This window comes from Streptomyces sp. NPDC002520 (assembly GCF_053595235.1).
On sequence record NZ_JBSFXG010000024.1, the window covers coordinates 53,463 to 108,694 of the forward strand.

Annotated in this window: 55 protein-coding genes, 1 tRNA gene and 1 pseudogene (2 of these 57 cut by a window edge); 37 read left to right on the forward strand and 20 right to left on the reverse strand. The window is 71.1% G+C overall.

Translation table 11 applies throughout. The features are described 5' to 3' along the window. The 15 genes and pseudogenes from ACWD5D_RS28765 to ACWD5D_RS28835 all read left to right on the forward strand — a co-directional run. Positions 1-17, forward strand: partial view of an RsiG family protein gene (locus tag ACWD5D_RS28765; protein WP_451375660.1) — the 3' end only. It extends 577 nt beyond the left edge of the window; 17 of the gene's 594 nt are visible here — the last part of the coding sequence; its start codon lies beyond the left edge, outside the window; its stop codon occupies positions 15-17. A gap of 103 nt (positions 18-120) precedes the next feature. Continuing rightward, positions 121-1,359 carry a GNAT family N-acetyltransferase gene (locus ACWD5D_RS28770; RefSeq protein ID WP_451375661.1) on the forward strand — a complete coding sequence of 413 codons (1,239 nt, stop codon included), beginning with the start codon at positions 121-123 and terminating at the stop codon, positions 1,357-1,359. Between the two features lie 434 nt (positions 1,360-1,793). Then, positions 1,794-2,252, forward strand: a pseudogene (locus ACWD5D_RS28775) (GntR family transcriptional regulator). A gap of 99 nt (positions 2,253-2,351) precedes the next feature. After that, positions 2,352-3,230 carry a winged helix-turn-helix domain-containing protein gene (locus ACWD5D_RS28780; protein ID WP_451375662.1) on the forward strand — a complete coding sequence of 293 codons (879 nt, stop codon included), beginning with the start codon at positions 2,352-2,354 and terminating at the stop codon, positions 3,228-3,230. Next, positions 3,230-3,973, forward strand: coding sequence for an HAD family hydrolase (locus ACWD5D_RS28785; RefSeq protein ID WP_451375663.1), 744 nt, complete (start codon positions 3,230-3,232; stop codon positions 3,971-3,973). The genes ACWD5D_RS28780 and ACWD5D_RS28785 overlap by 1 nt, the downstream gene beginning before the upstream one ends. 191 nt (positions 3,974-4,164) lie before the next feature. Continuing rightward, positions 4,165-4,923 (forward strand): HAD family hydrolase, encoded by a 759-nt coding sequence (locus tag ACWD5D_RS28790; protein WP_451375664.1) that lies wholly within the window; start codon positions 4,165-4,167, stop codon positions 4,921-4,923. 83 nt (positions 4,924-5,006) lie between these two features. Continuing rightward, positions 5,007-6,005, forward strand: coding sequence for an ATP/GTP-binding protein (locus ACWD5D_RS28795; RefSeq protein WP_451375665.1), 999 nt, complete (start codon positions 5,007-5,009; stop codon positions 6,003-6,005). 27 nt (positions 6,006-6,032) lie between these two features. Next, a complete protein-coding gene (locus tag ACWD5D_RS28800; protein ID WP_451375666.1) occupies positions 6,033-6,923 on the forward strand; it encodes a hypothetical protein in 891 nt (296 codons plus the stop codon). Between the two features lie 53 nt (positions 6,924-6,976). Continuing rightward, positions 6,977-7,606 carry a TetR/AcrR family transcriptional regulator gene (locus ACWD5D_RS28805; RefSeq protein WP_451375667.1) on the forward strand — a complete coding sequence of 210 codons (630 nt, stop codon included), beginning with the start codon at positions 6,977-6,979 and terminating at the stop codon, positions 7,604-7,606. A 40-nt stretch (positions 7,607-7,646) separates the two neighbouring features. Then, positions 7,647-9,689: a HelD family protein gene (locus ACWD5D_RS28810; protein ID WP_451375668.1), complete on the forward strand. Its 2,043-nt coding sequence runs from the start codon at positions 7,647-7,649 to the stop codon at positions 9,687-9,689. A gap of 63 nt (positions 9,690-9,752) precedes the next feature. Then, the gene (locus tag ACWD5D_RS28815; protein WP_451375669.1) at positions 9,753-10,331 is read left to right on the forward strand and encodes a carboxymuconolactone decarboxylase family protein; all 579 of its coding nucleotides are present in this window, start codon (positions 9,753-9,755) and stop codon (positions 10,329-10,331) included. Further along, positions 10,328-11,194 carry an RNA polymerase sigma-70 factor gene (locus tag ACWD5D_RS28820; protein ID WP_451375670.1) on the forward strand — a complete coding sequence of 289 codons (867 nt, stop codon included), beginning with the start codon at positions 10,328-10,330 and terminating at the stop codon, positions 11,192-11,194. Before ACWD5D_RS28815 ends, ACWD5D_RS28820 begins: the two co-directional genes overlap by 4 nt. Before the next feature lie 169 nt (positions 11,195-11,363). Then, positions 11,364-11,924, forward strand: coding sequence for a helix-turn-helix domain-containing protein (locus ACWD5D_RS28825; RefSeq protein ID WP_451375671.1), 561 nt, complete (start codon positions 11,364-11,366; stop codon positions 11,922-11,924). 87 nt (positions 11,925-12,011) lie between these two features. Next, positions 12,012-12,620, forward strand: a complete 609-nt coding sequence (locus ACWD5D_RS28830) for a hypothetical protein (RefSeq protein ID WP_451375672.1) — start codon at positions 12,012-12,014, stop codon at positions 12,618-12,620. A gap of 106 nt (positions 12,621-12,726) precedes the next feature. Beyond that, a complete protein-coding gene (locus tag ACWD5D_RS28835) occupies positions 12,727-13,074 on the forward strand; it encodes a DUF2516 family protein (protein WP_451375673.1) in 348 nt (115 codons plus the stop codon). Positions 13,075-13,100: 26 nt separating this feature from the next. Here the strand turns inward: ACWD5D_RS28835 and ACWD5D_RS28840 are convergent, their stop codons facing one another. The 3 genes from ACWD5D_RS28840 to ACWD5D_RS28850 form a co-directional block, all read right to left on the reverse strand. Next, positions 13,101-14,414: a PP2C family protein-serine/threonine phosphatase gene (locus tag ACWD5D_RS28840; protein WP_451375674.1), complete on the reverse strand. Its 1,314-nt coding sequence runs from the start codon at positions 14,412-14,414 to the stop codon at positions 13,101-13,103. A 426-nt stretch (positions 14,415-14,840) separates the two neighbouring features. Continuing rightward, entirely contained in the window at positions 14,841-15,920 is a 1,080-nt protein-coding gene (locus ACWD5D_RS28845; protein WP_451375675.1) for a C40 family peptidase, read from the reverse strand. 353 nt (positions 15,921-16,273) lie between these two features. Then, positions 16,274-17,059: a class I SAM-dependent methyltransferase gene (locus ACWD5D_RS28850; RefSeq protein ID WP_451375676.1), complete on the reverse strand. Its 786-nt coding sequence runs from the start codon at positions 17,057-17,059 to the stop codon at positions 16,274-16,276. Between the two features lie 240 nt (positions 17,060-17,299). Between ACWD5D_RS28850 and mshA the strand changes: the two genes are divergently transcribed. The 3 genes from mshA (at position 17,300) to ACWD5D_RS28865 (ending at position 21,002) form a co-directional block, all read left to right on the forward strand. After that, complete coding sequence (gene mshA, locus ACWD5D_RS28855) at positions 17,300-18,691, forward strand: D-inositol-3-phosphate glycosyltransferase (RefSeq protein WP_451375677.1); 1,392 nt, start codon at positions 17,300-17,302, stop codon at positions 18,689-18,691. Then, positions 18,684-19,202, forward strand: coding sequence for a YbjN domain-containing protein (locus tag ACWD5D_RS28860; protein WP_451375678.1), 519 nt, complete (start codon positions 18,684-18,686; stop codon positions 19,200-19,202). Before mshA ends, ACWD5D_RS28860 begins: the two co-directional genes overlap by 8 nt. 114 nt (positions 19,203-19,316) lie before the next feature. Beyond that, positions 19,317-21,002, forward strand: a complete 1,686-nt coding sequence (locus tag ACWD5D_RS28865; protein WP_451375679.1) for a glycosyl hydrolase family 28-related protein — start codon at positions 19,317-19,319, stop codon at positions 21,000-21,002. Here ACWD5D_RS28865 and ACWD5D_RS28870 read toward each other — a convergent pair. Next, positions 20,981-21,832 carry an AraC family transcriptional regulator gene (locus tag ACWD5D_RS28870; protein ID WP_451375680.1) on the reverse strand — a complete coding sequence of 284 codons (852 nt, stop codon included), beginning with the start codon at positions 21,830-21,832 and terminating at the stop codon, positions 20,981-20,983. The two genes, ACWD5D_RS28865 and ACWD5D_RS28870, sit on opposite strands and share 22 nt — an antisense overlap. 91 nt (positions 21,833-21,923) lie before the next feature. On the opposite strand from ACWD5D_RS28870, the gene ACWD5D_RS28875 reads away from it, so the two are divergent. Further along, positions 21,924-22,328 carry a DUF2000 family protein gene (locus ACWD5D_RS28875; protein WP_451375749.1) on the forward strand — a complete coding sequence of 135 codons (405 nt, stop codon included), beginning with the start codon at positions 21,924-21,926 and terminating at the stop codon, positions 22,326-22,328. 359 nt (positions 22,329-22,687) lie between these two features. Beyond that, positions 22,688-22,918: a hypothetical protein gene (locus ACWD5D_RS28880; protein WP_451375681.1), complete on the forward strand. Its 231-nt coding sequence runs from the start codon at positions 22,688-22,690 to the stop codon at positions 22,916-22,918. A 158-nt stretch (positions 22,919-23,076) separates the two neighbouring features. On the opposite strand, the gene ACWD5D_RS28885 is transcribed toward ACWD5D_RS28880, so the two are convergent. Then, entirely contained in the window at positions 23,077-24,345 is a 1,269-nt protein-coding gene (locus ACWD5D_RS28885; RefSeq protein ID WP_451375682.1) for an MDR family MFS transporter, read from the reverse strand. A gap of 188 nt (positions 24,346-24,533) precedes the next feature. Here ACWD5D_RS28885 and ACWD5D_RS28890 point away from each other — a divergent pair, with 188 nt between their 5' ends. Beyond that, positions 24,534-25,295, forward strand: coding sequence for a phosphoglyceromutase (locus ACWD5D_RS28890; protein WP_451375683.1), 762 nt, complete (start codon positions 24,534-24,536; stop codon positions 25,293-25,295). Between the two features lie 402 nt (positions 25,296-25,697). Beyond that, positions 25,698-26,732 (forward strand): CPBP family intramembrane glutamic endopeptidase, encoded by a 1,035-nt coding sequence (locus ACWD5D_RS28895; protein ID WP_451375684.1) that lies wholly within the window; start codon positions 25,698-25,700, stop codon positions 26,730-26,732. A gap of 261 nt (positions 26,733-26,993) precedes the next feature. On the opposite strand, the gene ACWD5D_RS28900 is transcribed toward ACWD5D_RS28895, so the two are convergent. The 7 genes from ACWD5D_RS28900 to phoU form a co-directional block, all read right to left on the reverse strand. Further along, on the reverse strand, positions 26,994-27,209 hold the full coding sequence (locus ACWD5D_RS28900) for a hypothetical protein (protein ID WP_451375685.1): 216 nt from the start codon (positions 27,207-27,209) through the stop codon (positions 26,994-26,996). A gap of 160 nt (positions 27,210-27,369) precedes the next feature. After that, positions 27,370-29,334, reverse strand: a complete 1,965-nt coding sequence (locus ACWD5D_RS28905) for a YncE family protein (protein WP_451375686.1) — start codon at positions 29,332-29,334, stop codon at positions 27,370-27,372. 243 nt (positions 29,335-29,577) lie between these two features. Next, positions 29,578-30,009, reverse strand: a complete 432-nt coding sequence (locus tag ACWD5D_RS28910; protein WP_451375687.1) for a DUF7144 family membrane protein — start codon at positions 30,007-30,009, stop codon at positions 29,578-29,580. A 145-nt stretch (positions 30,010-30,154) separates the two neighbouring features. Beyond that, complete coding sequence (locus tag ACWD5D_RS28915; protein ID WP_451375688.1) at positions 30,155-30,727, reverse strand: DUF6529 family protein; 573 nt, start codon at positions 30,725-30,727, stop codon at positions 30,155-30,157. A gap of 329 nt (positions 30,728-31,056) precedes the next feature. Beyond that, positions 31,057-31,305 carry an SCO4226 family nickel-binding protein gene (locus ACWD5D_RS28920; RefSeq protein ID WP_451375689.1) on the reverse strand — a complete coding sequence of 83 codons (249 nt, stop codon included), beginning with the start codon at positions 31,303-31,305 and terminating at the stop codon, positions 31,057-31,059. 134 nt (positions 31,306-31,439) lie between these two features. Beyond that, on the reverse strand, positions 31,440-31,595 hold the full coding sequence (locus ACWD5D_RS28925) for a hypothetical protein (protein WP_451375690.1): 156 nt from the start codon (positions 31,593-31,595) through the stop codon (positions 31,440-31,442). 188 nt (positions 31,596-31,783) lie between these two features. Continuing rightward, a complete protein-coding gene (gene phoU / locus ACWD5D_RS28930; RefSeq protein WP_451375691.1) occupies positions 31,784-32,473 on the reverse strand; it encodes a phosphate signaling complex protein PhoU in 690 nt (229 codons plus the stop codon). A 259-nt stretch (positions 32,474-32,732) separates the two neighbouring features. Between phoU and ACWD5D_RS28935 the strand changes: the two genes are divergently transcribed. Both ACWD5D_RS28935 and ACWD5D_RS28940 read left to right on the forward strand, forming a co-directional pair. Then, positions 32,733-33,986, forward strand: coding sequence for a sensor histidine kinase (locus ACWD5D_RS28935; RefSeq protein WP_451375692.1), 1,254 nt, complete (start codon positions 32,733-32,735; stop codon positions 33,984-33,986). Continuing rightward, the gene (locus ACWD5D_RS28940; RefSeq protein ID WP_010358452.1) at positions 33,983-34,663 is read left to right on the forward strand and encodes a response regulator transcription factor; all 681 of its coding nucleotides are present in this window, start codon (positions 33,983-33,985) and stop codon (positions 34,661-34,663) included. The genes ACWD5D_RS28935 and ACWD5D_RS28940 overlap by 4 nt, the downstream gene beginning before the upstream one ends. A gap of 100 nt (positions 34,664-34,763) precedes the next feature. Here the strand turns inward: ACWD5D_RS28940 and ACWD5D_RS28945 are convergent, their stop codons facing one another. Next, on the reverse strand, positions 34,764-35,459 hold the full coding sequence (locus ACWD5D_RS28945) for a copper chaperone PCu(A)C (protein ID WP_451375693.1): 696 nt from the start codon (positions 35,457-35,459) through the stop codon (positions 34,764-34,766). Between the two features lie 731 nt (positions 35,460-36,190). Between ACWD5D_RS28945 and ACWD5D_RS28950 the strand changes: the two genes are divergently transcribed. From ACWD5D_RS28950 to ACWD5D_RS28975, 6 genes are all read left to right on the forward strand, one after another. After that, the gene (locus tag ACWD5D_RS28950) at positions 36,191-36,673 is read left to right on the forward strand and encodes a CarD family transcriptional regulator (protein WP_003953493.1); all 483 of its coding nucleotides are present in this window, start codon (positions 36,191-36,193) and stop codon (positions 36,671-36,673) included. 353 nt (positions 36,674-37,026) lie between these two features. Continuing rightward, on the forward strand, positions 37,027-37,791 hold the full coding sequence (gene ispD / locus ACWD5D_RS28955) for a 2-C-methyl-D-erythritol 4-phosphate cytidylyltransferase (protein WP_451375694.1): 765 nt from the start codon (positions 37,027-37,029) through the stop codon (positions 37,789-37,791). After that, the gene (gene ispF, locus ACWD5D_RS28960; RefSeq protein ID WP_451375695.1) at positions 37,781-38,293 is read left to right on the forward strand and encodes a 2-C-methyl-D-erythritol 2,4-cyclodiphosphate synthase; all 513 of its coding nucleotides are present in this window, start codon (positions 37,781-37,783) and stop codon (positions 38,291-38,293) included. Before ispD ends, ispF begins: the two co-directional genes overlap by 11 nt. Positions 38,294-38,423: 130 nt before the next feature. Further along, on the forward strand, positions 38,424-39,827 hold the full coding sequence (gene cysS, locus ACWD5D_RS28965) for a cysteine--tRNA ligase (RefSeq protein WP_451375696.1): 1,404 nt from the start codon (positions 38,424-38,426) through the stop codon (positions 39,825-39,827). A gap of 85 nt (positions 39,828-39,912) precedes the next feature. Then, the gene (gene rlmB, locus ACWD5D_RS28970; RefSeq protein WP_451375697.1) at positions 39,913-40,857 is read left to right on the forward strand and encodes a 23S rRNA (guanosine(2251)-2'-O)-methyltransferase RlmB; all 945 of its coding nucleotides are present in this window, start codon (positions 39,913-39,915) and stop codon (positions 40,855-40,857) included. 128 nt (positions 40,858-40,985) lie between these two features. After that, complete coding sequence (locus ACWD5D_RS28975) at positions 40,986-42,731, forward strand: DoxX family membrane protein (RefSeq protein WP_451375698.1); 1,746 nt, start codon at positions 40,986-40,988, stop codon at positions 42,729-42,731. A gap of 58 nt (positions 42,732-42,789) precedes the next feature. On the opposite strand, the gene ACWD5D_RS28980 is transcribed toward ACWD5D_RS28975, so the two are convergent. From ACWD5D_RS28980 to ACWD5D_RS28995, 4 genes are all read right to left on the reverse strand, one after another. Continuing rightward, positions 42,790-43,521 carry a nucleotidyltransferase family protein gene (locus ACWD5D_RS28980; protein WP_451375699.1) on the reverse strand — a complete coding sequence of 244 codons (732 nt, stop codon included), beginning with the start codon at positions 43,519-43,521 and terminating at the stop codon, positions 42,790-42,792. 84 nt (positions 43,522-43,605) lie between these two features. Next, complete coding sequence (locus ACWD5D_RS28985) at positions 43,606-44,067, reverse strand: hypothetical protein (RefSeq protein WP_451375700.1); 462 nt, start codon at positions 44,065-44,067, stop codon at positions 43,606-43,608. A 209-nt stretch (positions 44,068-44,276) separates the two neighbouring features. After that, positions 44,277-45,413 carry an ABC transporter ATP-binding protein gene (locus ACWD5D_RS28990; RefSeq protein ID WP_451375701.1) on the reverse strand — a complete coding sequence of 379 codons (1,137 nt, stop codon included), beginning with the start codon at positions 45,411-45,413 and terminating at the stop codon, positions 44,277-44,279. Between the two features lie 356 nt (positions 45,414-45,769). Further along, a complete protein-coding gene (locus tag ACWD5D_RS28995) occupies positions 45,770-46,282 on the reverse strand; it encodes a zinc ribbon domain-containing protein (RefSeq protein WP_451375702.1) in 513 nt (170 codons plus the stop codon). A gap of 175 nt (positions 46,283-46,457) precedes the next feature. Here ACWD5D_RS28995 and ACWD5D_RS29000 point away from each other — a divergent pair. After that, positions 46,458-46,533, forward strand: a tRNA-Thr gene (locus ACWD5D_RS29000). Positions 46,534-46,792: 259 nt separating this feature from the next. Here the strand turns inward: ACWD5D_RS29000 and ACWD5D_RS29005 are convergent. From ACWD5D_RS29005 to ACWD5D_RS29015, 3 genes are all read right to left on the reverse strand, one after another. Further along, positions 46,793-47,635, reverse strand: a complete 843-nt coding sequence (locus tag ACWD5D_RS29005) for an alpha/beta fold hydrolase (RefSeq protein WP_451375703.1) — start codon at positions 47,633-47,635, stop codon at positions 46,793-46,795. Between the two features lie 4 nt (positions 47,636-47,639). Continuing rightward, entirely contained in the window at positions 47,640-48,257 is a 618-nt protein-coding gene (locus ACWD5D_RS29010; RefSeq protein ID WP_451375704.1) for a dihydrofolate reductase family protein, read from the reverse strand. A gap of 239 nt (positions 48,258-48,496) precedes the next feature. Further along, a complete protein-coding gene (locus ACWD5D_RS29015) occupies positions 48,497-50,143 on the reverse strand; it encodes an FAD-dependent oxidoreductase (protein WP_451375705.1) in 1,647 nt (548 codons plus the stop codon). A gap of 200 nt (positions 50,144-50,343) precedes the next feature. Here ACWD5D_RS29015 and ACWD5D_RS29020 point away from each other — a divergent pair, with 200 nt between their 5' ends. The 6 genes in view from ACWD5D_RS29020 to ACWD5D_RS29045 are tightly spaced (at most 58 nt apart) and all read left to right on the forward strand, a layout consistent with a single transcriptional unit that may run on beyond the window. Next, positions 50,344-51,462 (forward strand): SchA/CurD-like domain-containing protein, encoded by a 1,119-nt coding sequence (locus ACWD5D_RS29020; RefSeq protein WP_451375706.1) that lies wholly within the window; start codon positions 50,344-50,346, stop codon positions 51,460-51,462. Positions 51,463-51,520: 58 nt separating this feature from the next. Continuing rightward, positions 51,521-51,991: a cupin domain-containing protein gene (locus ACWD5D_RS29025; protein WP_451375707.1), complete on the forward strand. Its 471-nt coding sequence runs from the start codon at positions 51,521-51,523 to the stop codon at positions 51,989-51,991. Continuing rightward, entirely contained in the window at positions 51,988-53,247 is a 1,260-nt protein-coding gene (locus tag ACWD5D_RS29030; RefSeq protein WP_451375708.1) for a beta-ketoacyl-[acyl-carrier-protein] synthase family protein, read from the forward strand. Before ACWD5D_RS29025 ends, ACWD5D_RS29030 begins: the two co-directional genes overlap by 4 nt. 7 nt (positions 53,248-53,254) lie before the next feature. Further along, entirely contained in the window at positions 53,255-54,493 is a 1,239-nt protein-coding gene (locus ACWD5D_RS29035) for a ketosynthase chain-length factor (RefSeq protein ID WP_451375709.1), read from the forward strand. Between the two features lie 23 nt (positions 54,494-54,516). Then, a complete protein-coding gene (locus ACWD5D_RS29040) occupies positions 54,517-54,771 on the forward strand; it encodes an acyl carrier protein (protein WP_451375710.1) in 255 nt (84 codons plus the stop codon). A gap of 1 nt (position 54,772) precedes the next feature. Then, positions 54,773-55,232, forward strand: partial view of an SRPBCC family protein gene (locus ACWD5D_RS29045; RefSeq protein WP_451375711.1) — the 5' portion only. Its footprint extends 20 nt past the window's final position; 460 of the gene's 480 nt are visible here — the first part of the coding sequence; it begins with the start codon at positions 54,773-54,775; its stop codon lies beyond the right edge, outside the window.

The following is a 55,232-nucleotide window of genomic DNA, read 5'->3' on the forward strand; positions in this document are numbered from 1 at the left end:
ACGACCTGCTGACCTGACGCGGGGGCCGGGGCCGGGACGACGAGAGCGGGCCGGGACACGAGGGCCGGGCCTGGGGAAATGCGCGCGACACGGTCCGCGTCGCCCGCCTACCGTGGCCCCATGACCGACGTACGAGCTGTCACCGAGGACGAGTTCGAGGACTGGCAGCGGGCGCTGCACACCGGATTCCTGCGCGAGCCGGTGCTGACTCCCGAGCAGATCGAGGCCCGCCGCAGGCAGTTCGTGCCGGGCCGGCTGCTCGGCGCCTTCGACGGCGGCCGCTGCGTGGCCACCTTCCGTTCCTTCGCCCAGGAGATCACCGCGGTGGGCGGCGCGCCCGTGGCCGCGGACGCCGTCTCCAACGTCACCGTCAGCCCCACCCACCGCCGGCGCGGTCTGCTCACGGGCATGATGGGCCGGGACCTGGCGGCGGCGAAGGAGCGGGGTGACGTCGTCGCCACCCTGATCGCCGCCGAGTACCCGATCTACGGCCGTTACGGCTTCGGCCCGGCGACCTGGACGACCGAGTGGACCGTCGAGGTCCCGCGCGCCGGCCTCGACCCGCGCTGGTCCGGCCCCGAGGACGGAGGCCGCATCGACCTCGTGGACGGCGCCGACGTCCGCAAGCTCGGCCCCGAGCTGTACGAGCGGTTCCGCCGTGCGACGCCGGGCGCGGTCGACCGGGACGAGCTGTGGTGGCAGATGAACACCGGTGCCGTCCGCTTCCACCGGGACTGGACCGAGCCCTTCCACGCCGTCTACCGCAACGCCTTCGGCGAGGTCGAGGGTCTGGTGTCGTACGAGACCACCGACACCTGGCACGGCAAGCAGCCGGACAACACCGCCGACGTCAACGGGCTGATCGCCGCGACCCCCGCGGCCGAGCGCGCGCTGTGGCACTACCTGTGCTCGATCGACTGGATCACGAAGGTCAAGAGCGGCTGGCGCGGCCCGGACGACCTGCTGCCGTTCTTCCTCCCGGACCCGCGCGCGGCCCGGGTCACCACGCACGCGGACTGGCTGTGGGTGCGGATCCTGGACGTCGTACGCGCTTTGGAGTCGCGGACGTACGAGAGGTCGGGGGAAGTGGTGCTGGAGGTCGTGGACCGGGCGGGGCTCGCCGGGGGCCGGTTCCGGCTGGAGGCCTCGCCGGACGGGGTGTCGTGCACGCCCGCCGCCGGTGCGGCGGTCGATCTCACGCTGCCGGTGGACGAGTTGGCCACGGTCTGGCTGGGGGACGGGTCCCTGGCGCGGCTCGCGGTGCTCGGGCGGGTCGAGGAAGCACGAGAGGGCGCCGCCCGTCAGGCCGACGCCCTGTTCCGTACCTCCGGGCGACCGTGGTGCCCGGACATCTTCTGATCCGTCCCTCTGCTCCCTCCCTTCCTTCGACGACGCTGACCGTGCATCCGTAGCGAGCTGTTCAGTTGTCCCTCGTGTTCAGTTGTGGCTGTGCTCTGCCGTGTTCAGTTGTGACGGTGCGTTGCCGGTGTTCAGTTGTGGCTGTGCGGGCTGGTGCGTCGTGACGGTGCGCTTCGGTGGCCGTCCCCTGTCCGGGCTCCCGGCTCCCCTCCGGAAGGGAGCCCGGTCGGCCAACCACTGAGAAGCTCGACCATGTTGTGCCAAGTTGGCTACCAACTCCACGGTACTTATCTCCGCTTGGGGCCGTCGTATAACCACCTTCCCATGAACTGCCGGAAGATGGCGGGAAGTTGTAGTGTTTCTGTGTGGACCAGGAACACGCCCCCGTCAAGGGGCCTGAGAGGTCACAGCGGTCACGCGCGTCACACCGCGAGATGGCCGACGCCCTGCGCACCCGGATCAGCTCCGGTGCGCTGCGCCCCGGCCAGCGCCTGCCGACCCAGGTCAAGCCGGCCGACGAGTTCGGCGTCGAGCGCGGAGCCGTGCGCGAGGCGCTGCGCATCCTCCAGTCCGAGCATCTGCTCGCTAACGTGTCCAAGGGCAGCCCCGCCACCGTGGCCGTGCCGCTGGGCCCGGCCCGGCTGCCGGCCGGCCCCTCCGCCGTACCGCAGCCCACCATGGTGGGCCTCGCGCCACGCGTCGCCGCGGCCTTCGCCGCCCCGCACGTCGAGCACGAGCACCGGCAGCTGTACGACGCCGGGGGCATCCGTTCGATGCTGTTCCCCTTCGACCAGGGAGCGTGACTGCGTGACGCCACCTTCGTGGAGCGGTCCCACCTGTGGTTCAACGCGCTGTGGGAGACGATCAGTTCGGATCTGGTGCTGACGCCGTAGTGCTGTGCGTCGGGACGGTTCCAGGGGGGCGCGGAGTACCGAGTGCGACTCGGCCAAGTTAGCAACCAACTCTGTCTAGATGGCTGGCGGTTGTACCGTTTGGTCGTGACCCAGGAGAACGTGGCTGTGAATGGGAGAAGGCTCAATCCCCAGGAGATCGCCGACACCCTGCGCGAACGGATCCGCAGAGGCGACCTCAAGGTGGGCGAGCGCCTGCCCACCCAGGCCAAGCTGGCCGAGGAGTTCGGCGTGGAGCGCGGTGCCGTCCGCCAGGCTCTGCGCGCACTTCAGAAGGACGGCCTGCTCAGCAACGTCAGCAAGGGCAGCCCGCCGCGGATCGCCGGACGCGCCCCCGCGCTCGACGGGCCCCAGCCGACGATGGTGGTCCTCGCCCCCCGGCTGACCGAGGCGTTCTGCGCGCCCCACGTCCGCATCGACGCCGTGTGCCTGACCGCGCAGAGCCTGATCCCCGCGCTCGGAGAATCGCTGCGCATGATCCACGAGGGCCGCATCCGCCCCGACCGGATCCACGCCCGCGTCCTGCTGCCGTCCCGGGACATCAACCTCGCCTTCCCGGTCTCGGTCGACGCCCGGCGCGAGGACGACGACCCCGTCCACCAGCGCTGGCTGGCGATGCGCAACGCCCAGGGCCAGGTCCTGCAGTACAACCTCCAGGCCCTGCGCTCCACCCACGACATCGACGTACAGGTCACCTTCCGAGCCCTGCCGTTCACCCCGCCGGCCAAGCTGTACCTGCTCAACGGCGTGGAGGCGCTGTACGCGTACTACCTGGTCAGCCGGCGCGAGGAGCAGACGGACGGCGGAACGCTGGAGATGTACGACGCCCTCGGCTCCGAATCCCTCCTGTTCTCCTTCGATATGCGGGCCGGGCGACGGGACGCGGCGTTCGTGGAGCAGTCCCAGAAGTGGTTCGACGCCCTCTGGGAAACCATCACCACGGACCTGACACTCTCCTAGTGACTTCTGAGACGACGAAGACGGGACCGGCGGGGGCCGACAGCGCGCACGCGAGCGAGAGCCTCCGGGAACTGATCAGTCACGCCCGCGTGGTCCTGTGGGACTTCGACGGGCCGATCTGCCGCCTGTTCGCCGGGCATTCGGCGGAACGGGTGGCGAACGAGCTGGTGGACTGGCTCGAGGGCCGAGGGCTGCACGGACTCCTCAGCGAGGAGGAACGGGAGTCCCTCGACCCGCACGTCGTGCTGCGCGCCGTCGACCGCAGACACCCCGGCAGCGACCTCGTGGCCGAGCTGGAGGAACGCCTCACCCACGAGGAGCTGCGCGCCGCGACCTCCGCGATGCCCACCGCCTGGGCCGACCCCCTGATACGCACCTGGACGGCGGTCGGCTCCCGGCTCGCCATCGCCACCAACAACTCCCCCCGCGTGGTCCGCGCCTACCTCGAGGACCGGGGCCTGACCACCTGTTTCGCCCCCCACATCTACGGCCGCACCCAGGATCTGCACCACCTCGAGCCCCACCCGCACTGCCTCAACCGCGCCCTCAACGCGATGGGCGCCGCCCCCACGGCCGCCCTGATGATCGGCGACACCCCCTCGGACCTCGCGGCCGCGCGTCAGGCCGGCGTCCCCTTCCTCGGCTACGCGCATAACGAACGCAAGACCAAACTGCTGATCGAGGCCGGAGCCGAACACGTCGTGGGGACACTGGAGCCACTGCTGCGGGCGCTGCGGGCTTAGTCCCGCGCGAGCCGCCCCGTGGGGTAGCCCGTCTGCCTACGGATGGTGTGCGGGTTCCGTTCCGCCCGACACCTACGCTTTGTCTTGCCGGGACAGTAGTAGGTGTCGGGGCGGACGGACCGGTGGCCGTCGAGGCTGGTGGTGGCCGGACGCGCCGAGTGCGGGACGGGCCGAGGAACGGATGGAGCGACATGGCTGATGACCACGGTGACGTCGAGGACGCCTGGGAGCTTCTGGCCGCCGGTCCGGGCGCGGGCTGTGTCCTGTTCGACTTCGACGGACCTCTGTGCCGTCTGTTCCCCTACGGCACGTCCATGTCCGTGGCGGTCGAGCTGCGCCGGACCGTGGCGGCCGCCGGCGTCCTGGACGTCCTCACCGCGGCGGAACGTGAGGACAAGGATCCGCACGTGGTCCTCCGCGCGGTCCACCGGGCACGGGGGGACGGGGACCTCGGCGACCTTGTGCGGAGGCTGGAGGCGCAGGTGACGGAGGGCGAGCTCGGGGCCGTCCCTCACGCCCTGCCCACTGTCGGCGCCGACCGGCTTGTCGCCTGGCTGGCCGACCGCGGCTCCCGGCTGGCCGTCGTCACGAACAACGCGGCCGGCGCGGCGGATCGGTACCTGCGGGAGCGGGGTCTGCGGACCTGTTTCGAGACCATCCACGGGCGGGGCGCGGATCCGGACCTGATGAAGCCCCACCCGGACGTCGTCGTCCGCGCCCTGCGGAGCCTGGGGCTCCCCCCGGAGGAAGCGGTGATGATCGGGGACACGCCCACGGACTTCGTCGCCGCCGAGCGGGCCGGGGTCCGCTTCGTCGGCTACGGCCGGAACGAGGGGAAACGGCAGCTGCTGCGCGATGCCGGAGCGAAGGTGGTGCTGGCGTCGTACGAGTCGCTGCTGGAGCTGGCCCGGCGCCGCGGCGAACAGGTACCGGACAAGTCCGGTTGTTGATCCCGCTGTCCCCTTCCTGACCCACCCGCTCACCGGGCACCATGTGCGAGGCACTTCAAGGTGCTTGCTCCGAGGGGGATTTGGTGGCGGATACCACGCTGAGAAGCAGGATGGCGGCGCGCTGGACGCGGGCCGAGGGCACGGTGTCGAGGATTCTGCTGCTGGCGGTGTTCGCCGTCGGCCTGGTCGCGCAGTTCGTCAAACCCGTGGGTGACGCTCTGGAGGGCAAGGCGTACATCGGCGGGGCGTTGCTGAGTCTGGTGGGCTACGTCCTCTACAGCGAGGTGCAGCGGCTGAACGCGGCCCACGAGGCACAGCGGGATGCCACGGAGCACCTGCGGGACACCATCCGGGTGCTGACCGACCAGGTCGCGGAACTCGGCGAGGCCCAGCATTCGGCGGCCGCATCGCAGATCACCCCGAACGATCTGGCGGAGGAGTACCGCCAGGCGCTGCGGGACGGCGAGGCCGTCCGGCTGTCCGTCCTGGGCTTCACCGGAGAAACCGTCGCCCCCAAGCTCAAGGAGTTGCTGGGCGATCTGCCCGCCAACGCGCGACGCACGGTGTCCGTCCGGGTACTCGTCCCCGACTTCAGCAAGCCGATCGAGGTTCCCGGGTTGCTCGACGAGGACGGCACGGCCGGTGACGCGGCCGGGTTCCGTGCCTATCTGCGTGTCAGGATCTCCGGGTTCGAGTCGGAGCTGAGAGAGATGATCGGCAGGATGCGCCACGCCGCGCAGGGCACCCTGACGGTGGAGTTCCGGGCGCTGCACATGTCGCCGATGCTGAAGCTCTACCTCGTCAACGACGACTGCGTGTTCGAGGGCATCTACGACAAGCTCGTGCGGCGGCCCGACGAGTACGGCCCGGTCCTCGCCCCCGGCGCGGGCGAGGGTGGGGAGCTGCTCGACCTCATAGGACACGACTCGCTGCTGACGCGCTGGAACCGGGACGACGGCCCGCACGCACGGAAGATCATCCAGCGCCGCCAGGAGCTGTTCGAGACGTTCTGGAAGGCGGCCCACCCGCTCCCCGCACGCCTCCCGGGCCGCCGCCGGCCCGTACAGCAGAGCCAGGACTGAGCGCGGCGAGGAGCGGAAGGGGCCCGAATGTCCGAGCGGTCGAACGGTTCGGCGCCCAGCCGTGTGGGGTCCCGGCTGAGGCGCTTCCAGGAGCGTTTCGAGTCGATGGTGACCCGCGTCGTGCTCCTCGGGATCTTCGTCACCGGTCTCACCGCTCAGTTCGTGAAGCCGGTCGGTGACGCGCTGGACGGCAAGGCCTACCTCGGCGGCGCACTGCTCAGCCTGGTCGGCTATGTGCTGTACGACCAGGTGAAGGAGCTGTCCTCGGCGGTACGGGCGGTGCCGAGCCGGGCGCCGGTGAACTCCAGCCAGCTGGGGAGCTTCGTCAGCGAGGCCTTCGATGCCCGGAAGGTGGAGATCAGCTTTCTCGGGTACACGGGCGAGACGCTCTTCAACGCGCTGTACCACCGTCTGGAGGACCTCGTCGACAACCCCGGTCCCATCCGGCGTGTGTCGATCCGCATGCTGATCCCGGACTTCGGCCTGCCGATGACGGTGCCGTCCAAAGTGGGGGACGAGGATCTGCCGGTCGACGACCCGCACTTCCGCACACGCATGGAGCAGCGCTGCCGCGAGTACGACGGCATCCTGTCGCAGCTCGCCGAGCGGCTCACGGCGACCGGCCCGGTCGTCGTGGAGTGCGAGTACCGCTTCTATCCGGGCATACCGCGCGACAAGATCTGTATCTTCAACCGGAAACAGGTGCTGCACGGCCTGTACGACCTTTCCGCGCGGATGCGGCTGGACCCTATGGGCGACGAGTACTTCGACCCCAAGGGCTACCGGACCGACCTGAACGTGTGGTCGCGGGACGGCTCGTCCGCTGCCGAGGCGGCCGTCTCGACGTGGAACAAGCACTTCGACGATCTGTGGAGCCTCGCGAGAAGGCCCGGGTGGCGGCCGGGAGCGGCTGTCTGAGGGCGTGCCCTCCGCGCCCTCCCCGTGGCCGCCGCGGTGCGTAGGCTCCCCTCATGGGTGAGATGGGCCTGCGCGAGCGCAAGAAGCGGCGGATGTACCAGGAGGTGTCGGACACCGCGGTGCGGCTGTTCCTGGAGAAGGGCTTCGACGCCGTGTCGGTGGCGGAGGTCGCCGCCGCGGCCGGGATCTCCAAGCCGACCCTGTTCCGGTACTTCCCGACCAAGGAGGACCTGGTCCTGCACCGGATCGCGGACCACGAGTCGGAGGCCGCACGGGTGGTCGCCGGTGCGGAGCAGCCGATGGAGGCGCTGCGCCGGAACTTTCTGGAGGGGCTTGAGCGGTGCGATCCGGTGACGGGGCTGAACGCGCATCCGGCGGTGCTCGCGTTCCACCGTCTGCTGTACGGGACTCCGGCGCTGGTGGCACGGGCGTACTCCTTCCAGGAGCGGTCGGAGGCGGCGCTCGCCGAGGCCCTCGGCGGGGGGCTGGACGCGCGGCTGGCCGCCGGGCAGATCATCGCCGTCCAGCGGATCCTCGCGATGGACAACTGGCGGCGGATCGCGGCGGGCGAGGACGTGGAGGACGTACGGCCGGACGCGGTGGCGGCGGCCGAGCGGGCCTTCGGACGGCTGGCGGCGGGCCTGTCCGGGCTCACGGGCCGTGTGATGGATGAGACTCGGTAAAGAATTTAACCGAGTTACGTTTTCTGGGTACCGTGGCGCCATGACGTCACTCCGCCCCGCCCCCGAGGACATCCAGGCCACCCTCCACAGCGAACGCGCCCATCACGACACCTGCCGCGCCGCCCTCGCCGCCATGATCGAGGGCGCCGCCGAACAGGTCGTCGTCGGCGAGGACGTCTCCGCCTCCGGCGCCGACGCCGAGGTCCTCGGCCACCAGCTGCGCAGCCAGGCCAAGGCGCTGCGCGAACTGCCCCAGGGGCCGCTGTTCTTCGGCCGGCTGGACTTCGCCGCACAGGACCCCGGGCACGGCGGGCAGAACTACCACGTCGGCCGGCTCCGGATCACCGAGCACCCGGCCGCCCCACCCCTCGTCGTCGACTGGCGGGCCCCCGTCTCCCGCGCCTTCTACCAGGCGAGCGCGCGCGATCCACAGGGTGTGGACGTCCGCCGCCGCTTCGGCTGGGCGGCCGGCAGCCGGGGCGACTCCGCCGACCTCACCGGGTTCGAGGACGAGCGGCTGGGCCGGGGCGAGTCACGGACCAGCGACATCGTGACGCGCGAGATCGAGCGGCCCCGCATCGGACCGATGCGGGACATCGCCGCCACCATCCAGCCCGAACAGGACGACCTCGTCCGCGCCGGCCTCGCCGCCTCCGTCTGCGTCCAGGGCGCCCCCGGCACCGGCAAGACGGCCGTCGGCCTGCACCGCGCCGCCTACCTGCTCTACACCCACCCCAAGCGCATCCAGCGCGCCGGCCTGCTGATCCTCGGCCCCAACCGCACCTTCCTCTCCTACATCGCCGAGGTGCTGCCCTCCCTCGGCGAGAGCGGCGTCCGCCAGGCCACCCTCCTGGACGAGATCGCCCGGCACCCCGCCACCGGCACCGACCCCGTCCCCACGGCCGCCCTCAAGCACGACGCTCGCATGGCCGAGGTGCTGCGCCGGGCGCTGTACGCGCGCGTGTCCGCCGAGGGGGCGACCGACCTCGCCGTGCGGGACGGCTCCCTGTGGCTGCGGGTCACCGCGAGCCGGCTGGCCGGCATCGTCGAGGAGGTGCGCGCCGAGGAGCCGCCGTACGCGACCGGCCGCGAGCGGGTCCGCGCCCGGCTGGTGCGGCTGCTGCTGGAACAGGTGGAGCGGCGGTCCGGGCCGCCGCCGAACGCATGGCTGCGCCGGGCCGAGCGGATGCGGCCGCTCACCGCCCGGCTCGACGCGGTGTGGCCGAAGGTCCGGCCCGAGGAGATCCTCGCCGGACTGCTCACCGACGCCGACGCGCTGGCACGGGCCGCCGACGGACTGCTGGACCCCGCCGAGCAGGCGGCACTGCGGTGGCCCCGGCCGCCGCGCTCGTACAAGTCCGCCCGCTGGTCCGCCGCCGACCTCGTCCTGCTGGACGAGCTGTCGGGGCTGATCGAGCACCCCGAGGGGTACGGCCACATCGTCGTGGACGAGGCGCAGGACCTCTCCCCGATGGAGTGCCGGGCCATCGCCCGCCGGGCCGCCTTCGGCTCGCTGACCGTGCTCGGCGACCTCGCCCAGGGCACCACCGAGTGGGCGGCCCGCGACTGGGCCGTACAGCTGCGCCACCTCGGCAAGCCGGACGCGGCCGTGGTGCCGCTGACCACCGGGTTCCGGGTGCCGGCGGTGGTCGCCGAGCTGGCCAACCGGCTGCTCGGCCGGCTCGACGTGGCCGTACCCGCCGTCCGCTCCCTGCGCACGGACGGCGAGCTGACCCTGCGGCCGACCGACGACGTGCCCGCCACCACCGTGGCCGCCGTGCGCGAGGCGCTGGCCCACGAGGGATCGGTCGGCGTCGTCACGGCCGACGCGGACGCGACCCGGGTCCAGGACGCCCTCACCGCGGCCGGCATCCCCACGGCGGGCCCGGACGAACCGGGCGCCCGGGTGGCCGTCGTGCCCGCGAGCGTGGTCAAGGGCCTGGAGTACGACCATGTCGTCGCCGTCGAACCGGCCGCCGTCCTGGAGGCGGAGGCACGAGGAGCACACCGTCTGTACGTGGTGCTCACCCGCGCGGTGTCCCGGCTGGACGTCGTCCACGCCCGGCCCCTGCCCTTCCAGTGATGTCACACGCACGCGCCGGGCGGTGTCTTCATGGGCGACAGACACTCGTCCAAGGAGAATCCGATGGCGCTACGCCTCCCGAAGGCCGAGCTCCCCGCCGAGCTCGTGGAGAACATGGTCAAGCAGCTCGGTGCCGTGCCCGAGAACGTCGAGGTGAACTGGCACAACCCCCGGGTCACCCAGGACAACCTGGAGTTCGGCGGCAAGGTGGGCGCGTGGGACGCGGCCGACACGAGCCTCAAGTCGTACGCGCACATGGCCGTCGCCGCGCTGGTGGGCTGCACATGGTGCCTCGACGTCGGCTACTTCCAGGCGCGGAACCAGAGCCTGGACCTGGCCAAGGCGAGCCAGGTGCCGCGCTGGCGGGACTCGGAGGTGTTCACGCCGCTGGAGCGGGACGTCCTGGAGTACGCCGAGGCCATGACGCACACGCCGCCGACCGTCACCGACGAGCTGCACCGGGGGCTGCTCGACCGGCTCGGCCCCGCGGCGATGGTCGAACTCACCGCGTTCATCGCCTACGTGAACCTGGCGACCCGGGCCAACGTGGCGGGCGGGGTCTCCTCGCAGGGCTTCTCCGACGCGTGCGAGATCCCCCTGGCCGAGAGCCCCGCGCGATCCGGCGCGGCGTCGACCGCATGACCGGGGATCCGTTCGTCGTCCATCGCAGTCTGCTCTTCACCGTCGCCTACGAGATGCTCGGGTCGGCCGCCGACGCGGACGACGTGCTCCAGGAGTCCTGGCTGCGCTGGGCCGGTGTCGACCACGCGCAGGTGCGGGACCCGCGGGCCTACCTCGTCCGGATCGTGACGCGGCAGTCCCTCAACCGGCTGCGCACGTTGTCCCGCAGCCGTGAGCAGTACGTCGGCGAGTGGCTGCCCGAACCCCTGCTGACCAGCCCCGATGTCGCCGAGGACATCGAACTCGCGGAAAGCGTCTCGATCGCGATGCTGACCGTCCTGGAGACGCTCGGACCGACGGAGCGCGCGGTGTTCGTGCTCCGCGAGGTCTTCGAGCTGTCGTACGGCGAGATCGCCGAGGCCGTCGGGAAGTCCGCGGCCACGGTACGGCAGATCGCCCGGCGGGCCCGCGACCACGTGGCGGCCCGGCGGCCCCGGGTGCGGGTGAGCCGGTCGGAGCAACAGGCCGTCGTGGAACGGTTCCTGGCCGCGCTGCGCACCGGGCGACTGGGGGAACTGATGGAGGTCATGGCGCCGGACGTGGTCATGATCACCGACGGCGGCGGGGTCGTGGCCGCCGCGCCCGCCCCGATCCACGGGGCCGAGCTGATCGCGCCGGTGCTCGCGCGCGTGAACCGCGTGGTGGACGCGCTCGGGACGACGGCCGTGTGGCTCAACGGCGAACCCGCCGGCCGGCTCGACTTCGACGGCGAGCCGTCCACGGTGAGCCTCGTGGTGGAGGACGGGCGGATCACCCGGATCTACGTCGTGCGGAACCCGAGAAAGCTGACCCGGCTGGAGGAGCCGGCCGAACTGGCCAGATGAGCCTGCTGGAACCCGGTGCGGCCCACCGGAACCCCACCGCGGGGCCGGTACGGAATCTTCCGTACCGGCCCCGCGGTCGTGATCGGCGGCGGGCACGCCGGACGTGGCACGGCACACTTTTGCAAGCGGCTGCTTGCAATTGTTAGCAAGGGTGGGGCATGGTGGAGGCATGGCATCGCTCAACGTCGGCAATCTCGGTGAGTACCTGCGCGAGCAGCGGCGCAACGCACAGCTGTCGCTGCGTCAGCTCGCCGATGCCGCCGGGGTGTCCAATCCGTACCTGAGCCAGATCGAGCGCGGGCTGCGCAAGCCCAGCGCGGAGGTGCTCCAGCAGGTCGCCAAGGCGCTGCGCATCTCCGCCGAGACGCTGTACGTCCGCGCCGGCATCCTCGACGCCGAACGGGACGGCGAGGACCGCGTCCGCGAAGGCGCGACGCGCGCCGTCGTCCTCGCGGACCCCTCGCTCAACGAGCGGCAGAAGCAGGTGCTGCTCCAGATCTACGAGTCCTTCCGCAAGGAGAACGGATTCGGGGTCGGCGAGCCGCAGCAGGGGAGCGACGGTACGGGGGACACGGAGGGGACGCCGGGCAGCGCCGGCGCACCGGGCGACCTCGTCGAACCGGGCACCGACGTCGGTCCGGGCGACACCGAAGACCGCGGCGACAGCGCCGCACGCGGCAGCCGTGGGGCCGGCGGCAGTGACGCCGGTCCGCGGCGGACGACCGGTTGAGGCGGGCCCTCGACAAGTCAGCCACCGGTCGCCATACCGCGGACCACACGAACCTCAGCCGAACGCGAATCCGGGAGGACCACCACCATGGCCATCACCGACGACCTGCGCAAGACCCTCAGCGACCCGACCCCGCTCTACTTCGCCGCCGGCACCGCCGACCTCGCCCTCCAGCAGGCCAAGAAGGTGCCCGCCCTGGTCGAGCAGCTGCGTGCCGAGGCCCCGGCGCGCATCGAGAAGGTGCGCGCGGCCGACCCGAAGGCCGTGCAGGAGAAGGCCGCCGCCCGCGCCAAGGAGGCGCAGGAGGTCCTGCAGACCAGGGTCAACGAGATCATCGGGACCCTCGACGTCGACCTGAAGAAGTTCGGCGAGACCGCCCAGGACCTCGCGCTGCGCGGTGTCGGCGTCGCCGCCGAGTACGCCGTCAAGGCCCGCGAGACCTACGAGAAGGTCGCCGAGCACGGCGAGCAGGCCGTGAAGCAGTGGCGCGGCGAGGCCGCCGAGGACCTCGAGGACCTGGCGATCGCCGTCGAGGGCAAGCCCGAGCCTGCCGTCGTCAGGCCGGTCGTCGTCAAGGAGGAGCCGAAGCCGGCCGCCGCCGAGGCGGACTCCGCGGCGAAGAAGCCCGTGGCGAAGAAGGCTCCGGCCGCCCGCAAGGTCACCCCCGTGAAGCGGACGACCCCGCCGGCCAAGTGAGCGTGACCGACGAGGCATGAACGGGCCGGGCACCCTTGGGGTGTCCGGCCCGTTGTACGGGTACGGTGACGGCGTAGGGATCGGGAGACAGCGGGCGGTGGGCAGCATGCTGATGTTGGGCTTCGAGGGATTCATGGGGATCTTGAAGATCGTCCTCATGGCTCTGGCCGCGTTCGGGCTCGTCGACGCCGCGTTCCGGCGCGAGGACGCCTTTCGCGCGGCCGACAAGCAGAACAAGGTGTTCTGGCTGATCATCCTCGGACTCGCGCTCGTGGTGAGCGCGATGTTCTCGATCCTCGGCATCCTGCCGATCGCGGGCCTGGTCGGGAGCATCGTCTACATCGTTGACGTGCGTCCCGCGGTCAAGCAGGCCTCCGGCGGCAACGGCTGGGGCCGCCGCCGCGGCGGAAGCAGCAGCGACGGTCCGTACGGGCCGTACAACGGCCGTCGCTGAGCCCCGCGGAGCCCCCGGGCGGAGCCTTACGGAGTCCTGTCCAGCAGGACCACCGCGAGGTCGTCGGTCAGCTCGCCGCCGTTGAGGTCGCGGACCTCGTGCACGGCGGCGCGCAGCAGGTGCTCGCCGCGCAGGCCCTCGCCCAGCTGGCGGCGGATCATGGCGACCATGCCGTCCTGGCCCAGGCGCTCCTTGCCCGCGCCGACGCGGCCCTCGATCAGACCGTCGGTGTAGAGCATCAGGCTCCACTCGGCCCCCAGCTCCACCTGCGTCCGGGGCCAGCGGGCGCCGGGGAGCAGGCCGAGGGCGGGGCCGTTCTTGTCGTACGGCAGCAGCTCCGCGTCCCGGCCGGGGCGGGCGACCAGCGGGGCCGGGTGGCCGGCCAGGCACAGGCCGGCGCTGCGGCCGTCGGGGGCGATGTCCACCGTGCACAGCGTCGCGAAGATCTCCTCGTCCGCGCGCTCGTGCTCCAGCACCTCCTGGAGCGTGCTCAGCAGCTCGTCCCCGCACAGTCCGGCCAGCGTCAGCGCCCGCCAGGCGATGCGCAGCTCCACGCCGAGGGCGGCCTCGTCCGGGCCGTGGCCGCAGACGTCGCCGATCATGGCGTGCACGGTGCCGTCGGGGGTGCGCACCGCGTCGTAGAAGTCGCCGCCGAGCAGGGCGCGCGAGCGGCCGGGGCGGTAGCGCGCGGCGAACCGCAGCGAGGAGCCCTCCAGCAGCGGGGTCGGCAGCAGACCGCGCTCCAGGCGGCGGTTCTCCTGCGCGCGCAGCCTGCTCTCGGTCAGTCGCCGCTCGGCGGTGTCGGAACGTTTCCGCTCCACTGCGTAGCGGATCGCACGGCTCAGTAGCCGGCTGTCCAGCTCGTCGCGGAACAGGTAGTCCTGGGCGCCCACGCGCACGGCCTCGGCGCCGCGCTCGGCGTCGCCGGAGGCGGTCAGCGCGAGCACGGCGTGCCGGGGCGCGAGCCTGAGCACGTGCCGGAGCACGGCGAGCTCGTCGGCCTTCCGGTCGTCGGCCTCGGTGGGCCGGCCGGGGGCCGGGAGGGCGAGGTCCAGCAGGATGCAGTGGACGTCGTCGGTGAGCAGCCGCTCGGCCTCGGTGAGGTTGCGGGCGGTGCGGACGCGGATGGGGCGGCCGGCCGCGTCCTGCAGATCGGGCACGATCTGGCCGGCCGGGTCGTCCTCGATCAGCAGCAGGGTGAGAGGGGCGCCGGTCGTGGTGGTGGTCGCGGCGCCGCGGTGTGCCTCTTCCTTGAGGGGGCCGCCACTCATGGAGGCGGCCTGCGCCTGACCACTCTCCACGGCCGGGATCGCTCTCTGCCGCGGTACGGGTACGGGCATTGTTCGGTTTCCTTCCCTCCCCCCGAGGGCACGGTGGCGTCGAGGGACCTCGTACCACCGACGGGTGACCATAGCGGTACCTGCCGCCCCGATGGAATGGTGTGAGCCGCGTCGCTCCCGCGCAGGCCACTGTCATATGCCGCTTTCCGTACCGCAGTTGGACAGGACGGCACGGGACAGGGAATGACGAAGCTCACGTACCGCCCGGGTTACGGCGGGGATTCGGTGGAGCGGGTCACATGGCGTACGTCACGGGGACTGCCCGAGGGGCGCGGGGCCGTATCGGTATGCGGCCGCGCTGCGATGGGGGTCCCCCCGATCGAGCGAGGTCGAGCGCGGGCACGGCCGGCCGCGGCGCGAGACCCGCGCCCGGAAGACGGCCGAAGCCCGACGGCGCTCCACCGCCTTCCCCCCCCGCCGTGAGGCCTACGCGTCGGGTCGTACGACCCCGAGGATCGGCATCGAGCCCGCGCCCGCGACCGTCACCCACCGCCCGGGGCGCGGGGCGTGGATGATCGCGCCGTCGCCGACGTACATCGCGACATGGCTGGCGTCGTCGAAGTAGATGATGAGGTCGCCGGGGCGCATGTCCTCGATGCCGACGTGCTCGAGCTGCCTCCACTGCTCCTGCGAGGTGCGCGGGATGGGGTGGCCGGCGCTCGCCCAGGCCTGGGAGGTGAGGCCGGAGCAGTCGAAGGAGCCGGGGCCCTCGGCGCCCCACACGTACGGCTTGCCGAGCTGGGCCGTGGCGAACGCGACCGCCGCCTTGCCCGGCGCCGAGGCCTTGCTCTTGATCTCCTTGAGCACGCCTGTGTCCAGCCAGGCGGTCTGCGCCTTGTAGGCGGCCTGCTGCTCCAGCGTGGCGAGCCGCTCCCGCTCCTTCTTCTCCAGCTGGGACTCGAGTTCCTCGGCGGCGGCGATCTGCTCCTTGATCTTCTTCTTGGCGGCGGCCTTCCCCTTGCGGTCGGCCTCCAACTTCTCCCACTGCGCCGAGGCGTCGTCCGCGTACTGCTGCAACTGCTTCTGGACGCGGGTCGTTTCGGTGAGCAGCTTCCTGGTCGCCCGCTCGCCGTTGAGCACCGTCCCGGCCCCGTCGGCGACCTGCTGCGGATCGCCGCTGAACAGGAACTGGGCCATGGGCGGCAGGCCGCCGTTGCGGTACTGGGCGCGGGCGGCGGCACCCGCCTGGTCCTTCAGCTCGTCCAGCCTCGTCTGCCCCTCGACGATCTTCTTGGCCAGCGTGACGATCTGCGCGGACTGCTTCTTCGTCCGCTCCTCGGCCGCGTTGTAGGCGTCGGTGGCCACGGCCGCGTCGTGGTACAGCTCGTCGAGCTTCTCGCGGACCTTCTCAAGACCCTTGCCTGGCGGCGGAGTCGGGGTGGTGCCCGGCGTCGCGCCCGGTCTGGGGATGGGCGCGGCGACGGCCGTGCCGGGGGCCGTCAGCACGGTCGCCGCGCAGACCACGGTCACGGCGGCGGCGATCAGGCCGCCCTTGCCTGTACCCATACCTGAGCCCCCAAGCTGATTTACCGTCAGTAACTTACGGATGCCCGGGGGATCGTGTCACGATGTCGCGCAAAGTGACAGAGGTGGGCGGAAGTCGGATTTTCCGTGCCCCCCGTGTCTCCCCCCTTCCGCACATGTCCCCTCGCACCCTTGCGATTACGGCGATCTCCCCGCCGATGTGACGAACGACGCACGGCGATCGTTCCGTCGGTGTCACCCACACGGGTCCAGGCCGTTCCTCCGGGCGGGTTCATGCCGTTCGCCCGTGCGGGCTCCCGTAGGTCACCCGTGTGCCGTCACGCGGTTCGCCCGTGCGGGCTCCCCGCGGCGCACCGCGGCGCCTTCCCGGCGGTTCATCCGCGCGGCGCCAACGCCCCCCACGCCACCGTCACTTCTCCCTGCCGCCAGCGGGCCGGGCCGTCCGTGACCGGCCAGTCGGCGCGCAGGTCCCGGACCGTGCGGATCCAGCGCTGGCGGGCGCCGTAGGAGGCGTAGGGCGCGTTGGCGGCCCAGGCGCGGTCGAAGTCGCGCAGGAAGGCGTGCACGGGCTCGCCGGGCACATTGCGGTGGATCAGCGCCTTCGGCAGCCGCTCGGCCAGGTCCGAGGGCCGTTCCAGGGAGCCCAGCCGGGTCGCGAAGGTGACCGTGCGCGGGCCGTCCGGGCCGAGCGCCACCCACACGTGCCGCCGCCCGATCTCGTCGCACGTCCCCTCGACCAGCAGCCCGCCGCGCGAGCCGCCGGCGGCCGGGGCGAGCCGCGCGCACAGCCGCTCCCACACGGCGGCGACCTGGTCCTCGTCGTACTGGCGCAGCACGTTGGCGGCCCGCACGAGCAGCGGACGCCCGGGGACGGGGACCTCGAAGCCGCCGTGCCGGAAGGCCAGGCCCTCGCACTCGTACGGCCGGGCCGCCGCGACCCGCTCCGGTTCGATCTCGACGCCGACCACGCGCGCGCGTGGGGCGACGGACCGCAGCCGGCCGAGCAGCTCGACGGCGGTCCAGGGTGCGGCGCCGTACCCGAGGTCGACGGCGACCGGGTCGGCCGCGCGGCGCAGCTCGGCGCCGTGCGTGGCGGCGATCCAGCGGTCCATGCGGCGCAGCCGGTTGGGATTGGTGGTCCCGCGCGTCACCGTCCCCACGACGGAGGTCCCCCCGGCCGAGCGAAGCCGGGAGTGAGAAAGGGACGTCGCGCGGGCTGCCATGCCTACGAGGGTAAGCGGGCCCCAAACGGCGGAACGTCGAACGGTTGATCGATCAAAGGTCATGGTTGGGTAAAGTCGCCTGATCGGGAAATGGCGGGACACCCGTCCGCTGTTGGACCCCCTTGGAGGACGACGCCGGTCCTCCGGCAGGCATGCCCGCAGCAAGGAGGAACGCCCGTGAGCCAGTACGTCAGCAGGCTCGGGCGTCGCTCGCCGGCGGCACCCTCGCGGCTGAGGCTGCACCGCAGGCCCCGCCGCGTCGCCATGCTCTCCGTGCACACCTCACCGCTCCACCAGCCCGGCACCGGCGACGCCGGCGGCATGAACGTCTACATCGTGGAGCTGGCCCAGCGGCTGGCCGCGATCAACATCGAGGTCGAGATCTTCACCCGGGCGACCGCCGGCGACCTCCCGCCCACGGTCCAGCTCGCCCCCGGCGTCCTGGTCCGGCACGTCGACGCCGGCCCCTACGAGGGCCTCGCCAAGGAAGACCTCCCGGCCCAGCTGTGCGCCTTCACGCACGGCGTGATGCAGGCCTGGGCCGGTCACCGCCCCGGCCACTACGACCTCGTCCACTCCCACTACTGGCTCTCCGGCCACGTCGGCTGGCTCGCCGCCCAGCGCTGGGGCGTCCCCCTGGTGCACGCCATGCACACCATGGCCAAGGTCAAGAACGCCAACCTGGCCGACGGCGACACCCCCGAGCCCGCCGCCCGCGTCATCGGCGAGACCCAGATCGTCGCCGCCGCGGACCAGCTCATCGCCAACACCGCCGAGGAGGCCGACGAACTCGTCCGGCACTACGCCGCCGACCCCGGCAAGGTCGCCGTGGTCCACCCCGGCGTGAACCTCGACCGCTTCCGGCCCTTCCCCCAGGGCGCGGCCCCCGGGCACTTCGGCGCGCCGGGGCCGGACGACACCGCGGCCGCCCGCGCCGCCGCCCGCGCCCGCCTCGGCCTGCCCCAGGACGCCCTGATCCCGCTCTTCGCGGGCCGCATACAGCCCCTCAAGGCTCCCGACGTGCTGCTCCGCGCCGTCGCCGTGCTGCTGGACGAGCGTCCCGACCTGCGCCCGAACCTCGTCGTACCGGTCGTCGGCGGCCCGAGCGGCAGCGGCCTCGCCAAGCCGGAGGGGCTGCAGAAGCTCGCCACACGGCTCGGCGTCGCCGACGTCGTACGGTTCAGGCCGCCGGTCGGGCAGGCGCAGCTCGCCGACTGGTTCCGGGCCGCTTCCGTGCTGGTCATGCCCTCCTACAGCGAGTCCTTCGGCCTGGTCGCGATAGAGGCGCAGGCGGCCGGGACGCCGGTGCTCGCGGCCTCGGTGGGCGGTCTCCCGGTGGCCGTGCGCGACGGCGTCACCGGCTTCCTCGTCCAGGGCCACGACCCGGCCGACTACGCGCGCGTGCTGCGCCGGTTCGCCGACGACGCGTCCCTCTCGGCGCGCATGGGCGCGGCCGCCGCCCGGCACGCGCAGTCCTTCGGCTGGGACACCGCGGCGGCCGCCACGGCCGACGTGTACCTGGCCGCCACCCAGTCCCACCGCCGTCGCGTACGCTCCCAGCATGGGTGATGCCGAGAGGGCCGAGAGGGCCGAGAGGGCCGGACAGGTCGTCGAGGGCGTGCTGAAGGACGCCGAACTGGAGTGGGAGAGCCCGGAGACCGGCACCTACGTCGTCAAACTCCCCGGCACCCACAAGCTCTCCACCACCGTCTCGCTGCTGGTGGGCCGGCACACGCTCTCCCTCAACGCCTTCGTCGTCCGTCACCCCGACGAGAACGAGGCCGGTGTCCACCGCTGGCTGCTGGAGCGCAACCTCAAGCTGTACGGCGTGAGTTACGCCGTCGACCGGCTCGGCGACGTCTACGTCACCGCCCGGCTGCCCCTGACCGCCATCACCCCCGAGGAGATCGACCGTCTCCTCGGCCAGGTCCTGGAGGCCGCCGACGGCGCCTTCAACACCCTTCTGGAGCTGGGCTTCGCCTCCGCGATCCGCAAGGAGTACGCGTGGCGGGTGTCCCGCGGGGAGTCGACGCGGAACCTGGACGCGTTCAAGCACCTGATCGAGCGCCCCGCCGGCTGAGCTTCAGTCAAGCCCTTCCTCGCTCTTCCCTTCACCCGAGGAGCAGTGGCATGCTCACCGCCAACGCATTCCTGAACGTCGTTCATATCCATGAATAAGAAGGGGTGGTTGGACATGAGCAACGGGCACGTCAGCAGACGCACACTCCTGGCCGGCGCCACCGCCGTGGCCCTCGGCGCCACGACGGGCACCGCACGTGCCGCGACCGCCGAAGCAGCCGCGGCGGCGACCGCGGAGGGAGTCCCGGAAGTCCCCGCCATCTGGCGGGAGTTCGCCCGGTCCCCCTTCACTCATCCGCAGATCCCCTTCATCGGCCGGGCGGGCTGCCGCACCAGGATCCGGGCCACCGGACGGCTCGTCCTCGACGTCACCGACCACGGCGCCGTACCCGACGGCACCACGGACTGCGCCCCCGCGATCAACCGTGCCATCGCCGCCGCCGGAGAGGCCGGCGGTGGCACGGTCACCATCCCGCCCGGCACCTTCCGCATCGACGACCTGATCCGCATCGGCGACTCCGGCGTCGTCCTGCGCGGCGCCGGCAGCGGCCGTACGACCCTGTACGCGACGAAGAACCTCACCGAGCTGATCGGCGCCTACGGTTCCCGCTACGGCGGCGACAAGTCCTCCTGGTCCTGGGCCGGCGGCCTCATCTGGCTGGCGCCGAAGGCCCGCCTGGACTCCCTGGTGGCCGCGATCCGGGCCCGCGCCTGGCCCTTCGAGGGCTGGACCGGCAACAAGCGGGACGAGTGGACGACCCTCACCACGCTCGAACCGGCCCGCCAGGGCTCCTGGACGGTGACCGTCGCCGACGCGGGTGACCTGCGGCCCGGCCGGCTGGTCCTCCTCCGCCTCGCCGACGACCCGGCCCACACCCTCCTCCAGCACATGGCGGGCGGCGGCCCCGGCCCGGCCGCGTACGTCTGGGACGACAAGACCAAGCTGACCTCCTACGTCCCCTACGAGTGGCCCGTACGCATCACCCGCGTCCAGGGCCGCCGCATCACCCTCGAACGCCCCCTCCCGCTCGACATACGCCCCGAGTGGGACCCCCGGCTGACCACCCACGTCCCGGAGTTGACCGGCTCCGGCGTCGAGGGCCTGACCCTGGAGGCGATGCAGACCCCGCAGTCGCCGCACCTCCTGGACAAGGGGTACAACGGCGTCGTCCTGCAGTGCGCCTACGACTGCTGGGTGGACGACGTCACGGTCCGCCACGTCGACAACGGTTTCGGCCTGGTCGCCGCCTCCGCCTGCACCCTGCGCCGCACCCGCGTCGCCGGCCGCGGCTCGCACCACCCGTACTTCTGCCGCGAGGGCGCGCACGACAACCTGATCGACGACTTCACGATCGAACAGCGCACGGTCCCCGCGCCGCCGAACACCCAGCTGCACGGCATCAACGTGGAGGGCCTCTCGTCCCACAACGTCTGGTCGCGCGGCGAGATGCGGATGGGCACCTTCGACAGCCACCGGGGCCTGCCCTTCGCGAACGTCCGCACCGACATCACCGTGAACAACAACGGCCGCCACGGCGGGGACGCCAGCGCCGGCCCGCTCTTCGGCGCCCGCTTCACCCACTGGAACGTCAGGGTCACCAACGGCCGCGCGGGCCTGATGAAGATCGACGGCCTGGCCCCGTACTCCGCCACCGTCGGCCTCGACACGGTCACCGAGTTCGACCAGACCGACGTCCCCGACTTCACCGGAGACCTGCACTCCCGCCTGGAGCTGTACGGCACCACGGACGCCGTGCGCCCGCGCAACCTGTACGACGCTCAAGCCGACTTGAGTCGGTAGCGCCCCGGGGTGATGCCCACCAGCCGCTTGAAGTGCCGGGTGAGATGGGCCTGGTCGCAGAACCCGGTCGCCACCGCCACCTCGCCCGGCGCCACCCCGTCCAGCAGCAGCCGGCGCGCCCGGCCCACCCGGCGGGACGTCAGGTACTGGTGCGGGGCGATGCCGTAGGCGGTGCTGAACGCCCGTACCAGGTGGGCGGGATGGGCGTGCAGCAGCCGCGCGGCCTCGGCCAGGGCGAGCCCCTCCGAGACCCGCTCGTCGAGCAGTTCACGCAAGGCACGCGCGAGGGCGGGATCGGGGCGGGCGGCAGCCTCCGGCTCCCTGCGCCGCAGATGGTCCCGCAACCGCGCGCCGACCAGCGCGAGCCGGCTCTCCGCCTCCAGTTCGTCCCCGGGCCGCCCGAGCGCGGCGTGCACCTGCCCGACCCGCCGCCGCAGCAAGGGGTCCCGGAGGTCGGGCCCGTCGACGGCCGGCCCGATCAGCTCCTCGCCGAGATGGCTGCTGTCGAGGTACAGCACTCGTTTCCGGAAGCCGTGCGGGGTGGCGGGGGAGCCGTTGTGCGGAACGTGCGGGGGCAGCAGGGAGACGGTGTCGTGCGGGGTGCCGTGCTCGTGCCGGTCCAGGTCGTACCGTACGGCCCCGTCGTCCACGATCAGCAGCGTCCAGTTGTCGTGGACGTGCATCGGGTACGCGTACTCGGTGAAATGGGCGTGGAAGACCTCCACGACGCCCGGGACACGTGGGCGCCAGGCGGAGACGTCCGGCTGGGCTGCGGCCACGCAAAGAACGTACAAGACCGCCCGCCGGGCCGCGCGGCAGTCTCGGTGCATGAACACCGAGCCCCTGCTCCCCCACTCTCGACTTCTCCCCCACTCTCGGCTTCGCTCGAGCGGGAGGGCCCCCCAGCGCGGGGGGACCCCCATCGACACCAAGATCGCCGTGCTGCTCCGCGAGGACCTGGAGCCGTGGCAGCGCCTCAACGTGACGGCCTTCCTGGTCAGCGGCCTCGGCAGCGAGGTCCCGGAGATCGTCGGGGAGCCGTACGAGGACGCGGACGGCGTCACCTACCTGCCGATGTTCCGCCAGCCCGTGCTCGTCTTCGAGGGCACGAAGGAGACCCTGAAGGCGGCCCACGCCCGAGCCCTGTCCCGCGCGCTGCCCCGCGCCGTCTTCACCGCCGACCTCTTCGCCACGGGCAACGACCGCGACAACCGCGCGGCGGTCCGCGCCGTGGGCACGGCGGACCTGGACCTGGTCGGACTCGCCGTGTACGGCCCGCGAAACGGGGTGGACAAGGTGCTGAAGGGGGCGCGGATGCACCAGTGACCGAATCTGCACAGGGTGTACCCAAGCGCGCGGGGGGTGGGCACCGTTGGTGCGGAGTTGTCCGGATCGGCGTCGCCATGGCAAGAGCCCCGAGCTTTCCGCGCCGTGTCATGTGTGGAGAAACTTCCCCCGATCCATGTGCGTGACGGCACGGATGCGGAGGCGATGTCCTCGACTCCCGTGTGGGGAACGGGTTCGACTGGATGGCAGGCACACTCCGTGATTTCATCCTCCGCACCGCCGGGTTCGCGCCATGGCGTCCGGGAACGGCAGGCGCGTACCTGCGGCCGCGGCCGAGCCGTCTGTCCCCAGCGGGGCCGCGCACCCTGTGGAACCTCCATACGAAGGGCAGTTTCAAGATGACCTCCGCTCCCCAGGTCCAGACCGTCGAGATCTCCGACGCCGAGCTGGACTCCGTCTCCGGCGGCCTGAGCCCGCAGTTCGGCATCACCGCCGGCAACACGACGATCGGCAGCTCGGAGCTCCTGACCCAGCTCGACACCGTCACGGGCACGGTCCAGGGCGCCCTCGGCCAGATCCAGGGCGCTGCCGCCAACTTCCACAACGTCAGCGTCAACGCCTCCTTCTGATCGCTGATCGCTGATCACGATCGCTGACACCTGATCGCCGATCGCCCGGCCGCTGTCGGCCGACGGCGGCCGGACGATCGGCATCACGGCACCAAGCCCCCCGCCCGCGAAGCGACGCAGGCAGGGGGCTTGATGGTGTATGGCGGCTCCGTGCCCGGTCAGACCGCGCTGACCTCCGCCTCCGCCCCCGCGGGGGCGGGCTCGGACGACGGCCGCTCGGGCGGCAGGCGCCGCATGAGCACGCCGTACCCGAGCCCGGCCGCGGTCCCCACGACCGCGCACATCCCCCACAGCCACTCCGCGCCGAAGCGGTCGATGACGGCGCCGGACATCAGCGGGGCGACCAGGGCGGCGACGGACCAGGAGAGGGTGTACACGCCCTGGTAGCGGCCGCGTCCGTGGACGGGGGAGAGCTGGACGACGAGCCCGGTCTGGGTCGGCGCGTTGACGATCTCGGCGAGCGTCCACACGCACACGGTGAGCGCGAAGACGCCGACCGACCCGGCGAAGGCGGTGAGCCCGAAGCCGTAACCGGCGAGGAGCGAGGAGATGACCAGCAGCGTGCGCGGGTCCCGGTGCTCGATGAAGCGGGTGACCGGGATCTGCAGGGCGACGATCAGGATGCCGTTGACGGCGATGGCGAAGCCGTAGTCGGCGGGGGAGAACCCGGCACGCCCCATGGCGACCGGCAGGCCGACCGAGCCCTGCTGGAAGACGACGGCGACGAGGAAGGACAGGCCGACGACGGCCATGTACCGCCCGTCGCGCAGCACGGTGAGGAGGCTGACCTCGGCCTCGGCCCCGGCCTCCTTGGCCGTCGCCGCGGGCCGGGACTCGGGCACCTTGAGGAACACGACGATCGCGCACGCGAGGGTCATCCCGGCCTCGATGAGGAAGCCGGCGAGGTAGCTGTACTGGGCGATGAACCCGGCGCCCATGGAGGAGACGGCGAAGCCGAGGTTGATGGCCCAGTAGTTGAGCGAGAAGGCCCGCACCCGGTCCTCGGGCCGGACGATGTCGGCCATCATCGCCTGCACGGCCGGCCGGGAGGCGTTGGAGGTCATGCCGACCAGGAAGGCGACGGCCGCGATGGCGACGGGGTCGCTCATGAACCCGAGCAGCGCGACGGACCCGGCGGTCGCGGTCTGCGCGATGAGCAGGGTCGGCCGCCTGCCGAGCCGGTCGGCCATCACGCCCCCGCCCACCGAGGAGACGACCCCGCCGAGCCCGTGCAGCGAGGCGACGAGACCGGCGTACGAGGCCGAGTAGCCGCGGTCCAGGGTCAGGTAGAGCGCCATGAACGTGGCGACGAAGCCGCCGAGCCGGTTGACGAGGGTGCTGGTCCACAGCCACCAGAAGGCTTCGGGCAGCCCGGAGACGGATTCCCGGGCGGCTCTTTTCAGCTTGGCGGCAGACGCGACGGACATGGACAGGACCCCCCGTACGGCACGGCGCCCGTCCTTTGGCGCCGTACCGCTAAGTAAGTGGCTCAAGCGGTAGGCGCAACTTACGACCTTCGGACCCGCGACGGCCACTCAATTAACAGATGCCGTCAAACGTCCGCCCACCGGGCGGCCCGGGCAGGGGCGCGAATGCGTGGATTACGCTCTGGGGCATGGCCGACGCACCGTACAAGCTGATTCTCCTCCGCCACGGCGAGAGCGAGTGGAACGCGAAGAACCTGTTCACCGGCTGGGTGGACGTCAACCTCAACGAGAAGGGCGAGAAGGAGGCGGTCCGCGGTGGCGAGCTCCTCAAGGACGCCGACCTTCTCCCCGACGTGGTCCACACGTCCCTCCAGAAGCGCGCGATCCGCACGGCGCAGCTGGCCCTCGAGGCCGCGGACCGCCACTGGATCCCGGTCCACCGCAGCTGGCGCCTGAACGAGCGCCACTACGGCGCCCTGCAGGGCAAGGACAAGGCGGCGACGCTGGCCGAGTTCGGCGAGGAGCAGTTCATGCTCTGGCGCCGCTCCTACGACACCCCGCCGCCCCCGCTGCCCCGCGACTCCGAGTACTCCCAGTTCGACGACGCGCGCTACGCCTCGCTCCCGCCGGAGCTGCGCCCGCAGACGGAGTGCCTGAAGGACGTCGTCGACCGCATGCTCCCGTACTGGTACGACAGCATCGTCCCGGACCTCCTGGACGGCCACACGGTCCTCGTCGCCGCCCACGGCAACAGCCTGCGCGCCCTGGTCAAGCACCTGGACGGCATCTCCGACGCCGACATCGCCGGCCTCAACATCCCCACCGGCATCCCGCTCGCCTACGAGCTCGACGCCGACTTCCAGCCCCTCACCCCCGGCGGCCGCTACCTCGACCCCGAGGCGGCCGCAGCGGCCATCGAGGCGGTCAAGAACCAGGGCAAGAAGAAGTAATCGCCCACGAATAAGCCCCCTGCCTGCGGTTTCTCCGCTGGGAGGGGGCTTTTCGCTGCCTCTGGGCCGTCAGGTGCGGGACGGGCCAGGATCTTGAGGCCTCTGCCCTGCAGCCATGGCTTTTCCGGGGTGTCCGGTAGCTGGCGTTCGGCCATGCCCAGAGGGCCGGATCGCGAAAGTGGTCAGGCCCTCTGACGTTCCCTTTGAGGCTGGGCTTGGCCCTCGCCCAGGTCTACCACCGGGCTCTTCACCCCTCACCTAACGCACGGCGCACAGTTCCGTCAAGTCACGTGTTTATGCGGCATGACGGATATCTGCCACTCCTTGTCTCCTGGTTTCCAGGGCCGCATCGAAGCAAAGGGCAGCGGCCCGGCAAGACCTTCGAGATCGAGGTGGAATCCCATGACCACGCAGAATCACGAACCGGGCGAAACGATGGAATGTGACGGCGGCCCGGCCCCCGCACAGGACTCGCACGTGATCGCCGCGCCGGCCGGATCGGCCTACCACCGGTTGGCGCGGACCGAGCGGTATCGCTGGTGGCAGCCACTGGTCGCCACACTGGTCGCCGGGGCAGGCTGGTGGCTGTCCTTGTTCCCGCTGGGGTTCATATTGGGCGGGGTGGCCGCGCTGGCCGGAGTCGAGCTGGGCGGTTCCCAGGACGTGCTGTTCGCCGATCCTCTATGGGACGACGCCGCATTGCTGCTCATATTGGCGCTCATGCTCCCGATGGTGCTGCTCGCCGCACGCCAGGTGCAGCGCCGGCCAGCCGGCAGCCTGTCCTCGGTGACCGGCCGGGTGCGCTGGCGTTGGCTGCTGGTCTGCCTGGGGGTGGCCGTGGCCGCGGCAGTGCTCCTGATCATCCTGGCGGCCACCCTCACCCTCATGTTCGGGGCAGGCGTGGACGGTTCGGCGTCCGACGCATGGGTGGGCTGGCCGACGTTCCTGGCCTCCGCCGCAGTGTTCGTCCTGCTGGTGCCGCTCCAGGCCGCCGCAGAGGAGTACGTCTTCCGCGGCTGGATCCCCCAGGTCTTCGGCTGTTACCTGCGCACCCCCTGGGTCGGCAGCATCGTCGGCGCTCTGCTCTTCGCCTTGGCTCACGGACTGGGCACCCCGTGGGGCTTTGCCGACCTGATCCTGTTCAGTCTCGTCCTGAGTTTCCTCGTGATCCGTACCGGTGGCCTGGAGGCGGCCGTCGCCTACCACGTGGGCACCAACCTGGTCCTCATGCTCCTCGCCGCCACCACCGCGGGCGGCGTCGCCGACCACCGCACCGCCGCGGACGGCTCCTGGCAACTGCTGGTGGCCGGAGCGGTCGCGCTGGCGCTGTACGCGTGGGTGGTCCTCCACCTGAGCCGCCGGCTCCACATCGCCCGCACGGTGCCCGCACCCGTTCTGCTTCCGGCTTCCCGGGGGTCCGGCAGCCCCGTCTGCTGACTGGCCCCGGATAGTGCGCCGGGCGGGTTTGGGGTGCAGAAGGGCGGCTCCAGCCCAGGGGAGGCAACCTGAAGCTACGACCGCCCGCATCACTGAGGAGGGAAGATCGTCATGGCCGGACTGGCAGGGGTGCCCGGCGGAGAGTGGATGATCCGGGACGCGAAAGGACGCAAGTACGGCTACGACTTCCCTGCGACTCTCCCGGCTGCGCTCGCGCGCAAGGCGCCCCGCGGCGCGTGGCTGCGGGGCGCCTCGTGGGGTTCAGTCGACCGTCTCCCCGTTGTGCGTACCGCCCTGGCAGGGGTTGCCCGGCAGGTCGATCCGGGGCTCTCCGCCGCCCTCCCTGCACTGAGAAGGGGTGACGTAGGACGGGGCACCCTGTGCGGTGGCGGCGTTGGCGGTGGCGGCGCCTGTGAGGCCGAGTCCGGTGAGGGCTGCCGTGGCGATGACGGCGGCGAGGATTCGTCGAATGCGCATTTGGTTCCCCTTTCACGGATTGCCTCAGTTGGGGCACTAGTCAGCTTGGGCTTCACCCATGTGGGTGGCACGCCACGTTGGGCCGTTCGGGTGACAGTGCTGTCGGGTGCGGGGTCGGTGACGCGCCCTGTCGGACAGGCCCCGAAGCGATCACGCCCGGTCAGTTGGAGAAGTACAGGTACTTCCACGAGCCGTACGTCGTCGTGTTGACGTTGTCGCCCGAGGTGTTGTTGATGTACGACGAGCGCATGCGCGCCTTGATGCCGGACACGCCGGGGGCGCCCAGGCTCACGGCCGACTTGCCGTTCGAGGCGAGCTTGAAGTACTGCGGGCTGCCGTCGGCGGTGTACCACTTGCCGGCGTAGTAGACCTGCAGATCCATGCGCTGCGTGCGGCCCGGGTAGTACGTCATGGTCGTGGTGAGCAGCGGGTCGGTGCTCTTGTGGAACCAGTAGTACGTCGTCGAGCCGATCTTGGCCGTCTTGTAGTTCTTCGACACGACGGTGGAGATCTTCACCTTGGCGTAGCCCGTGGACTTGACCGTCCTCGGCTTGTAGCGGGCGTCGCCCTTGAAGACCGCGGTGACGGTGGTGTCACGGGTCATGTCGACCGTCGCGGAGATGTTGCCGTGGGAGTCGACCCGCCCGGTCTTCAGCAGCTTGTTGGGCTTGTCGCCGCCGAAGGGGTTGGCCCAGATCTCGACCGTGCGGTTCTTGTACGTCGTGCCCAGGTGCGCGGTGAACTTCACGTCGGTGCCGTAGGCGTACACCTTGCCGTTGTTGTTCAGGCTCAGCGAGGTCGCGGCGCGGGAGACGCTCACCTTGTCGCTCGCGGTGACCGCCGAGTGCTGGGCGTCGCCCGCGTACGCCACCTTGTAGGTGACGGTGCCACCGGCGGGCGGGGTGTCGGAGAAGGAGTACGTGCCGTCCGCCTTGACCGTGACGGCGGGCAGCGCCTTGCCGCTCGGGGACTCCAGGTCGGTGCGGGTGACCTGGAGCTTCACGCCGGCCGGCAGCGGGACCGTCGCGGTCAGCTTGCCGGTGACGGTGAGCTGCTTGGCACGGGTCGCGGTCGCCGGGGCGTTGACCGTCAGGGTCGGGCTGTTCAGGTTCGCGCCGGTGAGCGCCTTGAGGGTGTAGCCGCCGCTCGCGGCGTCCGTGCCGACGAGCGCGAAGACCCGGGAGTCGTCCGGTGCCCAGGCGAGGTCGGCCGTACGGGCCGTGCCCTGGTTGTAGGTGTGCAGCGGCAGGGCGGCGTTGGGCCGGTACGTCAGGATCTTGGTCCCGTTGACCTGGGCGACCAGGCCGTTGGACGCGACGTCCGCGAGCTGGCCGCTCGGGTACGAACCCGCCGCCTTGAACGTGCCGTCCGCGTAGGCGTCCCGGTCCTTGCCGTTGACCAGCACCTGCGTGCCGCCGGGCACCAGGTCGATGTCGCCGATGCCGTCGTTCAGCGTGTAGTCGCCGTTGTGCCAGGCGACCAGCCCGGGCTTGCCGCTGGAGACGTCGAGCACGGCCATCGAGTCCGTGGACAGCCCGGTCTCGCCGACGGCCAGGATGCCGGGCTGGGACGGGTCGGTGTCCAGCAGGGCCTGGCCCCAGATCCCGGCCGAGGTGCCCTCGGTCGGGAACTGTGCGAGCGTCACCGGGTCGGTGCCGCTCGCCGGGTCCACCGACGGGTCGACGGAGCCGATGTCGCCGTCCCACTGGTCGCCGTAGGAGAACCACACCTTGCCGGCGCTGAACGCGACATGGCGCGGGCCGTAGTTGGTGGAGACGGTGTAGCGGGCCTTGACGTCGAGGGTGCTCGCGTCGATGGCCCAGATCTCGTGGATCGTCGGCGCGGCCGCGTACACGGTCGTTCCGTCGTCCGAGACCGCGAGGTCGCTGACGCCGGTGACTTCGCCGACCGATCCGAGGACGGTACCGGAGTAGTCGGTGGCCGCGACGATGCCCGTGGTGCTGTCGCCGACGAACACCCGCCGCACGGCACCGTCCACCGCGAGACCGCCGGGCGAGGTGACACGGGCGGTCGGAGCGGCCGAGGCGGTGCCGGCAGCACCGAGACTCAGCGCCGCCGAACTGAAGAGGACCGCGAGAGCTGTCGCGGTCGAGATGCTGCGCATACGCACAGTTACCCCCACAGGAAAACCCGGTGCGCGACCGGGGAGAAGTGCGCCGCGCGGCACCCGGGCATGACCGCTGGACGGCGGTGCTGCGCGGGGCGCGGCTGCTGGTGGCAGCGTATGGCATGCCTGTGACAATTGTGGAGGGGATTTCGAGTATGAGGAGGTCTGCGACCATCGGCGGGACCCGAGTAGACCCCACCCCCCGTCAGCGGCGTCCGGGTTCACCGACCCCCGCTGGGTTCACCGACCCCCGCTGGTCTCGATATGGACCCTCGTCAGCGCGAACAGGATCAGGAGGTCGAGTGTCATCACAGGGATGGCCCACAGCGGGTAGTACGGAACGAACATGAACTGGGTGATCAGGCTGATCGCCGCCGTTGCCACGCCGGCCCCGCGACCCCAGCTCTGGTCCGTCAGCACTCCCATGCCGGCGATGACGAGTGCCACTCCGATCACAAGGTGAATCCAGCCCCAAGCGGTCACGTCGAACCGGTAGGCGTACCGGGACGCGGCGAACAGGGTGTCATGCGCGATGCCGGATGCGCCCATCAGAATGCTGAGGGGCCCGCTGAGCATCATCAAGATCCCGGCGAACGAGGAGGCGCTGTTGGTCGTTGCACTTCTGCCGGGCCCGCCGTGCCCTTGCCGTGTCGTGTTCGGCACCGTTGTCATGGCAGCGGCCTCCCTTCCTGTGCGGCGCGGTCACCGACGCACACGGTCCGTGCGAAGCAGGCCACGCACTTCTGACAGCATCACCGCAATCCTTCGGCGCCGCGACCGCAACCCGCGCGGCCAGGCGGCACAGCCGCGGGCAAGATCAGAAACCCGGGGCGGAGCCGACGAAGAACCACAAGGCGGCCGTGTACCACATCAGGGCGATGGCGATGACCAGGACGCCGCCGGCGGTCGGAAGCGCCCAGCCGGGCAGGCGGCGGCTGCGCACCACCAGCACCTTGGCGACGAACGCGCCGTACAGGACGCAGCCCGTGATGGAGTGCACCGCCGCTCGGCTGCTCGTGAACGCGACTCCGTAGGCGGTGACGCAGTGGTAGGCGATGGGCAGCGAGAGCAGAAAGGCGAGGAGGCCGATCAGCCGGTGTGTGGGGTGCACCCGGTGCGGCGCGGCCCCCGCTCCCGGTAGGCGCCGGTACATCCACAGCCCGAGCAGCAGTTGGACGAGCGCGAGTGCCATCAGAGCGCTGCCCAGGCGTGCTTTGAGATCGTAGACACCGATGCCGTGCCGCCCGAACAGGCCGCTGGTGTAGTCGGGTGTGTGCGTGCGGCCGAACGCATACACCCCCACCGCGACCGCGACCGGCAGCAAAGCGGCCAAGAGGCCCGCGACCGTTCGTGCGGGTCGCCGCGTCCGCGCGTTTGGGTGCCCGGTCATCAGGCCCCGATCAATCGGGTCCGACCTTGCTGCCGGACGCGTTGACGACGTACCGCCGGGGCGCCGGACGCGCTGCCGGGTGCGGCCGGGCCGATGGCGGCGAGCGGCACGGCGGAAACCGGCGGCACTGTTCTCATGAGCGCTCCATGGTGTCGGGCGGCGCATCCGGGATGTAGCGGGAAACGACCTCAGCGGACCTCTTCTCCCAGTTGGCCCCGGGTGCGCGGGGCCTGTCCACCCCGACTGGTCCGCCCGGGGGGTCGCTGCTCCATCGGTGGGGTCTCCCCGTCCACCGCGCGACTCGGCGCGTGCGGGGCGGACCTCGCGGGTCAGACCTGGAGGGGTACCGGGTGGATCTCGTCCGCGCGGTGACCGGCGCGCTCGTGGACGCGCTGGACCGCCTCGGCCGACGGGGCCTCGGAGAGGCAGTAGACGAGGCCGGACTGCGGGTCCGCCCAGGTGTTCTCGAAGTGCACGCCCTCTTCCTTCTCGATGGCGAGGTCGGCCTGGTGAGCCTTCAGCAGCTGGTCGGCCGTGATGCCCTGCATGTCGTGATGGACGTCCATGAACCTGGTCATGGCCACACCTCCTTGCGGTGCCCGTCACTCCATGCTGCGCCCGGCCATCGCGAGACAGCACCTCGTGCGGCGCCTCTCGCACGGCGAAGGGCCCCGGAGTCGCGGCTCCGGGGCCCTTCGCAGGTCTTACGACGTCAGCCGCACTGGCAAGGAGCGCCCGACTGGCACCCGCACCCGCAGCCCGAACCGCAGCCGCACGCGGCCACCAGCGGCAGGCTCCTGGTCTGGGCGGGCTGGTCGGTCTCGCGCTCCTGGGTGGGGTCGGGCATGGTGTTGGGAGATTCGGCCATGGGTCCCTCCTCGGCTGGGGCCTGGTGCCCTCGCCCATTCCATGCCCGTTTCCCAGGGCGCATCAACGGCGCACGGAGGCGCCCACACGCCGGGCCGGAACCCTGCGAGCCCCCCTGGCCGGGACCCACGAGCCCCCGGCCTCGTAGCCCGCCCTAGGAGCTCGCCCCCTGGAGCCCGGTCTCGGGACTCAGGCTTTGTCGACTCCGGTGACCGGCTGGATGTCCGGCTGCAGCTCGTCCGCGTGCTCGCCCGTGACCAGGTAGACGACGCGCTTGGCGACGGCCACGGCGTGGTCGGCGTAGCGCTCGTAGTAGCGGCCGAGCAGGGTCACGTCGACGGCCGTCTCTATGCCGTGCTTCCAGCGGTCGTCGATCAGGTGCTGGAAGAGGTGGCGGTGCAGGAGGTCCATCTCGTCGTCGTCCTGCTCCAGCTGGAGCGCGAGGTCGACGTCCTTGGTGATGATGACCTCGGCGGCCTTGGCCATCAGGCGCTGCGCGAGCTGGCCCATCTCCAGGATGGTGGCGTGCAGGTCCTGCGGGACCGCGCGCGCGGGGAAGCGCAGCCGGGCCAGCTTCGCCACGTGCTGGGCGAGGTCGCCCGAGCGCTCCAGGTCGGCGGACATGCGCAGCGACGTGACGACGATGCGGAGATCGGTCGCCACCGGCTGCTGCCGGGCCAGCAGGGCTATCGCTCGCGCCTCCAGGTCGTGCTGGAGTTCGTCGACCTTCTGGTCGGCCTCGATCACGCTCTCGGCGAGCTTCAGGTCGGCGTCGAGGATGGCGGTCGTGGCGCGTCCGATCGCCGACCCGGCCAGCCGGGCCATCTCCACCAGACCGTCGCCGATCGAGTCCAGTTCCTCGTGGTACGCGTCCCGCATCAGGGCTCCCTACTCGTACGTGTGCTTCGGGGGTTCCGGGGGCAGTGAGTTCACGCGCTCCGTGGCCCGAGGACATCACGTACCCCGTGGTGAAACCAGCGGTGCGAACCCCACGCTCCCACGTTCTGCCCTGTACGCGACTGTTTCCGCCACCTCAAGTGAACCAGTACTGGCTCCAAGGTGAACTCTGGGCGACGAGTGTTCGAGGTCGCACCCGGACGGCTGTGGGTATGTCGTACCCCATGCCTAACCTGGACGCATGGACGTGAACGCGGCGGTCGCCGCAGCGGCTGCGATCGCCGGGGTTCTCACCGGTGTCATCGCCATGCTGGCGTTCCGCTGGAGCGAACGCGACCAGAAGCGACCGAGCAGGACTTCTTTGCATACCGATCCCGTACTCCCACCCGGAGTGGACACCGTGCTGTCGGTGCTCCGCTCCTCGGCCGTCGTCCTCGACGAGGCCGACGCCGTCGTCAAGGCCAGTTCCGCCGCCTACGCCCTCGGGCTGGTCCGCGGCGGCAAGCTCGCCATCGAGCCCATGCTGCAGATGGCCCGGGACACCAGACGCGACGGCGAGATACGCCAGGTCGAGCTGGACCTGCCCCGGCGCGGCACCGGACGGGGCGAGGCCCTGGCCGTGTCCGCCCGGGTGGCACCCCTCGGCTCCCGCCTGGTTCTCCTGCTGGTCGAGGACCTCACCGAGGCCCGCCGGATCGAAGCCGTACGGCGCGACTTCGTGGCCAATGTGAGCCACGAGCTGAAGACGCCCGTCGGCGCCCTCTCCCTGCTGTCCGAGGCCGTCATGGACGCCTCCGACGACCCCGAGGCCGTACAGCGCTTCGCGGGCCGGATGCAGATCGAGGCGACCCGGCTGACCAACCTGGTCCAGGAACTGATCGACCTCTCGCGGGTGCAGAACGACGACCCGCTGGAGGACGCGGAGCCCGTCCGGGTGGACGAGCTGGTCGCCGAGGCCGTCGACCGCTGCCGCCACCAGGCCGGTACGAAACAGATCACCATGGCCGCCGGCGGCACCGCCGACCTGCATGTCTGGGGCAACCGCGGCCAGCTCGCCGCGGCCCTCGGCAACCTCGTCGAGAACGCCGTGAACTACTCCCCGGTCCGCACCCGCGTCGGCATAGCGGCACGCCGGGTGTCCGCGAGCGGCGGAGACATGATCGAGCTCGCCGTGACCGACCAGGGCATCGGCATCTCCGACAAGGACAAGGAGCGCATCTTCGAGCGCTTCTACCGCGTCGACCCGGCCCGCTCCCGGGCCACCGGAGGCACCGGTCTGGGTCTCGCGATCGTCAAGCACGTGGCCGCCTCGCACGGCGGGGAGGTCACGGTGTGGAGTGCCGAGAACCAGGGCTCCACCTTCACCCTCAGACTGCCGGAGGCGGGCGTCGCCCGCGATCGTGCCCAGCAGCACCCCGACCTCGACGAAGAGGCCGGCGGCCCCACCCCAACATCCCCGTACGAACCGCTTCCCGCCCCGGAGGTCCTTCCGTGACCCGAGTGCTTGTCGTCGAGGACGAGGAGTCCTTCTCCGACGCCCTGTCGTACATGCTCCGCAAGGAGGGCTTCGAGGTCGCAGTGGCGGCCACGGGCCCCGACGGACTCGACGAGTTCGAGCGCAACGGCGCCGACCTCGTCCTCCTCGACCTGATGCTGCCGGGGCTGCCCGGCACCGAGGTGTGCCGCCAGCTGCGCGGCCGCTCGAACGTCCCCGTGATCATGGTGACCGCCAAGGACAGCGAGATCGACAAGGTCGTCGGCCTGGAGATAGGAGCCGACGACTACGTCACCAAGCCCTTCTCCTCGCGCGAGCTGGTCGCCCGTATCCGGGCCGTCCTGCGCCGCCGCGGCGAGCCGGAGGAGGTCACGCCGGCCGCCCTGGAGGCGGGCCCGGTCCGGATGGACGTCGACCGCCACGTGGTCACCGTCTCCGGCTCGAAGGTCGACCTGCCCCTCAAGGAGTTCGACCTCCTGGAGATGCTGCTGCGCAACGCGGGCCGCGTGCTGACCCGTATGCAGCTCATCGACCGCGTCTGGGGCGCCGACTACGTGGGCGACACCAAGACGCTCGACGTCCACGTGAAGCGGCTTCGCGCGAAGATCGAGCCGGACCCGGGCGCGCCCCGGTACCTGGTCACGGTCCGTGGCCTGGGCTACAAGTTCGAGCCGTAGGCCGACCGGCACGGCACGGCGCGGGAGCGTCGTGGCCGGCGCACGACGAAGGGCGGCACCCCCGTGCGGGGGTGCCGCCCTCGTGCGTGGGTACGGCCGCTCAGTGACCGGCGGACGACTGGGAGGCCGAGTCGCTCGGGGTGGCGGCGGTGGTGGTGGCGGTCGCCGAGGGGCTGTTCTTGCCGCCCGTGGCCGGCTTGCCGCTGGCGGACGAGGTCGCGCCCGCGGCGCCGGAGGCCGTGGCGGAGGCCGTCGCGGAGGTGGCCGGGGCGGACGGCGCGGCCGGGATCTCGCTCGGGCCCCACGTGCTGAAGTAGCTGGTGGCCGGGACGACGAAGGCCTGGATGTTCACGGCGCCGCTCTCGCTGAAGGCGAAGGTGACCTTCTGGGCGTTGCCGTTCTTGATCGCCTCGCCACTGTTCGCGAGGAGGGCGGAGGCGTTGTCCTTGCCGCCGATGACCAGGGAGCCGTGCGCCGGGATGGTCAGGCTCTGGCCCTTGGCGGGCTTCAGCTGGGCGCTGCCGGCGCCCGGGACGCTGATCGACTGCAGCGTCTGCTCCTTCTGACCGGTGTTGAACACCGTCGCCGCGACCGCGACCGGGCCCGTCGACTTCGCGTCGGGCTGGGTGATGACCACAGCGTTCTGGATCTTGATGTTTCCGACGCTGGTCGCCGCGTTGTCCGGCTTGATCTCCAGGGTCTGGGCATTGTTGCCGGCGCCACAGGCGGCGAGCGAGGCGATCGAGAAGACGATGGCGGAAGCGGCGAGGGCGCCGCGTCGAAGGCTGCTGCTCACGGCGGCGGCAACTCCTTGAACGCAGGGGCGGCTTCCTGATAAAGCCGCCCTAAGTGTCTGTCAGCGGCCTCAGGCTACCGAGCCGTTCCCGAGGCGTCGCACCCGACCCTCCCCCAAGCCCCTCGCGTCACTCCGGGTGGGGGTACCGCGCACGCCACAAGTGGCCCCTCGGCCACTTTGCGAGGACACTCGTCCGCCATTCGCATAACGCGCCCGCAAGACCACCGAGCACATCGCCACAACACCACCGGCCAATTTTTCGTGAAGGAATGCAGATGGGGCCGGATATTGATCACGCGCCGCATCACGGATGACTTCGGTGAACCCTTCTGCAACCGCTTCTGCAACCACTTCATCAACCGCTTCGCCGGTGGCTTGATCTGCCTGCTACATCGTTCGCTTCATCCGCCCCGCCCGACCCCGTGATCAATTCCGGAAACGTCCCGTACCCCACTCCGGCCACCGAACGGAGTAGCGTAAGTCGCACGCTTGGAAGCGGACAAAACGGGATGTTCAGCCGCTTGGAGGTGGCCCGTGAGGCGTGTAACGTACGCGTTTCACCCCACCCGCAGAGCCGCTCCGACCTGCGAATTCCCGCTTCCGCAGGGCCCTCGCAGCACGTTCGTGTCGCTGTTGTCAAGCCCCGAGATATGCCCTGACCTGCGAAAACGCCATTCAGAAGACGCCGTATCCGTGTTACCCTGGATAGCCACGGAAGGGGTACCTGTCACATGACGTTCAAGGTTGGCGACACCGTGGTCTATCCCCATCACGGGGCCGCGCTGATCGAGGCCATCGAAACTCGTCAGATCAAAGGCGTGGACAAGACCTACTTGGTGCTGAAGGTCGCCCAGGGTGACCTGACGGTGCGTGTGCCAGCGGACAATGCGGAGTTCGTCGGCGTGCGTGATGTGGTCGGTCAGGACGGACTGGACCGGGTCTTCGAGGTGCTGCGCGCGCCGTACGCCGAGGAGCCCACTAACTGGTCGCGTCGTTACAAGGCAAATCTGGAGAAGCTCGCCTCCGGCGATGTCATCAAGGTCGCGGAAGTCGTGCGTGACCTGTGGCGTCGCGAGCGTGAGCGCGGTCTCTCCGCCGGTGAGAAGCGCATGCTCGCCAAGGCCCGCCAGATCCTGGTGAGCGAGCTCGCCCTCGCGGAGAACACGAACGAGGACAAGGCCGAGGCGTTGCTCGACGAGGTTCTCGCCTCCTGACGCCTGGCAGGCAGTATCCCCTGCTTGCGCAGCACGCTCAGCACACAGAGCACATGCCGTGGTGCCCGATGACACTGATCCTGTCGCCGGGCGCTGCGGCATGTTCGTACCCGGAAACGGTCGTACCCGACACCCCCGGGCATGCGCGGCGCCACTGGCCGAATCCGGCTCACCGCGACGGGCCGCCCCCACGCCTGCCGTACACCTCGGAGGAAGCCCCCCGATACTTGGTGTGCCGGGCCCGGGCAGATGGCTCGACCAGGGTCACGGAAGGGTCTGGTCAAGGCGTCGCGCCCGGCACTCCTCCAGGCCATACCCACCCAGGCCGAGCACACAAACCTTGACAGGAACCGATGTCTGACGATTCGCGCCCTTCACCCGCACCGGCCCGACCGGACAGCCGTGTGGCCGCGGTGATCCCGGCCGCCGGCCGGGGCGTACGCCTCGGTCCGGGCGCCCCCAAGGCGCTCCGCATGCTGAACGGCACGCCCATGCTGATCCACGCGGTCCACGCCCTGGCCGCGTCCCGCCACGTCTCCCTGGTGATCGTCGTCGCCCCGCCCGACGGCGCCGCCGAGGTCAAGTCCCTGCTCGACGCGCACGCGCTGCCCGAGCGCACCGACTTCCTGGTCGTCCCCGGCGGGGACAGCCGTCAGGAGTCGGTCAGGCTGGGCCTCGACGCCCTGCCGCCCGAGTACGGCGTCGTCCTCGTCCACGACGCGGCCCGTCCGCTGGTCCCGGTCGACACGGTCGACGCGGTCATCGAGGCCGTACGCGCCGGCGCCCCCGCCGTGGTCCCCGCGCTGCCGCTCGCCGACACCGTCAAGGAGGTCGAGCCCGCGGCCGTGCCCGGCGACCCCGAGCCGGTTCTGGCCACGCCCGAGCGGGCCCGGCTGCGCGCGGTGCAGACGCCCCAGGGCTTCGACCGGCAGATCCTGGTCCGCGCCCACGAGACCGTCACCGAGAACGTCACCGACGACGCGAGCATGGTCGAGCAGCTAGGCCTCACGGTCGTGACCGTGCCCGGCCACGAGGAGGCCTTCAAGGTCACCCGCCCCCTCGACCTCGTCCTCGCCGAGGCGGTCCTGGCCCGAAGGAGGCTGAACGATGGCTTCTGAAGCAGCCGGCCTCCAGGGGCTGCCCCCGCTCCCGCAGGTCGGCATCGGCACCGACGTCCACGCCTTCGAGGAAGGCCGCGACCTGTGGTGCGCCGGCCTCAAGTGGGAGGGCGAGGGACCCGGCCTGGCCGGGCACTCCGACGCCGACGTCGTCGCGCACGCCGCCTGCAACGCGCTCTTCTCCGCGGCCGGCCTCGGCGACCTCGGACAGCACTTCGGCACCGGGCGCCCCGAGTGGTCCGGCGCGTCCGGCGTCACGCTGCTGACGGAGGCGGCCCGCATCGTGCGCGCGGCCGGCTTCCGGATCGGCAACGTCGCGGTGCAGGTCGTCGGAGCGCGCCCCAAGATCGGCAAGCGCCGTGACGAGGCCCAGAAGATCCTCTCCGAGGCGGCCGGCGCCCCGGTGTCCGTCTCCGGTGCCACGACCGACGGGCTGGGCTTCCCCGGCCGCGACGAGGGGCTGATGGCCGTCGCGACGGCGCTCGTCGTGCGGGTGGACTGAGGGCGCGCGAGGGGCCCGGCCCGGCGGGCGTTCGCAGGGATCACGCCGGGCCGGGCGGTCGCCCGCCCGCGCCGGACCCTTCCTCGTGGGAAGGCGCATGGCACTGCCGTGCGCCCACTACCCTGGTGTCGTGACTATTCGCCTGTACGACACCAGCGCCCGGCAGATTCGTGACTTCACCCCGGTCAAGCCGGGCTGTGTCTCGATCTACCTGTGTGGCGCCACCGTGCAGGCGGCACCGCACATCGGGCACATCCGCTCCGGCCTGAACTTCGACATCATGCGCCGCTGGTTCGAGTACCGCGGCTACGACGTGACGTTCATCAGGAACGTCACCGACATCGACGACAAGATCATCAAAAAGGCCGCCGAGCAGAACCGCCCCTGGTGGTCCATCGGCTACGAGAACGAGCAGGCCTTCAACGACGGCTACCGCGCCCTCGGTTGCCTCCCGCCCACCTACGAGCCCCGCGCCACCGGCCACATCACCGAGATGGTCGAGATGATGCAGGGCCTCATCGAGCGGGGCCACGCCTACGCGGCCGACGGCAACGTCTACTTCGACGTGCGCTCCTTCCCGGGGTACCTGGAGCTGTCCCGGCAGGAGCTGGACAACCTGCTCCAGCCCGCGGGCGAGGGCGAGACCGGCAAGCGGGACCCGCGCGACTTCGCCATGTGGAAGGCCGCCAAGCCCGGCGAGCCCACCTGGCCCACTCCGTGGGGACCCGGCCGCCCCGGCTGGCACCTGGAGTGCTCGGCCATGGCCCACAAGTACCTCGGCTCCGCCTTCGACATCCACGGCGGCGGCCTCGACCTGGTCTTCCCGCACCACGAGAACGAGATCGCCCAGGCCAAGGCCTACGGCGACGAGTTCGCCAAGTACTGGGTGCACAACGCCTGGGTCACCATGGCCGGCGACAAGATGTCCAAGTCGCTCGGCAACAGCGTCCTGGTCTCCGAGATGGTCAAGCAGTGGCGCCCCGTCGTCCTGCGCTACTACCTCGGCACCCCGCACTACCGCTCGATGATCGAGTACAGCGAGGAGGCGCTGCGCGAGGCCGACGCCGCGTTCACGCGGATCGAGGGCTTCGTCCAGCGCGTGACCGAGATGGCCGGGCGCGTCGTCGAACCGGCCGCCGAGGTCCCGCTCTCCTTCGCCGAGGCGATGGACGACGACCTGGGCGTCCCGCAGGCGCTCGCCGTCGTGCACACCACCGTCCGGCAGGGCAACAGCGCACTGGCCGCCGACGACAAGGAGGCCGCCGTCGCCCGCCTCGCCGAGGTACGGGCCATGCTCGGCATCCTCGGCCTCGACCCCCTCCACCCGCACTGGGCCGGTGACGCCGCGGACCGCGGCGAGGACCTGCACAGCGTGGTCGACCACCTCGTCCGCCTCGTCCTCGACCAGCGCGAGTCCGCCCGCGCCCGCAAGGACTGGGCCACCGCCGACGCGATCCGCGACCAGCTGGGCCAGTCCGGACTCGTCATCGAGGACAGCCCGCAGGGCCCGCGCTGGAGCCTCGGCGCGCGCTAGCCCCCGACTGATCGACTGTGCCGCCCGGCCCCCCGGGCGGCACACTGCATACGTACGTACGAACGCTCACGGAGACAGGTAACTCATGGCCGCGAACAACCGTCGCATGTCCGGCAAGAAGGGCGCGCAGGTCGGCAGCGGTGGCCAGCGGCGCCGTGGCCTGGAGGGCAAGGGCCCGACCCCGCCCGCCGAGATGCGCAAGGGCCACGCCAAGCAGCGCGCCGCCGCGGCGAAGTCCCGCCGCGCCCAGGGTGCCCGCCCGCAGCAGCGCAAGGGCGGCGGCAGGTCGTCCTCCGAGCTGGTCGTCGGCCGCAACCCGGTGATCGAGGCGCTGCGCGAGGGCGTGCCCGCGAACACCCTCTACGTCCAGCAGTTCATCGACAACGACGAGCGGGTCCGCGAGGCCCTCCAGCTCGCCGGCGAGCGCGGTGGCATCAACCTCATGGAGGCCCCGCGCCCCGAGCTGGACCGCATGACGAACGGCCTGAACCACCAGGGCCTGGTCCTCCAGGTCCCGCCGTACGAGTACGCGCACCCCGAGGACCTCACCGCGGCCGCCTACGACGAGGGCGCGGACCCGCTGATCGTCGCGCTCGACGGGGTCACCGACCCGCGCAACCTCGGCGCCGTCGTCCGCTCCGTCTCCGCCTTCGGCGGCCACGGCGTCGTCGTCCCCGAGCGCCGCTCGGCCGGCATGACCGCGGGCGCGTGGAAGACCTCCGCCGGTACGGCCGCCCGCACCCCGGTCGCCCGCGCCACCAACCTGACCCGGACGCTCGAGGCCTACAAGAAGGCCGGCATCACGGTCGTCGGTCTCGCCGCCGACGGCGAGGCCGAGATCGGTGAGCTGGACGCCCTGGGGGGCCCGGTCGTCATCGTGGTCGGCAGCGAGGGCAAGGGCCTGTCCCGCCTGGTCGGGGAGACCTGCGACTACCGCGTCCGCATCCCGATGCCGGGTGGCGCGGAGTCCCTCAACGCCGGTGTGGCGGCGGGGATCGTGCTGTACGAAGCGGCACGCCGGCGTTCCTGAACACGCGTCCGGAACCTCACCCATACGCGGGAATTCCGGAACCCTTGTGGTGTTGAAGGCGGCTTTGACGCGGTCCGGACACATCCGGCCGGTCAAAGCAGTGTCCTATCTCCACGTCACTCGGTTAGATGAGTGTGGACACCAGAACACCCCGCACACCCACGGGGGACCGCTCGTCGGGATTCGACGACGCTCCCGCGCTGAGCATGGTGAAGGTGCCGAGCGATCCGGCGCAGGTCATCGTCAATCACGCCAGCTTCCGCGTGCAGCTGGGCGCGAAGACGGGACACTCCTCGTACCAGCGGATCGCCCGGCACCTGAGCGCCACCCAGGACACCGCGCGCATGCCGGTCGTGGGCACGACGGGCCGGGCCGGCTCGGCCGCCGGCCGTCGCCGGCCCGTCGTCTGGAGCGGCAGGTCCGCCCCCGACGACACCGGCGCCCACCGGCTGCTCCAGGCCGTACGGGGCAGCAGCGTTCGTTACGCCGACGACCCCGCCACCGAGGGCCGCGCCACCCAGGTCCTCCCGCGCGTCGGGACCGGGTACGGCGACCCCTACGACGGGTTCGACCGGACCGCCGGGACCCCCGTCCTCGGCCACCAGCGCACCGCCTCCGACGGCGGCACCCGCCTGCTGCCCCACATGCGCACGGTCGGCAGCGCCTACGACGAGCCCGGCTACGACGAGCCCGGATACGACGAGCCCGGATACGGCCATCCCGGCTACGGCCAACCCGGCTACGGCGAACATCCGTACAGCTACGACGAGTTCGACGACTACGAGGATTCCGACGACGCGGCCGGCGCACGCTTCGCCCGGCGCACCGGCGACGACCCCGCGCGGCACGCCTACTACCCGGGCCGCCGCATGAACCTCGGCGTCGTCCTGCTGCCCCTGCGGATCTTCCTCGGCTTCATCTCCATCTACGCCGGCATGGGCAAGCTCTGCGACCCCGTCTACTTCGACGGCGGCGAACGCGGCTCCATGGTCAAGTGGCTCAACACCCTGCACCCGTGGGAAGTCGCCGAGCCGCTGCGCCAGTTCGCCCTGCACCACCCCGTCGGCTCCGGCCTGGTCATCGCCTTCCTGCAAGTCGTCGTCGGCGTCCTGACCGTCCTCGGCTGCTGGCAGCGCGTCGCCGCGGTCGTCGGCGCCCTGCTCTCCGCCGCCCTGATCGTCACCGTCAGCTGGAAGACGGTCCCCGTCTACGACGCCCCCGACATCATCTGTCTCGCCGCCTGGTCCCCGCTGGTCATCGCGGGCGCCCCCGTCTACTCCGTCGACGGCCGGCTCAAGGGCAGCGCCTGGCGCAACCTCGGCCCCCACGCCGACATCTGGGACCTGCGCCGCTACGTCCTGCGCCGCGGCGCGCTGATCACGGCCGTCACCGTCGGCCTCACCCTCCTCATCGGCTCCCTGCTCGGCGGCGCCGTACGCGATTCCAGCCGCGTGGTCGTCCCCGGCCCCGGTGACGCCCCGCGCAACAACCTCCCCGGTTCCCCGCTGCCGGAGGACCCCGCCCGCCGTCACCAGAGCTCCCCGTCCGCCTCCACGGCACCGACGGGCGGCGCGACGGCCGGCGCGAGCCCGTCCGGCGCGGCCACGACACCGGGCGCCGACCCCACCACCACCGCCGACACCACCTCGACGACGCCCACCCAGACCCAGGGCACCACGGGTCAGGTCCCGCCCCGCCAGTCCGCCCCCACCGGCGGCGCCCCCAGCACCAGCGCGGGCCCGACCAGCACCGGCGGAGGCACCTCCACCGGTGGCACCTCCACCGGCGGCTCGTCCTCCTCGGGCGGCACGGGCAGCTCCGGCGGCGCCACCTCCTCCGGCCAGCCGGGCCTGGTGGGCGGCCTGCTGGGCTAGGGCGCCCGACAGCAGAAAGGGCCCCGTACCAAAGAGGTACGGGGCCTTTCCGCAGGCTTCACCGTCCGAGCGTCGCCAGTTCCTTCGCCGCCTCGGTCAGATCCTTCGCCGTGTCGATGGCCCGCCAATAGGCCCCCTGCGGAAGGGGGAACCCGGCAAGCTTCCGTTCCCGGGCCAAGCGGGGAAACGTGGTCCTCTCGTGGTCCCCGCGCTCGGGGAGCATCCCGGCGAACTCGGGCGAGAACACGTACACACCCGCGTTGATCTCGAACGTCGACAGCGGAGCCTCGATGAAGTCGGTGACGTGCCCGAACCCGTCGGTCTTCACCGCACCCCAGGGAATCCGCGGCCGGGCCAGCGCCAGCGTCGCGACGGCATCCCGCTCGGTGTGGAAGTCGGCCATGTCCCGCAGGGAGAAGCGGGTCCAGATGTCGCCGTTCGTGGCGTACCAGGGCCGCTCGGGGCGGGGGAGATGCCCGGCGGCGTACTTGAGACCGCCGCCGCGGCCGAGGGGCTCCGTCTCCACGACGGTGGTGACGGACAGCGGCAGATCGGCCGAGTCCAGCCACTCCTGCAGGACCTCGGCGAGGTGGCCGCAGGAGACCACCGCGTCCGTCACGCCCTCCTCGGCGAGCCAGGCCAGCTGGTGGCCGATGATCGGAGTGCCCGTGCCGGGGATCTCGACCATCGGCTTGGGCCGGTCGTCGGTGTAGGGGCGCAGCCGTGAGCCCTGGCCGCCGGCCAGGATGACGGCTTGAGTGGGGCGCGACGCGGCAGTCGGATGGGTCATGTCCCGAACTGTACGTGGCGCCCCGGCCGGAATTCCGGCCGCAACGGGCTCCTTGGGAAGCCGTTACCCACTTCCCACCTGCCGTTAGTCGTGGGCGGTCAGCACGCCGGAGGCGAAGGCGGTGTCGCAGACCGGGCGGGCGTACGACTGCGCGCGCGAGGCGCCGTAGATGCGCACCGCGGCCTTGCCCAGGGCGCGGGCGATGGAGGCGCAGTGCCTGGCCAGCGCGGGGTGGCCGTTGACGGCCTGCTGGAGGTGGTTGAGGACCACCCCCGGGTTCTTGTCCTGCAGCTCGGTCATCAGCCGGTCGCGGAGCACCTCCTGCGGGGCGCGGGCGACCGTCCGGGAGGGCGTCCCCGCCGAGGAGACGTCCGAGGCGGTCAGCACCGAGCCGGAGGCGCTGCCCGTCCAGTTGACCCGGGTGACCGCGAGGGTTCCCGAGAGCACCAGGAAGACGGGCAGGACGAGGGCGAGAGTGCGGCCGATCCGGCGGGCGGGGCCGCCCCGGTGGTCGCGTCGAGTCTGAGAGGTGGTGGAGTGCTTCACGCGTGTGAGGGTAGCGCCCGGTAGTGATTTGGCGACATTTAGTCACTCTAATGGGGGATTATGCGCGGCCTCGATCTGGGTAAGGGGTTGACCCGGCGGCGGAAAGGGCGCGGAAGGGGAACCGGCCCGCAGCGAAGACCAATGACCGGAAGGGCCCCGCGGCGTTCGCCGCGGGGCCCTTCTCGTCGGTCTCGGTGGGAACCGTTCGGTCAGTCGGAGAGACGCTCGCCCGTGGAGGTCGAGAAGACGTGGGTCTCGCCCGGCCGCGGCACGACGTGCAGGGTGGAGCCCTTCTCCGGCACCTGGCGGCCGTTGACGCGGACGACCAGGTCCTTGAGCTCGCCGCCGACCTCGGCGCTGCCGTAGACGTAGCCGTCGGCGCCCAGCTCCTCGACGACGTTCACGGAGACCGCGAGACCGGCCGGCGCGTCCTCGCTGTGCTTGGACAGGGAGGCGGCGGCATCGCCGTTGTGCTCGACCACGTCGAAGTGCTCGGGGCGGACGCCGACGGTCACCGTGCGGTCGCCCTTGTCGGCGGCGGCCGACAGCGCGTCCCGGTTGACCGGCACCACGCTGTTGCCGAACTTCACACCGCCGTCGGTGATCGGGACCTCGACCAGGTTCATGGCCGGGGAACCGATGAAGCCGGCGACGAAGAGGTTCGCGGGCCTGTCGTACATGTTGCGCGGCGAGTCGACCTGCTGGAGCAGACCGTCCTTGAGGACCGCCACGCGGTCGCCCATCGTCATGGCCTCGACCTGGTCGTGGGTGACGTAGACGGTGGTGATGCCGAGGCGGCGCTGGAGGGACGCGATCTGCGTACGCGTCGACACACGGAGCTTGGCGTCCAGGTTGGACAGCGGCTCGTCCATGAGGAAGACCTGCGGCTCACGCACGATCGCGCGGCCCATGGCGACACGCTGGCGCTGACCGCCGGAGAGCGCCTTCGGCTTGCGGTCCAGGTACTCGGTGAGGTCGAGGATCTTCGCGGCCTCCTCGACCTTCTGCCGGATCTCCGCCTTGTTCACGCCGGCGATCTTGAGCGCGAAGCCCATGTTGTCGGCGACCGACATGTGCGGGTAGAGCGCGTAGTTCTGGAACACCATCGCGATGTCCCGGTCCTTGGGCGGCAGGTGGGTGACGTCGCGGTCGCCGATGCGGATGGCGCCGCCGTTGACGTCCTCGAGCCCCGCGAGCATCCGGAGCGAGGTGGACTTCCCGCAGCCCGACGGGCCGACCAGGACGAGGAACTCGCCGTCCTCGATGTCGATCTCGAGGCCGTTGACGGCGGGCCTGGTGGAACCCGGGTAGATCCGGGTCGCCTTGTCGAACGTGACAGTGGCCATGGTGAATGGGCCCCCTTCTACCGGCAGGAACGTGCCGGACGATCCGTTGTGGAAGGTGGTGCAGCCAGTCCATGTCAAATGAACCGGGTACGGAGAGTACCTGGTGTTCATCCAGTCTGTCAGTACCCGCAGGACTGTGAACTTCGGGGAAATTCTCGACGGGGTAGAGCACCCGTCTCTTGGCGTTGCCTTCAAAAGAGGCCAAGCATCGCACTTTTGACCTTGCTCCAAAGCTTCCTGCTTCTTCACCCGCTGCCGTCCACACTCAGCTCTGAAGGACTGAATCCGGACGGTCTGACACGAGCTCCACAGGCATCCGGCCGACGGCCCGTCGGTCCGTACCGCACCAGCCGCTCCTACGCGGCTGGCAAACACTCCGCCAGCTCCGACGCCTTGAGCACTGTCGGCGCCTTACTGCCCGGCGGCAGCCCGGCCGCCACCAGCCAGTACAGCCGCGTGCCCTCGTCCCGAAGGTTCACGGCGGCATTCACGTCCCGGTCGTGGACCACCCCGCACTCGGCGCACGTCCACTCCCGCAATTGCCGCAACAGTTCACCCCAGGACGCGTCCAGGATCGCCTGGTTCAACTTCGCCTTCCGTCGCCTCCCCTTGCCGCGCGCCGCGTGCAGCAGAGTCACGACGGACAGGTCCTCCACCACCACGAGCACTTGGTTCTCGCGCACGAGGCGGGTGGTGAGCTTGTCCAGCATGTCTTTGCGTACGTCACTGATCAGCGCGTAGAGGCGGTGGTGGGTGTTCGGCTCCTTGGCGTGTGCCTTCAGCGGAGTCGCCCTGCGGGTGTGGTGTTTGCGGCGGTCGCCGATGCCGAGGCTCTCGCGCTTGATGCGCCGGATCTCCGACTCCTCCAAGGATCCCCCTGACGATCCGATGTTCGGAACAGCACGTCAGACCGATCAACGAACGGGTGCACGGATGGTTACGCACGGTTTTGGGATCGCGCGGAGTGCGGAGCTTCGTGGCTGGAGGCAAGGGGCTCTGTGTACAGTGGAGCAGCCCTTCGCGTACGGCGTTGTAGTGCGTGATGCCTCCTTAGCTCAGCCCGGTCGAGAGCAGCTCACTTGTAATGAGCAGGTCGTCGGTTCGAATCCGACAGGGGGCTCTGAAAAACCCGCCCTGGCCTGGGGTTTCTCCCGGGTGGGACGCTCTGTTCGGCCTCGGACGTCTCGTCCGGGGCCGTTTGCGTGAGCGGTGCGTGAGCGGATGTGTCACCACGGACCAGACGGGCTGCGGATTTCCCGGCATTGTCCGGCACGGCTTCCGCTGTGGATTCCTCGCCCCCTTCGAGGGTTCGCCTCGGCCTCGGGAGCCTGACGCCCACTGCTGCGCGGGGGCCAGACCCGCGCGGCACCCGCAGTCCTCTATCCGAGCGTGAGCATCGCCTCGGCGACCTCGCCGACCGCCGTACAGGGGATGGCAGTGGCGGCCTCGTCGAGGACGAGCAGCCGTGCCCCGGGGATCTCGCGCGCGATCGCCTCGCCGTTGCCGACGGGGAAGAACCGGTCGCGGCGGCCGTGGACGACGAGCGTGGGGACCTCGATCTCGGCCAGGCGCTCGCGCCAACGGGGTTCGCAGTCGAGCCTGGAAAACACCATGCCCATCTGGTTGGCCATCTGGACCGAGGGTGCGGTGCCGGGCGTGCGGTCCCAGATGCGCGCAGCGATCGCGCGCGCGGCGACGGGGTCGTCGCCGAGGATCTCCGCGCCGGCGGCGGCGAACTCCGCAACCGCCTCGCGGTCGGTCCAATCGGGCATCGGACGCACGAACAGCCGGCTCATCGTCGCCTGGTCATGGTCGGGGAGGTCATCGTCGGGCGGCCCAGGCGCAACCGCGCGGGTGCCGACCAGGGTGAGCGCCGAGAACGCGCCCGGATGGTCGAGCACGGCCACCTGCGCGACCATCCCGCCGACGCCGATCCCCGCGAGGTGCGCAGGCCCCCCGCCGAGCGCGTCAGAAAGGGCCGCCGCGTCGGCGGCGAGGCCGCGCAGGGTGTAGGCGGGCGCTTCCGGATCCGCCGTCGTCGACTCCCCGCTATCGCGCAGGTCGTAGCGCACCACACGGCGCCCGCCGGCGGCAAGGCGCTCACAAAGCGCGTCGGGCCAGGAGAGCATCGTCGTCCCGCCCGCGAGCAGGACGAGTGGCGCGTCGTCGTCACCGAACGACTTGATACCCAAGGCGATCTCATTGGCGTTGACAGTGGTCATCGGATCACCGGAAGACGTCGTAGGTCAGGTGCGTCGCGGTCGATGTCGAGATCACGCTCCGCTGCACCAGAGTGCGCGGCGCTCCTCCGGTGAACAGTGGCGTCCCGGCGCCCAGCACGACGGGCGCGAGGTGCAGCGTCAGCGCGTCGACCAGCCCGGCGTCGAGCGCCGAGCCGACCGTGGCGCCGCCGCCCATGAGGACGACGTCGAGGTCCTTACCGCTGTCCGACGACGCGGCCTCGGCGCGCTCGCGCGCGGCGGTGACGGCATCGGGCAGACCGGCGGTGACGAACGTCCAGTCGAGGTCGGTGTGCCGCACCGACTCCGGCGGCGAGCTCGTCACGACGACGAACGCGGGCTTGCCGACCTCGCCGGCGCCGTAGCCGGACTTGTCGTCCCAGCCGTTCGGCCCGTCGACCACGTCGAAGAGCCGGCGGCCGAGGACGACGGCGCCCGAGCGGGCGGTCGCCTCGCGCAGGACCCGGCGGTCGTCGGGGTCGTCGGAAAACGCCCACGTGTGCAGGGCCTCGCCGCCAGTGCCCAGACCGTTGTCCGGGCCGGGATCGGGCCCGGTGACGAAGCCGTCGAGAGAGACCGAGATGTCAGCGATAATTCGAGTCATGCCAGGGCAGACCCGATCCGCCGCCCAAACTCATCGCTACTCATCGCTCACGCACGAAGCGTGTGCCGGATGCGAACCCGATAGCACGACGCCCGAAGCGGCACGTCGGACGTACAGCGGACTGGGAACGTCATGGGAACGGAAGGCTGAGTAAAGGCCGGGGAGGGTCCGACAGGGGGCTCCACAGAAGAAGGCCACCCGCACGGTGAGTGCGGGTGGCCTTCTGTCGTCCGTGCAGGTCAGCGGGTCTGCAGCAGGGAGCTCAGGACGTCTCGCAGCACGCCCTCCGGGTCCGGCACGGCGCCGGTGGCGCGCCAGGCGACGAAGCCGTCCGGGCGGACCAGGACCGCGCCGTCGGCGGTGGTGCCGTGCAGTTCCGCCCAGTCGGTGGACGCGGAGTCGGCGTCGTAGGTCAGGTCGGCGTCGGCGCTCGGGCCGATGCGGTAGGCGTCGAGGCGTACGGCGCCGGTGTCGGCGATGCGGCGGGCGGCCGCGTGCCAGCCGGCGTCGTCGGGGGAGTCGGTGAGCAGGACGAGGGAGCGCTCGTAGAGGTCGAGGGAGGACAGGCGCCTGCCGTCGCGGCGCAGCCAGAGGTGGGGGGCGCGGGTGCCGGGGCGGCCGGTGAGGTTCAGGGTGTCGGGGACGATCGGCTGGTCGGGGTCGGTGCCGAGGGCGGCGCCGTGGGCGTAGTGGTAGCCGAGGACGACGTTGAGGATGCCGCCGCGCTTGGCGCCGCCGACGCCGGGGGCGGGGGCGAAGCCGGGGTGGCTGTGCTCGACGGAGCGGGCGGAGGCGCGGGCGCTGGTGGCCTGTGCGACCGGGCGGCGCTCGGTGTCGTAGGTCCGAAGGAGTCCGGGGCCGGCCCAGCCGTCGTGGACGGCGGCGAGTTTCCAGGCGAGGTTGTGGGCGTCCTGGATACCGGTGTTGGAGCCGAAGGCGCCGGTGGGGGACATCTCGTGGGCGGAGTCGCCGGCGAGGAAGACGCGTCCGGTGCCGTACCGGTCGGCGACCCGTTCGGCGGCGCGCCATGAGGCCATGCCGGTGATTTTCACGTCGAGGCCGGGGACGCCGACGGCGGTGCGGATGTGGTGCCGGAGGCGTTCCTCGGTGAACTCCTCGAGGGTTTCGCCGCGCTCGGGGTGCCAGGGGGCGTGGAAGACCCAGCGTTCCTTGTTGTCGACGGGGAGCAGGGCGCCGTCGGCCTCGGGGTTGGTGAGGTAGCAGCAGATGAAGTGGCGGTCGCCGACGACGTCCGCGAGCCCGGTCGAGGTGAAGGTGACGCTGACGTTGGCGAAGAGGTCGCCGGGGCCGCTCTGGCCGACGCCGAGGGCACTCCGGACGGGGCTGCGGGGGCCGTCGGCGGCGACGAGGTGGTCGGCGCGGACGGTGAAGCGTTCCTCGGTCCCGCGGTCGAGGATCACGGCCGTCACTCCGTCGGCGTCCTGCTCGAAGGACTCCATCTGGTGGAAGTAGCGCAGGTCGCCGCCGAGTTCGCGGGCGCTGTCGAGGAGGACGGGTTCGAGGTCGTTCTGGCTGCACAGGCACCATCCGGCGGGGCTGAACCTCGCGAGTCCGCCGCCCGGGTCGATGTGCTTGAAGAGCCATTCCCCGGCGTCACCCACAAGAGTGGGTGTCTGGAGGATGCCGTGGTTGTCGGCGAGGAGTGAGGCGGCGGCCTTGATGTCAGGCTCGATGCCGGCGGCCCGGAACAGTTCCATGGTCCGGACGTTGTTGCCGCGTCCGCGCGGGTGGGTCGAGGTCCCCGAATGCCGTTCGACGAGCATGTGCCGCACACCGAGACGGCCCAGGAACACGGACATGGACAGGCCCACCAGTGAGCCGCCCACGATGAGGACGGGGACCCGGTGGTCGGCTTTCTGATGCATCGAAGCCTCCAGTGGCTGGGGTGCGCGTGCGGGGGCGTGTGTGACTTCTCATGCCCGGTGGTGGTGGCTCCGCGTGTCCAATCACCCACGTGGTTCATACGAGTCGCGGGGTTGTGGGGACCGGCACAGGATCAAGGCACGCTGCCGTCGCCACATCGCGGCCGGCAACGGCTCTGTCCCGCGAAGGAGATGTGTGCAGGATGACCACTACGTCTGAACGTCCCTCAGAAGCGCTGACCCGCGAGGCGTCGAAGCGTGTCTCCCAGTCCGTGTTCGACGGCTCGCCGCTGCGGGTCGTCCTGCTGGTCGACGTCTTCGACGGCGCGCAGCAGCAGTTCCTGGAGGCGTACGAGAAGCTGGGCAAGCAGGTCGCCTCGGTGCCGGGTCATGTCAGTGACCAGCTGTGCCAGTCGATCGAGAATCCGTCCCAGTGGCTGATCACGAGCGAGTGGGAGAGTGCTCCGCCGTTCCTCACATGGGTGAACAGCGAGGAGCACGTGCGGATGGTGCAGCCGCTGCACAGCTGTGTCCGGGACACCCGTTCGCTGCGGTTCCACGTCGTCCGGGAGACCGGTTCGGGGCTGGCCGACGCCAAGGCGGGCAAGGCGGGCAAGGCCGCGAAGGCCGCGAAGTCCGCGGGCCGCCGGCTGCAGGAGCACGCGCACATCGGTGACGGAGTGATCCGGCACGCGCTGACGTTCACGGTGAAGCCGGGCAGTGAGGAGAAGGTCGCGAAGATCCTCGCCGACTACGCCTCGCCGGAGGCCCAGGTCGACGACACCACGCGGCTGTGCCGGACCTCGTTGTACATGCACGGCAACCGGGTGGTGCGGGCCATCGAGGTGCGCGGTGACCTGTTGGCGGCGCTGCGCCACGTGGCCCGGCAGCCGCAGGTGCGGGCGGTCGAGGAGGCCATCAACCCGTATCTGGAGCAGGACCGGGACCTGAACGACCACGAGTCGGCGCGGCTGTTCTTCACCCTGGCGGCACTGCCGGCCGTGCACCACGTGAGCGCGGACCCGCAGCCGGAGCAGGCGCGGGTGGCCCTGTTCTACCCGGTGCGTCCCGGCCGCGGGATGCGGCTGGCCGAGCTGCTCGCGCAGCACGACCAGGCGGCGGCGGAGGACCCGGCGGGCACGGTGCTGCGCAGCACGGTGTTCCAGCGCGACGACGTGGTGGTGCGACTGGTCGACGTGCGCGGCGCGGACGTCGACGTGCTGCCGCGGGACTCCCGGGCGGCCAAGGAGCTGCGGGAACTGCTCGACGGCGAGCCCACCCGGATGGAGATCGTCACCGACCGCCGTGCGCCGGACGCCTGATCCGGTGAGCGGGTCTTCCCCAGCAAGCGCCCAGCCGGCACATCCAACGGAGGAAGTTGTGATCAAATCCCGTCCGAAAATCGTGGACCTGAGCGAGGTCGAGCCCAACGTGCGGCGTGGTGGCGACCTGCGCGCCATGCTGACGCCGACGACGGTCGGTGCCACCAGCGGCTTCATGGGCGTGGCCATCGTGCAGCCCGGCGACCGCATCGGTGAGCACTACCACCCGTACTCCGAGGAGTTCGTGTACGTCGTCTGCGGGCAGCTGGAGGTGGACCTCGACGACGAGCCGCATCAGCTGCGGCCGGAGCAGGGTCTGATGATCCCGGCGCACATGCGGCACCGGTTCCGCAACGTCGGCAAGGTGGAGGCGCGGATGGTCTTCCACCTGGGTCCGCTGGCCCCGCGTCCCCAGCTGGGTCACGTGGACACCGAGGAGACGGAGATCATCGGCGCCGCGGCCGTGGTGACCGAGCCGGAGCGGGCCGGTGCCGTCCGCGCGGCCGAGCGGGACCAGGTGCCGTCATGAGCCGGCGCGTGGCGGTGACCGGCATAGGCATCGTGGCCCCGGGCGGGATCGGTGCACCGGCGTTCTGGGACCTGCTGGCCAACGGCAGGACCGCGACGCGCGGCATCACGTTCTTCGACCCCTCGGGGCTGCGGTCCCAGATCGCCGCGGAGTGCGACTTCGACCCGGCGGCGCACGGCCTGGACGCCGAGCAGGTGGAGCGGTCGGACCGGTACATACAGTTCGCGCTGGTGGCCGGCGACGAGGCGGTGCTGGACTCGGGCCTCGATCTCGCGCGGGAGAACCCGTGGCGGATCGGGGTGTCGGTGGGCACCGCGGTCGGCGGCACCACCCGGCTGGAGCACGACTACGTGCTGGTCAGCCATGGTGGTGAACGCTGGGACGTCGACGACAAGCGGGCGGAGCCACAGTTGCACCGGGCGTTCTCGCCCAGCACGGTGGCCTCGTCCGTGGCGGAGCGGTTCGGGGCCCGGGGCCCGGTGCAGACCGTGTCGACGGGCTGCACCTCGGGTCTGGACGCGGTGGGGTACGCCTTCCACACCGTGCAGGAGGGCCGGGCGGACATATGCCTGGCGGGTGCCTCCGACTCGCCGATCTCGCCGATCACGATGGCGTGCTTCGACGCGATCAAGGCGACGTCCCCGAACAACGACGATCCCGCGCACGCCTCGCGGCCCTTCGACAACAACCGTGACGGGTTCGTCATGGGCGAGGGCGGCGCGGTGCTCGTCCTGGAGGAGCTGGAGCACGCCCGGGCCCGGGGTGCGCACGTGTACTGCGAGCTGAGCGGTTACGCCACGTTCGGCAACGCGTACCACATGACGGGTCTGACCAGTGAGGGCGTGGAGATGGCCCGGGCGATCGAGACGGCCCTGGGCCAGGCCCGGCTCGACCCGACGGCCATCGACTACGTGAACGCGCACGGCTCGGGCACCCGGCAGAACGACCGTCACGAGACGGCGGCCGTGAAGCGGGCGCTGGGGCAGCACGCCTACGACACCCCGATGAGCTCCATCAAGTCGATGGTGGGGCACTCGCTGGGGGCGATCGGGGCGATCGAGGTGGTGGCCTGCGTGCTGGCGATGGCCAAGCAGGCGATACCCCCGACCGCGAACTACGAGACGCCCGACCCGGAGTGCGACCTGGACTACGTCCCGCGCGTGGCCCGGGAGCGGAAGCTGTCCGGCGTGCTGTCGGTGGGCAGCGGGTTCGGCGGTTTCCAGTCCGCGGTGATCCTGACCCGGCCGAGGGAGTGAGGACTCGATGAGCGCAGCGCATGAACGGCGTGCGGCCATCACCGGAATCGGTGTGGTCGCGCCCAACGGCACCAGTACGGACGCCTTCTGGAAAGCCACTCAGGAGGGGCTCAGTGTGCTCGACCGGGTCACCCGCGAGGGCTGTGAGCACCTTCCGCTGAAGGTGGCCGGTGAGGTCCGTGCGTTCGATCCGGCGGCGGTCGAGGGACGGATCCTCGTGCAGACCGACCGGTTCACGCACTTCGCCATGGTCGCGGCGGACCTCGCGCTGGAGGACGCCCGGCTGGGACAGGCCGACACCTCCGAGCACCCCTTCTCCATCGGGGTGGTCACGGCCGCCGGTTCCGGCGGTGGGGAGTTCGGCCAGCGTGAGCTCCAGCAGTTGTGGGGCAAGGGGAGCCGGTTCGTCGGGCCGTACCAGTCCATCGCCTGGTTCTACGCGGCGAGCACCGGTCAGATCTCCATCCGGCGCGGCTTCAAGGGCCCGTGTTCGGTGGTCGCCTCGGACGAGGCGGGCGGGCTGGACGCGCTGGCGCACGCGGCGCGTGCGGTGGGGCGGGGCACGGACGCGATCGTGGCCGGCTCGACGGAGGCGCCGCTGGCGCCGTACTCGATGGTGTGCCAGCTCGGGTACGAGGAGCTGAGCAGGGAAGCGGATCCGTCCCGCGCCTACCGCCCGTTCACCGAAGCGGCGAGCGGGTTCGTGCCCGCCGAGGGCGGCGCGATGCTCGTCGTGGAGGCGGAACGGGCCGCCCGTGAACGCGGGGCCGAGGTCCGGGCGTTCGTCGCGGGCCACGCGGCGACCTTCACCGGGGCGTCCCGCTGGGCGGAGTCCCGGGAGGGGCTGGCGCAGGCGATCCGGGGGGCGCTTCAGGAGGCGCGGTGTGCTCCGGAGGAGGTCGACGTCGTCTTCGCGGACGGCCTCGGCGTGCCGGAGGCGGACCGTGCCGAGGCGCTGGCGCTCGTGGACGCGCTCGGCGCGCACGGTGCCCGGGTGCCGGTGACGGCACCGAAGACCGGGATCGGCCGGGGCTACTGCGCGGCTCCGGTGCTGGACTGCGCGGCCGCGGTGCTCGCGATGGAGCACGGGCTGATCCCGCCGACGCCGAACGTCTTCGACGTCTGCCACGACCTCGACCTCGTGACCGGTCGCGCTCGCGCCGCCGAGCCGCGCACGGCACTGGTCCTCAGCCGGGGACTCATGGGGTCGAACTCGGCGCTCGTACTGCGGCACGGCGCCAAGTAGGCGAACAGCAAAGGAGAAAGCGCATGATCCAGATCACCGTGGAAGAACTGGCCGGGCTGATGCAGACGTGCGCCGGCGTCACCGTGGCGCCGGAGGAGCTCGAGGCGCAGTCGGACACCGGTTTCGACGCGCTGGGCGTCGACTCGCTCGGCCTGCTCGGCATCGTAGGGGAGCTGGAGAACCGGCACGGTACGCCGATGCCGCCCGACGCGGAGCGCTGCAAGACGCCCCGTCAGTTCCTCGACCTCGTCAACAGCACTCTGATGGCAGGAGCCTGACATGGCAGGACACACCCAGAACGAGATCACCATCGCCGCTCCGCTCGACCTGGTCTGGGACATGACCAACGACCTGGAGAACTGGCCGCAGCTGTTCAGCGAGTACGCGTCGGTCGAGGTCCTCGAGCAGGAGGGCCGCAGGACGACGTTCCGGCTGACCATGCACCCCGACGAGAACGGCACCGTGTGGAGCTGGGTCTCGGAGCGCGAGCCCGACCCCTCCTCCCGCACGGTGAAGGCCCGCCGGGTGGAGACGGGCCCCTTCGCCCACATGAACATCCACTGGGCGTACGAGGAGGTGCCCGCCGGTACCCGGATGGTCTGGACGCAGGACTTCGCGATGAAGCCGGAGGCACCGGTCGACGACGACTGGATGACCGACAACATCAACAAGAACTCCAAGATCCAGATGGCCCTCATCCGGGACAAGATCGAGAAGGCCGCCGCCCGACACCGGCCCG

Coding starts and splice junctions, on each gene's coding strand:
- ACWD5D_RS28770 (WP_451375661.1), top strand. CDS start 121: ATGACCGACGTACGAGCTGTCACCGAGGACGAGTTCGAGGACTGGCAG.
- ACWD5D_RS28790 (WP_451375664.1), top strand. CDS start 4,165: ATGGCTGATGACCACGGTGACGTCGAGGACGCCTGGGAGCTTCTGGCC.
- ACWD5D_RS28800 (WP_451375666.1), top strand. CDS start 6,033: ATGTCCGAGCGGTCGAACGGTTCGGCGCCCAGCCGTGTGGGGTCCCGG.
- ACWD5D_RS28805 (WP_451375667.1), top strand. CDS start 6,977: ATGGGTGAGATGGGCCTGCGCGAGCGCAAGAAGCGGCGGATGTACCAG.
- ACWD5D_RS28810 (WP_451375668.1), top strand. CDS start 7,647: ATGACGTCACTCCGCCCCGCCCCCGAGGACATCCAGGCCACCCTCCAC.
- ACWD5D_RS28815 (WP_451375669.1), top strand. CDS start 9,753: ATGGCGCTACGCCTCCCGAAGGCCGAGCTCCCCGCCGAGCTCGTGGAG.
- ACWD5D_RS28820 (WP_451375670.1), top strand. CDS start 10,328: ATGACCGGGGATCCGTTCGTCGTCCATCGCAGTCTGCTCTTCACCGTC.
- ACWD5D_RS28825 (WP_451375671.1), top strand. CDS start 11,364: ATGGCATCGCTCAACGTCGGCAATCTCGGTGAGTACCTGCGCGAGCAG.
- ACWD5D_RS28830 (WP_451375672.1), top strand. CDS start 12,012: ATGGCCATCACCGACGACCTGCGCAAGACCCTCAGCGACCCGACCCCG.
- ACWD5D_RS28835 (WP_451375673.1), top strand. CDS start 12,727: ATGCTGATGTTGGGCTTCGAGGGATTCATGGGGATCTTGAAGATCGTC.
- ACWD5D_RS28840 (WP_451375674.1), bottom strand. CDS start 14,414: ATGCCCGTACCCGTACCGCGGCAGAGAGCGATCCCGGCCGTGGAGAGT.
- ACWD5D_RS28845 (WP_451375675.1), bottom strand. CDS start 15,920: ATGGGTACAGGCAAGGGCGGCCTGATCGCCGCCGCCGTGACCGTGGTC.
- ACWD5D_RS28860 (WP_451375678.1), top strand. CDS start 18,684: ATGGGTGATGCCGAGAGGGCCGAGAGGGCCGAGAGGGCCGGACAGGTC.
- ACWD5D_RS28865 (WP_451375679.1), top strand. CDS start 19,317: ATGAGCAACGGGCACGTCAGCAGACGCACACTCCTGGCCGGCGCCACC.
- ACWD5D_RS28870 (WP_451375680.1), bottom strand. CDS start 21,832: ATGCACCGAGACTGCCGCGCGGCCCGGCGGGCGGTCTTGTACGTTCTT.
- ACWD5D_RS28880 (WP_451375681.1), top strand. CDS start 22,688: ATGACCTCCGCTCCCCAGGTCCAGACCGTCGAGATCTCCGACGCCGAG.
- ACWD5D_RS28885 (WP_451375682.1), bottom strand. CDS start 24,345: ATGTCCGTCGCGTCTGCCGCCAAGCTGAAAAGAGCCGCCCGGGAATCC.
- ACWD5D_RS28890 (WP_451375683.1), top strand. CDS start 24,534: ATGGCCGACGCACCGTACAAGCTGATTCTCCTCCGCCACGGCGAGAGC.
- ACWD5D_RS28895 (WP_451375684.1), top strand. CDS start 25,698: ATGACCACGCAGAATCACGAACCGGGCGAAACGATGGAATGTGACGGC.
- ACWD5D_RS28900 (WP_451375685.1), bottom strand. CDS start 27,209: ATGCGCATTCGACGAATCCTCGCCGCCGTCATCGCCACGGCAGCCCTC.
- ACWD5D_RS28905 (WP_451375686.1), bottom strand. CDS start 29,334: ATGCGCAGCATCTCGACCGCGACAGCTCTCGCGGTCCTCTTCAGTTCG.
- ACWD5D_RS28910 (WP_451375687.1), bottom strand. CDS start 30,009: ATGACAACGGTGCCGAACACGACACGGCAAGGGCACGGCGGGCCCGGC.
- ACWD5D_RS28915 (WP_451375688.1), bottom strand. CDS start 30,727: ATGACCGGGCACCCAAACGCGCGGACGCGGCGACCCGCACGAACGGTC.
- ACWD5D_RS28920 (WP_451375689.1), bottom strand. CDS start 31,305: ATGACCAGGTTCATGGACGTCCATCACGACATGCAGGGCATCACGGCC.
- ACWD5D_RS28925 (WP_451375690.1), bottom strand. CDS start 31,595: ATGGCCGAATCTCCCAACACCATGCCCGACCCCACCCAGGAGCGCGAG.
- phoU (WP_451375691.1), bottom strand. CDS start 32,473: ATGCGGGACGCGTACCACGAGGAACTGGACTCGATCGGCGACGGTCTG.
- ACWD5D_RS28935 (WP_451375692.1), top strand. CDS start 32,733: ATGGACGTGAACGCGGCGGTCGCCGCAGCGGCTGCGATCGCCGGGGTT.
- ACWD5D_RS28950 (WP_003953493.1), top strand. CDS start 36,191: ATGACGTTCAAGGTTGGCGACACCGTGGTCTATCCCCATCACGGGGCC.
- ispD (WP_451375694.1), top strand. CDS start 37,027: ATGTCTGACGATTCGCGCCCTTCACCCGCACCGGCCCGACCGGACAGC.
- ispF (WP_451375695.1), top strand. CDS start 37,781: ATGGCTTCTGAAGCAGCCGGCCTCCAGGGGCTGCCCCCGCTCCCGCAG.
- rlmB (WP_451375697.1), top strand. CDS start 39,913: ATGGCCGCGAACAACCGTCGCATGTCCGGCAAGAAGGGCGCGCAGGTC.
- ACWD5D_RS28975 (WP_451375698.1), top strand. CDS start 40,986: ATGAGTGTGGACACCAGAACACCCCGCACACCCACGGGGGACCGCTCG.
- ACWD5D_RS28980 (WP_451375699.1), bottom strand. CDS start 43,521: ATGACCCATCCGACTGCCGCGTCGCGCCCCACTCAAGCCGTCATCCTG.
- ACWD5D_RS28990 (WP_451375701.1), bottom strand. CDS start 45,413: ATGGCCACTGTCACGTTCGACAAGGCGACCCGGATCTACCCGGGTTCC.
- ACWD5D_RS29005 (WP_451375703.1), bottom strand. CDS start 47,635: ATGACCACTGTCAACGCCAATGAGATCGCCTTGGGTATCAAGTCGTTC.
- ACWD5D_RS29010 (WP_451375704.1), bottom strand. CDS start 48,257: ATGACTCGAATTATCGCTGACATCTCGGTCTCTCTCGACGGCTTCGTC.
- ACWD5D_RS29015 (WP_451375705.1), bottom strand. CDS start 50,143: ATGCATCAGAAAGCCGACCACCGGGTCCCCGTCCTCATCGTGGGCGGC.
- ACWD5D_RS29020 (WP_451375706.1), top strand. CDS start 50,344: ATGACCACTACGTCTGAACGTCCCTCAGAAGCGCTGACCCGCGAGGCG.
- ACWD5D_RS29030 (WP_451375708.1), top strand. CDS start 51,988: ATGAGCCGGCGCGTGGCGGTGACCGGCATAGGCATCGTGGCCCCGGGC.
- ACWD5D_RS29035 (WP_451375709.1), top strand. CDS start 53,255: ATGAGCGCAGCGCATGAACGGCGTGCGGCCATCACCGGAATCGGTGTG.
- ACWD5D_RS29040 (WP_451375710.1), top strand. CDS start 54,517: ATGATCCAGATCACCGTGGAAGAACTGGCCGGGCTGATGCAGACGTGC.